The sequence below is a fragment of the Rheinheimera sediminis genome, from assembly GCF_004005375.1.
GTDB lineage: Bacteria > Pseudomonadota > Gammaproteobacteria > Enterobacterales > Alteromonadaceae > Pararheinheimera.
This window is the reverse complement of record NZ_RZUF01000018.1, coordinates 57,672-115,342: the sequence shown is the minus strand read 5'-3', so window position 1 is coordinate 115,342 and position 57,671 is coordinate 57,672. Positions and strand designations below refer to the sequence as shown.

49 protein-coding genes (1 of these 49 only partly in view) are annotated in these 57,671 nt (G+C 45.8%); 36 read left to right on the top strand and 13 right to left on the bottom strand.

Annotated features, from left to right (window positions below):
• The first annotated feature begins 24 nt into the window (after positions 1-24).
• The 7 genes from EMM73_RS13660 to EMM73_RS13620 all read left to right on the top strand — a co-directional run bounded on the left by EMM73_RS13660 (position 25) and on the right by EMM73_RS13620 (position 6,268).
• Complete coding sequence (locus tag EMM73_RS13660) at positions 25-1,086, top strand: ImmA/IrrE family metallo-endopeptidase (RefSeq protein WP_127687181.1); 1,062 nt, start codon at positions 25-27, stop codon at positions 1,084-1,086.
• A gap of 195 nt (positions 1,087-1,281) precedes the next feature.
• On the top strand, positions 1,282-1,704 hold the full coding sequence (locus tag EMM73_RS13655) for a hypothetical protein (protein WP_127687179.1): 423 nt from the start codon (positions 1,282-1,284) through the stop codon (positions 1,702-1,704).
• Between the two features lie 14 nt (positions 1,705-1,718).
• Positions 1,719-2,264, top strand: a complete 546-nt coding sequence (locus EMM73_RS13650) for a type II toxin-antitoxin system MqsA family antitoxin (protein WP_127687177.1) — start codon at positions 1,719-1,721, stop codon at positions 2,262-2,264.
• A complete protein-coding gene (locus EMM73_RS13645) occupies positions 2,248-2,745 on the top strand; it encodes a preprotein translocase subunit SecB (RefSeq protein WP_127687175.1) in 498 nt (165 codons plus the stop codon). The genes EMM73_RS13650 and EMM73_RS13645 overlap by 17 nt, the downstream gene beginning before the upstream one ends.
• 965 nt (positions 2,746-3,710) lie before the next feature.
• On the top strand, positions 3,711-5,234 hold the full coding sequence (locus tag EMM73_RS13630) for a Fic family protein (protein WP_127687173.1): 1,524 nt from the start codon (positions 3,711-3,713) through the stop codon (positions 5,232-5,234).
• A 289-nt stretch (positions 5,235-5,523) separates the two neighbouring features.
• The gene (locus tag EMM73_RS13625; RefSeq protein WP_127687171.1) at positions 5,524-5,952 is read left to right on the top strand and encodes an HI0074 family nucleotidyltransferase substrate-binding subunit; all 429 of its coding nucleotides are present in this window, start codon (positions 5,524-5,526) and stop codon (positions 5,950-5,952) included.
• The gene (locus tag EMM73_RS13620) at positions 5,939-6,268 is read left to right on the top strand and encodes a nucleotidyltransferase family protein (RefSeq protein ID WP_127687169.1); all 330 of its coding nucleotides are present in this window, start codon (positions 5,939-5,941) and stop codon (positions 6,266-6,268) included. Before EMM73_RS13625 ends, EMM73_RS13620 begins: the two co-directional genes overlap by 14 nt.
• A 36-nt stretch (positions 6,269-6,304) precedes the next feature.
• Here EMM73_RS13620 and EMM73_RS13615 read toward each other — a convergent pair whose 3' ends face one another.
• The 4 genes from EMM73_RS13615 to EMM73_RS13600 form a co-directional block, all read right to left on the bottom strand.
• Positions 6,305-7,513: a type II toxin-antitoxin system HipA family toxin gene (locus EMM73_RS13615; protein ID WP_127687167.1), complete on the bottom strand. Its 1,209-nt coding sequence runs from the start codon at positions 7,511-7,513 to the stop codon at positions 6,305-6,307.
• Positions 7,503-7,805 (bottom strand): helix-turn-helix domain-containing protein, encoded by a 303-nt coding sequence (locus EMM73_RS13610; protein ID WP_127687164.1) that lies wholly within the window; start codon positions 7,803-7,805, stop codon positions 7,503-7,505. Before EMM73_RS13610 ends, EMM73_RS13615 begins: the two co-directional genes overlap by 11 nt.
• Before the next feature lie 112 nt (positions 7,806-7,917).
• Complete coding sequence (locus EMM73_RS13605; protein WP_127687162.1) at positions 7,918-8,958, bottom strand: methionine synthase; 1,041 nt, start codon at positions 8,956-8,958, stop codon at positions 7,918-7,920.
• Between the two features lie 44 nt (positions 8,959-9,002).
• A complete protein-coding gene (locus EMM73_RS13600) occupies positions 9,003-10,043 on the bottom strand; it encodes a DUF1852 domain-containing protein (protein ID WP_261373410.1) in 1,041 nt (346 codons plus the stop codon).
• A 272-nt stretch (positions 10,044-10,315) separates the two neighbouring features.
• Between EMM73_RS13600 and EMM73_RS13595 the strand changes: the two genes are divergently transcribed.
• From EMM73_RS13595 to EMM73_RS13570, 7 genes are all read left to right on the top strand, one after another.
• Positions 10,316-11,002, top strand: coding sequence for an HAD family hydrolase (locus EMM73_RS13595; protein WP_222422666.1), 687 nt, complete (start codon positions 10,316-10,318; stop codon positions 11,000-11,002).
• On the top strand, positions 10,971-11,129 hold the full coding sequence (locus EMM73_RS20075) for a hypothetical protein (RefSeq protein ID WP_186435225.1): 159 nt from the start codon (positions 10,971-10,973) through the stop codon (positions 11,127-11,129). Before EMM73_RS13595 ends, EMM73_RS20075 begins: the two co-directional genes overlap by 32 nt.
• 138 nt (positions 11,130-11,267) lie before the next feature.
• Positions 11,268-12,212, top strand: coding sequence for a capsular polysaccharide export protein, LipB/KpsS family (locus EMM73_RS13590; protein WP_186435224.1), 945 nt, complete (start codon positions 11,268-11,270; stop codon positions 12,210-12,212).
• Positions 12,213-12,509: 297 nt separating this feature from the next.
• Positions 12,510-15,497: an ExeM/NucH family extracellular endonuclease gene (locus EMM73_RS13585; protein ID WP_127687158.1), complete on the top strand. Its 2,988-nt coding sequence runs from the start codon at positions 12,510-12,512 to the stop codon at positions 15,495-15,497.
• Between the two features lie 750 nt (positions 15,498-16,247).
• Complete coding sequence (locus EMM73_RS13580; protein WP_127687156.1) at positions 16,248-16,778, top strand: helix-turn-helix domain-containing protein; 531 nt, start codon at positions 16,248-16,250, stop codon at positions 16,776-16,778.
• Positions 16,775-17,503: an AzlC family ABC transporter permease gene (locus EMM73_RS13575; RefSeq protein ID WP_127687154.1), complete on the top strand. Its 729-nt coding sequence runs from the start codon at positions 16,775-16,777 to the stop codon at positions 17,501-17,503. Before EMM73_RS13580 ends, EMM73_RS13575 begins: the two co-directional genes overlap by 4 nt.
• A complete protein-coding gene (locus tag EMM73_RS13570) occupies positions 17,496-17,843 on the top strand; it encodes an AzlD domain-containing protein (RefSeq protein ID WP_127687152.1) in 348 nt (115 codons plus the stop codon). The genes EMM73_RS13575 and EMM73_RS13570 overlap by 8 nt, the downstream gene beginning before the upstream one ends.
• A gap of 62 nt (positions 17,844-17,905) precedes the next feature.
• Here the strand turns inward: EMM73_RS13570 and ggt are convergent, their stop codons facing one another.
• Positions 17,906-19,585: a gamma-glutamyltransferase gene (gene ggt, locus EMM73_RS13565; protein ID WP_127687150.1), complete on the bottom strand. Its 1,680-nt coding sequence runs from the start codon at positions 19,583-19,585 to the stop codon at positions 17,906-17,908.
• A gap of 198 nt (positions 19,586-19,783) precedes the next feature.
• Here ggt and EMM73_RS13560 point away from each other — a divergent pair, with 198 nt between their 5' ends.
• Complete coding sequence (locus EMM73_RS13560; protein WP_261373408.1) at positions 19,784-20,746, top strand: sensor domain-containing diguanylate cyclase; 963 nt, start codon at positions 19,784-19,786, stop codon at positions 20,744-20,746.
• 447 nt (positions 20,747-21,193) lie between these two features.
• Here the strand turns inward: EMM73_RS13560 and EMM73_RS13555 are convergent, their stop codons facing one another.
• Positions 21,194-21,751 carry a peptidylprolyl isomerase gene (locus EMM73_RS13555; protein WP_127687147.1) on the bottom strand — a complete coding sequence of 186 codons (558 nt, stop codon included), beginning with the start codon at positions 21,749-21,751 and terminating at the stop codon, positions 21,194-21,196.
• Between the two features lie 412 nt (positions 21,752-22,163).
• Here EMM73_RS13555 and EMM73_RS13550 point away from each other — a divergent pair, with 412 nt between their 5' ends.
• The 4 genes from EMM73_RS13550 to EMM73_RS13535 all read left to right on the top strand — a co-directional run bounded on the left by EMM73_RS13550 (position 22,164) and on the right by EMM73_RS13535 (position 24,945).
• Complete coding sequence (locus EMM73_RS13550) at positions 22,164-23,654, top strand: mannan-binding protein (protein WP_127687145.1); 1,491 nt, start codon at positions 22,164-22,166, stop codon at positions 23,652-23,654.
• 214 nt (positions 23,655-23,868) lie between these two features.
• Positions 23,869-24,174: a putative signal transducing protein gene (locus EMM73_RS13545; protein WP_261373407.1), complete on the top strand. Its 306-nt coding sequence runs from the start codon at positions 23,869-23,871 to the stop codon at positions 24,172-24,174.
• Positions 24,175-24,249: 75 nt separating this feature from the next.
• Entirely contained in the window at positions 24,250-24,540 is a 291-nt protein-coding gene (locus EMM73_RS13540; RefSeq protein WP_127687144.1) for a hypothetical protein, read from the top strand.
• 162 nt (positions 24,541-24,702) lie between these two features.
• The gene (locus EMM73_RS13535) at positions 24,703-24,945 is read left to right on the top strand and encodes a hypothetical protein (RefSeq protein ID WP_127687142.1); all 243 of its coding nucleotides are present in this window, start codon (positions 24,703-24,705) and stop codon (positions 24,943-24,945) included.
• Positions 24,946-25,042: 97 nt separating this feature from the next.
• Here EMM73_RS13535 and EMM73_RS13530 read toward each other — a convergent pair whose 3' ends face one another.
• Entirely contained in the window at positions 25,043-26,647 is a 1,605-nt protein-coding gene (locus tag EMM73_RS13530) for an amidohydrolase family protein (RefSeq protein ID WP_127687140.1), read from the bottom strand.
• 272 nt (positions 26,648-26,919) lie between these two features.
• On the opposite strand from EMM73_RS13530, the gene EMM73_RS13525 reads away from it, so the two are divergent.
• Positions 26,920-27,759 carry an AraC family transcriptional regulator gene (locus tag EMM73_RS13525; RefSeq protein ID WP_127687139.1) on the top strand — a complete coding sequence of 280 codons (840 nt, stop codon included), beginning with the start codon at positions 26,920-26,922 and terminating at the stop codon, positions 27,757-27,759.
• On the opposite strand, the gene EMM73_RS13520 is transcribed toward EMM73_RS13525, so the two are convergent.
• Positions 27,756-28,349, bottom strand: a complete 594-nt coding sequence (locus tag EMM73_RS13520; RefSeq protein ID WP_127687137.1) for a LysE family translocator — start codon at positions 28,347-28,349, stop codon at positions 27,756-27,758. The genes EMM73_RS13525 and EMM73_RS13520 overlap by 4 nt on opposite strands.
• Before the next feature lie 232 nt (positions 28,350-28,581).
• Here EMM73_RS13520 and EMM73_RS13515 point away from each other — a divergent pair, with 232 nt between their 5' ends.
• Positions 28,582-30,906 carry a putative bifunctional diguanylate cyclase/phosphodiesterase gene (locus EMM73_RS13515; protein ID WP_127687135.1) on the top strand — a complete coding sequence of 775 codons (2,325 nt, stop codon included), beginning with the start codon at positions 28,582-28,584 and terminating at the stop codon, positions 30,904-30,906.
• A 188-nt stretch (positions 30,907-31,094) separates the two neighbouring features.
• On the opposite strand, the gene EMM73_RS13510 is transcribed toward EMM73_RS13515, so the two are convergent.
• Positions 31,095-31,847, bottom strand: a complete 753-nt coding sequence (locus tag EMM73_RS13510) for a class I SAM-dependent DNA methyltransferase (protein WP_127687133.1) — start codon at positions 31,845-31,847, stop codon at positions 31,095-31,097.
• A 366-nt stretch (positions 31,848-32,213) separates the two neighbouring features.
• On the opposite strand from EMM73_RS13510, the gene EMM73_RS13505 reads away from it, so the two are divergent.
• From EMM73_RS13505 to EMM73_RS13495, 3 genes are all read left to right on the top strand, one after another.
• Positions 32,214-32,552 carry a YggL 50S ribosome-binding family protein gene (locus EMM73_RS13505; protein WP_186435223.1) on the top strand — a complete coding sequence of 113 codons (339 nt, stop codon included), beginning with the start codon at positions 32,214-32,216 and terminating at the stop codon, positions 32,550-32,552.
• 130 nt (positions 32,553-32,682) lie between these two features.
• Positions 32,683-33,417 carry an MBL fold metallo-hydrolase gene (locus EMM73_RS13500; protein ID WP_127687129.1) on the top strand — a complete coding sequence of 245 codons (735 nt, stop codon included), beginning with the start codon at positions 32,683-32,685 and terminating at the stop codon, positions 33,415-33,417.
• A 150-nt stretch (positions 33,418-33,567) separates the two neighbouring features.
• On the top strand, positions 33,568-35,058 hold the full coding sequence (locus EMM73_RS13495) for a hypothetical protein (RefSeq protein ID WP_127687127.1): 1,491 nt from the start codon (positions 33,568-33,570) through the stop codon (positions 35,056-35,058).
• 136 nt (positions 35,059-35,194) lie between these two features.
• On the opposite strand, the gene EMM73_RS13490 is transcribed toward EMM73_RS13495, so the two are convergent.
• Both EMM73_RS13490 and EMM73_RS13485 read right to left on the bottom strand, forming a co-directional pair.
• Complete coding sequence (locus EMM73_RS13490) at positions 35,195-37,210, bottom strand: metallophosphoesterase family protein (RefSeq protein ID WP_127687125.1); 2,016 nt, start codon at positions 37,208-37,210, stop codon at positions 35,195-35,197.
• Positions 37,211-37,300: 90 nt separating this feature from the next.
• Positions 37,301-40,081, bottom strand: coding sequence for a TonB-dependent receptor (locus EMM73_RS13485; RefSeq protein WP_127687123.1), 2,781 nt, complete (start codon positions 40,079-40,081; stop codon positions 37,301-37,303).
• Positions 40,082-40,636: 555 nt separating this feature from the next.
• Here EMM73_RS13485 and EMM73_RS13480 point away from each other — a divergent pair.
• Positions 40,637-41,527: a dienelactone hydrolase family protein gene (locus EMM73_RS13480; protein WP_127687121.1), complete on the top strand. Its 891-nt coding sequence runs from the start codon at positions 40,637-40,639 to the stop codon at positions 41,525-41,527.
• 27 nt (positions 41,528-41,554) lie between these two features.
• Positions 41,555-42,409 (top strand): alpha/beta hydrolase, encoded by an 855-nt coding sequence (locus tag EMM73_RS13475; RefSeq protein ID WP_127687119.1) that lies wholly within the window; start codon positions 41,555-41,557, stop codon positions 42,407-42,409.
• A gap of 75 nt (positions 42,410-42,484) precedes the next feature.
• On the opposite strand, the gene EMM73_RS13470 is transcribed toward EMM73_RS13475, so the two are convergent.
• Positions 42,485-44,479 carry an alpha-amylase gene (locus tag EMM73_RS13470; RefSeq protein ID WP_127687117.1) on the bottom strand — a complete coding sequence of 665 codons (1,995 nt, stop codon included), beginning with the start codon at positions 44,477-44,479 and terminating at the stop codon, positions 42,485-42,487.
• A gap of 430 nt (positions 44,480-44,909) precedes the next feature.
• Between EMM73_RS13470 and EMM73_RS13465 the strand changes: the two genes are divergently transcribed.
• From EMM73_RS13465 to EMM73_RS13435, 7 genes are all read left to right on the top strand, one after another.
• Positions 44,910-45,275, top strand: coding sequence for a cupin domain-containing protein (locus EMM73_RS13465; RefSeq protein ID WP_127687115.1), 366 nt, complete (start codon positions 44,910-44,912; stop codon positions 45,273-45,275).
• Positions 45,276-45,305: 30 nt separating this feature from the next.
• Positions 45,306-45,908 carry a GDP-mannose pyrophosphatase NudK gene (nudK, locus tag EMM73_RS13460; protein WP_127687113.1) on the top strand — a complete coding sequence of 201 codons (603 nt, stop codon included), beginning with the start codon at positions 45,306-45,308 and terminating at the stop codon, positions 45,906-45,908.
• Between the two features lie 238 nt (positions 45,909-46,146).
• Positions 46,147-46,542, top strand: a complete 396-nt coding sequence (locus EMM73_RS13455; RefSeq protein ID WP_127687111.1) for a cupin domain-containing protein — start codon at positions 46,147-46,149, stop codon at positions 46,540-46,542.
• Between the two features lie 188 nt (positions 46,543-46,730).
• Entirely contained in the window at positions 46,731-47,276 is a 546-nt protein-coding gene (locus EMM73_RS13450) for a hypothetical protein (protein WP_127687110.1), read from the top strand.
• A 135-nt stretch (positions 47,277-47,411) separates the two neighbouring features.
• Positions 47,412-48,770 (top strand): M24 family metallopeptidase, encoded by a 1,359-nt coding sequence (locus EMM73_RS13445; RefSeq protein WP_127687108.1) that lies wholly within the window; start codon positions 47,412-47,414, stop codon positions 48,768-48,770.
• 129 nt (positions 48,771-48,899) lie between these two features.
• Positions 48,900-50,363: a carbon starvation CstA family protein gene (locus tag EMM73_RS13440; protein WP_127687106.1), complete on the top strand. Its 1,464-nt coding sequence runs from the start codon at positions 48,900-48,902 to the stop codon at positions 50,361-50,363.
• 295 nt (positions 50,364-50,658) lie between these two features.
• Positions 50,659-50,874, top strand: a complete 216-nt coding sequence (locus tag EMM73_RS13435) for a DUF3185 family protein (protein WP_127687104.1) — start codon at positions 50,659-50,661, stop codon at positions 50,872-50,874.
• A gap of 91 nt (positions 50,875-50,965) precedes the next feature.
• Here the strand turns inward: EMM73_RS13435 and EMM73_RS13430 are convergent, their stop codons facing one another.
• Positions 50,966-53,047, bottom strand: a complete 2,082-nt coding sequence (locus EMM73_RS13430) for a TonB-dependent receptor family protein (RefSeq protein ID WP_127687102.1) — start codon at positions 53,045-53,047, stop codon at positions 50,966-50,968.
• 857 nt (positions 53,048-53,904) lie between these two features.
• Here EMM73_RS13430 and EMM73_RS13425 point away from each other — a divergent pair.
• The 3 genes in view from EMM73_RS13425 to EMM73_RS13415 are tightly spaced (each overlapping or abutting the next) and all read left to right on the top strand, a layout consistent with a single transcriptional unit that may run on beyond the window.
• Positions 53,905-54,318, top strand: coding sequence for a substrate-binding domain-containing protein (locus EMM73_RS13425; protein ID WP_127687100.1), 414 nt, complete (start codon positions 53,905-53,907; stop codon positions 54,316-54,318).
• Positions 54,278-55,477, top strand: a complete 1,200-nt coding sequence (locus EMM73_RS13420; protein WP_127687098.1) for a hypothetical protein — start codon at positions 54,278-54,280, stop codon at positions 55,475-55,477. The genes EMM73_RS13425 and EMM73_RS13420 overlap by 41 nt, the downstream gene beginning before the upstream one ends.
• Positions 55,447-57,671: the 5' portion of a putative bifunctional diguanylate cyclase/phosphodiesterase gene (locus tag EMM73_RS13415; protein WP_186435222.1), read on the top strand. It continues 229 nt past the right edge of the window; the window shows 2,225 of its 2,454 coding nt (coding positions 1-2,225); the start codon lies at positions 55,447-55,449; its stop codon lies off the right edge, out of view. The genes EMM73_RS13420 and EMM73_RS13415 overlap by 31 nt, the downstream gene beginning before the upstream one ends.

The following is a 57,671-nucleotide window of genomic DNA, read 5'->3' as shown; positions in this document are numbered from 1 at the left end:
TTTTTTGTACCAAAGGTAACAGTTATGCTTGCATCAAAAGATCAGATCAAAGCCGACAGGCTGCGAATGAATAACCCTTATGCTCATATGGACGAGGACGGTGGCTTTAGTGCTTTGCTGCCTGTTTATGTGGATAACGGGCATCAGGACCCTTATGTATCGCTCAACAACGGCGATAACTCTGACGAAATCTGGCCACAACTTCCACTCGCTAAAGGCATTTCAAGTGCGCTGGCACAAGTTTCAGCAGCGCAAACCCCTGACTTGGCCGCTTCAAACTTCTACCAGCAGGGCAGTCAGAACCCTTATGCCGCCTACCATAATTTGGATGACGACAACGGCCCTGTTGCCTTACCTTTACCGCCTATTTTGACCTTTAGCCAGCTCACCAAAGCGGGCAATGGTGCTATTAAAGTGGCCGAAATTGAGGCTTTAGTGGAACAGCTTAAGCAGGCTATTTGGCAACAAAAGCATTTGTTATGGCCACAGGGTATTCCGTCGGACCCTATAGAAATGCTCGATCCTAAATTAGCTTTGTATTTACTGGGTTATCAGGTGTATGAACGTCACACCCTCGGCGAGATTGAGCCTGGTATAGATGTGGCTGGCAGCATAGATAAAACCTCCAAACGAGTGGAGTTATCCAGAACCATGCGGCCCGAGGTGATGAACTTTACCGCTGCACATGAAATGGGCCACGCTGTGATGCATCAGCAAAGCGGACTGCATCGCGATAAACCTTTGGATGGCAGTAATGCAGGCCAACGTGATCAGATAGAAAAAGAAGCCGATAAGTTTGCGGTACTGTTTTTAATGCCGGAAAAGCTGATTCGAAGCCGTTTTGCTGAACGTTTCCCGCAAGAGGTAATGCAAGCCGAAGCTTTGGCGTATCTGCTGAACCGTTCAGGTGATCGCAAACTAGCGAAAACCTTGTCGAGCCAAAGAGGTTTGTCGCGCGCTTTGGCTGAACTGAGCAGTATTTCAGGCCAGCATGTGCTGTCGCTGGCAGAGATGTTTAAAGTGTCCAGAGAAGCTATGGCGATACGGCTTGAAGAACTTGAGCTGGTGCCGGAGATTAAGTTTTAGAGCAGGCGGGTAAGGAGAATATTCTGGGTTGTGCTGTGGCAGCAGTCGGGGTTGATGCTGATAACGGGAACATCAGCTATAACTTAGTTTCTGCAGTAATAACCCTCAACCTGAGCGGCGAAAGGAAAGAGCAAGCAGGGAGCAAGGCATGAACTTTTTTGTAGTGAAGTTGACTAAATGCTTGGACTTACCATAATGGTAAGTTGTATTATTCTCAGCCGCTATCAGCAAGGCTTAAACCCAACAGCGCAAGGCAGGCAGAAAATTGCTGGCGGACCTTTGTATCCGGCATGTGATGTGATGCCACTGTTAACGCCGGAGCGGATAACGGCCTGGACCAGGGGTTGTATTCAGGATTTACAAAAATGGTCGATGGATATGGAAGACGTTGCTGCATTACTGAAGTTAGCGTTACTCGAAGGCCGATATCAGGACTCTGAGTGGTGCAGGCAAAAACCAGATGGAGCTTGGGCTGCCTGTGATGCGTACGTTGTGGTTGAAAGAAGACTGAACGAAGCCGTTGGTCAGTACCTCAACACTGAGTTCTATCTAAAATTTGCGATCAATAAAACAGGGCAGGTGATTTTAGTGGTATCCAGTCACCCATCTGGTAGCTAATAAAGGAGAGTTGTATGCAAGGTAAAGATCTTTGCCCTTTGTGTGGCGAAGGACATTTAGCACATCAGCTTGGCTCTTTGCTTGTTGACTATAAAGGTAAAACTGCAGCTATCGATAGTCATTTCTCTGTGTGTGATCACTGTGGTTCAGAGCAGGCCGATGCTGCCCAGTTGCGTGACAATAAGCGCGCTATGGTTGCTTTTAAAAAGCAAGTAGACGGTTTTTTAACTGGCGCTGAGGTAAAAGCAATTCGCGAGCAACTTGGTATTACTCAGGCGCAGGCCGCCAGAGTATTTGGTGGTGGCCCTGTCGCTTTTGCGAAGTATGAAGCCGATGATGTAACCCAATCTGAGGCCATGGATAAATTGATACGGCTTTCAGCCAGCTCAGAGGATGCGTTTCATATTCTGGCTGAACAGGTTGGGTTGATCCCAAAATCAGACGCTACCGCATGGCATTCAAACAAAGTGGAACAGCATAAAGTTAAAGCTTCTGTTGGTGCACAAGTGAAGCCTCTGGAGCCTAAGCTTGCTTTAGTTGCTAATGAAAGTTGGCGGTGAAGCTATGAACCTCTTGCTGCAAGAAGCTATTGATAACTTAAGTATCAACGATGTTTACCTTACACATGTACAAAGCAGCATTGCGGCGGATTCTCCTGCTAAGTACGAAAACTTTGAGCAGTTTCTTACTCAAACACGCTCTGCTTTGCCTGTGGTGTCTGAGATTGAATTGCAAAATGGCGAGCATTTGGTGCGGGTTGAGTGTGGTTATGGTTTTAGATGGGTTGAGGAAGCAGAAGGGCAAGAACCAGTGCAAAAAGCTTGTATAGAAGCCACTTTTGCTGCTGAGTATTCCATGAAAAAATTGATTTCTAACGAGGCTATTGCTGAGTTTGCCAAGAAGAATGTACATCATCATGTCTGGCCTTTCTGGCGTGAGTTTTTAATGTCTCAGACAGAACGTATGAGGTTGCCAAGAGTAACGGTGCATATGTGGCAGTTTGGATTTGAAAACTTAGAAAAGAAGGCTGAACCAACTTAGGATCAGCCTTGAGATGAGCTAGCTTAGATGATTAATCTACATATTTTACGCAATTCAACTCGTCGACCACTATAGGTTTGCCTTGTTTTATGAAGAAGCCTCCGTAACAAGGTTTACCTTCTTCAGCGAAATCATCAGCAATACCCCGATAAACCAGAATGGCAGGGTGTCTTTTTGATACTGACTTTTCCCCCGCAAAAACACAAGTGTATTATCGCCACAAATAAAAACCCGCCCCGGTTTGCCAGCGCGGGTTTTTGGTCGTCACCAGGTTGGCTATCAGGGTGTTGGTGTCTGGAGGCCACGCTCAGCGCGCACTTTGGCGACCAGGAAGTCCACTACTTTCAACATTTCTGCATGGCCACCCACCAAACGGGAACTAACGCGGTATTTCCCATTAACCACTAATTCGGGAGTCAGCGCGCTACCGGATCTGTAAAGCAAAGAAATGAAAAAGGCGACCGAAGTTTAGCTCAACCGCCAGCCAGGAAATCTATTGAACAGCAATAACGATGAAAAACCAAGCGTTACAAAATCAAGTTACAGAGCGCAGGTTTCCGCCTTGTGTATCAGGTGCAGGATCTGGAGATTGTGGTCTCTGTTATGGCCGTAGGGAAAAGAGATCGCAATCAGGTATACAAGGCGGCGGTATCTAGATTGTGAAGTGGTAGCGTCTTTTGGTTTGGAGGTCGTGTTGGAAATGCTTTTTATATTCTGGCGGAGCAGGTTGGGTTAGTTCAAACCTCTGAAATTTAACTTTGTTTTGTTGATGTATCACAATGAAGGCCAGTTATTTAGTCTTCAAATCTGCCAACACCCTTCTTCATAACTCATCATCAGATCAAAATGCGTCAAAACCTATAGATTGAAATACATCAAAACCTACAAATTAAATGACACTAAAACCTACAAATAGTATTACACTAAAACCTGTAGATTAATTCTTAGAACTGTCGGGAGCTGGCATGAGCGATGTTTCGCAAAAATTAGCTGATTCGCTTGAACAGCTACAACAGCTGCAAGGATCGGGAGTTGTTGCCATAAAGTCTGAGCAACTGAGTCGGGTGCATCGTGAGCGGTTACTGAAGCATGGCTTTATTCGGGAAGTGATCCGAGGCTGGTACATAGCGGCAATGCCAGATGAAAAGCCCGGCGACAGCACATCTTGGTATAGCTCTTTTTGGGATTTCTGTGCTGCCTATTTATCAGAGCGGTTCGATAGCTGCTGGTGTCTGTCGCCGGAGCAGTCGATTAGCCTGCATATAGGGGATAAAACTGTTCCTCAACAGCTGCTTGTCCGCACTCCCAATGGCAATAATAAGCCCACAGCATTTTTGCATAACACCTCGATTTTTGATGTCAGACTGAGCATGCCTGAGCTGAAACAGATTAAAAATGTAGAAGGGCTCAATGTATACAGTTTGGCGGCAGCTCTGGTCTATTGCTCACCAAACCAGTTTCAAAAAGCGCCCATTCAACTGCGAACTGCTTTATCTATGGTGGCAGATGCTTCGGATCTGTTGTCTGTATTACTTGCAGGCAATCATAGTGTAATCGCAGGTCGCTTAGCTGGAGCTTTTAGAAATATCGGCAGGGACTTGATCGCAGATAACATTCTAAAGGGCATGCAGGCGGCCGATTTTAAAGTGCAGGAACAAGACCCTTTCGCTGATAAATTGCAGCTAAGCTTTGGCCGTCGTGAAGTGTCACCCTACGTCAATCGCATTCGCCTGATGTGGGCCCAGATGCGGCAAGCTGTGATTGCGCATTTTCCTGACAACCTGAACCCAGTAATCAACATCGAAACTTATATGGCTGAAGTGGAAGATAAATATGTCACTGATGCATACCACTCACTGTCTATTGAAGGTTACCGGGTTAGCCGTGAATTCATTGAGCTGGTACGGTCAGGTCAATGGCAAGCCGATGGCTCAGATGAACACAAAAAACATCTGGATGCTATGGCCGCGAAAGGGTACTGGGATGCGTTTTTGCAAGTTAAAAAAGCCGTTCGGGCTGTGCTGGAAGGTAAAAACCCGGGCGAAGTATTGGAACTAACTCATAGTGATTGGTACCTGGCTTTGTTTGGTCCAAGCGTTGCGGCCGGTATTATCAAGCCATCTGACTTAGCCGGTTATCGGACTGGGCCAGTTTATATTCGCCAGTCGATGCATACACCGCCCAATCGGGAAGCTGTCAGGGATATGATGCCAACCTTATTCGATTTACTTGCTGAAGAACAAAATGCGGCTGTCAGGGTGGTGTTAGGGCATTTTGTTTTTGTGTATATCCATCCGTACTTCGATGGGAACGGCAGAATGGCGAGGTTCATCATGAATTTAATGATGGCCTCAGGCGGTTATCCCTGGACAGTGGTGCCTGTTGAGCGGCGAAATGAATATATGCAGGCATTGGAAGCTGCCAGCGTCCAACAGGATATTGTGCCTTTTACGCAGTTTCTGGTATCGCTGCTTAAAGCCACAGACTGAGCTACAGCAAAAAAGTTATCGCCGTCAGCAGCTTATTCTCACAGGAAAAAATCCCAAAGCTTAAGAGCACTGACTAATCCTAGTGAGGCAAATAACTGGTTTATTCGCCTCATTTCATCTAATCAAACTAATTGGATGTCTGGCGTGGAGATCGCAAAGAGATTGTCGCTGTGGCAGCGTTTTGTCTTCAAGCCCTTCGCTTTGAATTAGCCTGCTGTGCTTTTCATCTGTTAACATTACCTCAGCGAACAGACATTGTGATCTGTAACACTTTTAAGGAGCCAGGTTCATGTTTTTGACTGCTGAGTATTTGCAGCGTCATGCCGACACTCTGGAACAAGCTATCCTTCGGTTAGCTGAAATAGATTCAACTGACGTGCTGTACGATTTGTATCGTAATGCAGCCATCAAAAGCTTTGAATTGTCGCTGGAAACTACCGGCAAACTGCTACGTAAAGCCTTGAAGTTATATGGTGGAAGTCCGCGTGAAGTGGATAAGCTGGTGTTTAATGATGTGTTACGGCACGCAGGAAAACATGGCCTGCTGGATATCACAGGTGTTGAACGCTGGATTCATTACAGGGCAAACCGCAACACTACTGCACACGACTATGGCGAAGGTTTTGCTAACGAAACGCTGAAAATTTTGCCTGATTTTTTAAAGGATGTACGTGAGTTAGCTCAGGCCATTCAGGAATTGTTTGATGCCCAGCACTGATTTTTCCAAACTGCAGCTTGATCCCCGGCATTTGAAGTTGTTGCAGCAATTATTAGCGCTGCATGTGCCAAAAGCTGAAGTCTGGGCTTACGGCAGCAGGGTTACAGGCAATGCACATCAAGGTAGCGATTTGGATATTGTTTTGCGTAACACTGCAGATCTGGAGTTGGCTCAAAGCGATTGGTGTGAATTAAAAGAAGCACTGCAACAAAGCAATTTGCCAATACTGGTGGATGTGCACGACTGGGCTTTGTTACCGACAAGCTTTCATTCCAATATTGAAGATGAATATGTGGTGTTGCAGACAGGGCAATAATCCAGAACGGCTTGCGACACCTCCCTGACATTGTCTTCAATCCAACTTAATTATCGGTATCACAGCTTTTAAACGTTCCAAATCGCCTTCGCCTACATCGTGTTGTTTAAAGTAAAAAGGCCATTCGCGGCTTAAGGCTGCTACCTGTTCGATGATTTTTTTGGCTTTAAACTGTTTTAAGCCAAAACGTAATGACTGCGACAACAGGTTTTCGATAGTGCCATCCCGGCCAAAATCGCCAATACCCATGCCATGCTGGCGGCTGTTATTGACAGGTAATACGTCATACGCGGGGGACAAACGCCAGTTTTTATCGGTGAAGGAATACAGCAAGGCGTGATTGCGGCTGTGATCGTCTGTGTTACCGATAAACACATTAAACACCATACGGTGGTAGAGCTCGTGTGCGTCTTCGGGTTCTACGCCTTGGGTGCGCAAAAATTCGGCAAGAAAACCATAGCTGTAGTTGCTACTCAAAGCGGCGTTATTGACTGTGACTGCGTTGATCAGCGAGTTTGCGCTGATAAAGTGGTGAGTAGGGCGCTGCTGATGGCAGTCAAAACGTTCCACCAGCAATACATCATCGGTAGCCGTTGTGACGACGTTGGTTGTAGCAACCCGCACTGGTAATTCTGCCAGCATACGCATACAGGCGTGCTCTGTTTTTACCTGATTAAACAAATCATCTGGCCTGTTAAATTTGGCCAAAAAGGTTGTGTCACCTGTTGTGATTAAGGTTTTGGGTCTGGCACCACCCATGCTGGAACCATGCTCAAAAGCTTTTTTTGCTTCCTCTGGTATGGCTTCGTCTTTCAATATGGCGTCTTTGCCTTTGAGCAGCAAAGGTAAATCGCCCAGCGTATTTTTGTTGAGTTTAGGTTTTGACGAGCTGCGGGATAAACTAAAAACTAAAGCGCCCACTCCCATGCCGGAGCCTGCCAATAAAAACTGCAGTGCATTTTGTGGCTTGGTTTTATGCAAGGACAAAATTACTTTCTGGCCCCATGCGTCTGCACCTGCATCCAACAACACACCAAATACTGCTTTGCCAGTGCTGGTGCTGTAAAGCTGTTCTGACAGAGGTAAGTTCAGCGGGTCCAGAGGAAAGGCGTCAGGGCGGGCTAAATAGCTTTTACCATATCGAAACTCACCATAGCGCCGCGTTGGATCTAACGTGACCACACCACAAATCACCGGCTGTTGCTCAAGGCCATCAATAAATACATAAGCCTGCTCAGAAGTCATTCGATAGCTCCGGATTGGCTTTGCGTTGTTTGCGCTGCTTTTTCTGCGGTTGGTTATTGAATTGGGCCAGTTGCTGTTCTACTACAGCCGTGATCGGCTGCAATAAATTAAGCTGAGCCAGCACTGCAAACAGGGCTTCAGAGTTTACTGCTTTGCCATTTTCAATAGCGGAGATGGTGTTACGGCTTAGTCCAACCCGCACAGCAAGCTCGGATTGATCCATAGATTCAGCCCTGATTTGTTTCACCAGTTGCCCTAGAGATTGGTTGAGTGAGCTTGCTTCTTTTTGCATTATAATTTGTGCATTAATATATTAATGCACAAATTATGGCTCATTAACTTTGGTTGTCAACTGCCGTCTGTTGTGTTGTAGCCGATGCTACACAGCAGTCTTTGATCGCTGACTACCTCGCCGCCAGCTCCCGGCGCACTATCTCTGCCCCTGCTGCTAAGGCATTGAGTTTGCCCCGTGCTATATGACGCGGTAGCGGCGCCATGCCGCAGTTGGTGCATGGGTAGAGGTGGTGGGCGTCGACAAACTTTAGCGCCTGACGCAGCGTGGCTGCTACTTGTTCTGGCGTTTCAATGTTGTGGTTAGCGACATCTATAGCGCCGACCATTACTTTTTTGCCGCGAATCAGTTCCAGCAACTCCATAGGAACACGCGAGTTGTGGCATTCCAGCGAGATAATATCGATGCTGGATTGTTGCAGTTTAGGAAATACTGCTTCGTATTGACGCCACTCAGAGCCTAGCGTTTGTTTCCAGTCGGTATTGGCTTTAATGCCATAGCCATAGCAAATATGCACTGCGGTTTCGCATTGCAGTTGCTTCAGGCCGTCGGCGGCTTGCTCTAAAGCGGCAATACCCCAGTCGTTGACTTCGTCAAAAAACACATTAAAAGCCGGCTCATCAAACTGAATAATATCGACACCGGCTTCAACCAGTTCCTTGGCTTCCTGATTCAGAATTTTGGCAAACTCAAAGGCTAGTTTTTCACGGCTTTTGTAATGCGCGTCGTACAGCGTATCAATCATGGTCATAGGGCCAGGTAGTGCCCATTTGATAGGCTGCTTGGTTTGCTGGCGTAAAAACTTCGCATCTTCAACAAAAACTGGTTTTTGCCTGCTTACGGCGCCAACTACTGTAGGCACGCTGGCATCGTAGCGGTTACGAATACGCACTGTTTCGCGTTTTTGAAAATCTACGCCGTCCAGATGTTCGATAAAGGTGGTGACAAAGTGTTGGCGTGATTGTTCGCCGTCACTGACGATATCAATGCCAGCCAGCTCTTGTTCATGCAGCGACAAACGCAAAGCGTCCTGTTTGCCGTCTGTTAATTCCTCGCCCTGCAATTTCCACGGCGACCATAAAGTTTCAGGTTGGGCCAGCCATGAAGGTTTAGGTAAGCTGCCAGCTGTGGACGTAGGGAGTAATTTTTTCATCAATAGGTCGCTCTTTGGTTTAATTGAATTCATTGCTGGGTTTACTATTGCTGTGCTGGTTTGCCAGCAGAGCTTTGTGCCAGCACACGGCTTAACAGCGCCTGGTGCGGCTTTATAAAATGCTCCTGTGCGAATTTGCCTTGTTCTACCGCCAAGCGGCTGCGCTCTTCTCTGTCATAGACAATGTCGGTCAGGGCGTGATCAGGGTTTTTTAAGTTCGGCTGATAACGCTCTCCTGCCGCGGTATGGGCGTTGTAAATTTCAGGCCGGTAAATGCGCTGAAAGGTTTCCATGGTGCTGATGGTGCTCGCCAGCTCCAGGTTGCTGTAGTCGTTCAGCAGGTCGCCAAAGAAGTAAAACGCCAAAGGTGCGGTGCTGCCAGCAGGCATAAAGTAGCGCACCTCTAAACCCATTTTTTTGAAGTATTGCTCGGTTAATGACGTTTCATTTGGCTGGTATTCCACCCCTAACACCGGGTGCTGGTTGCTGCTGCGCTGATAAGTTTTGTTGTCGGACACACTCAGGCAGATCACAGGTTTTTTGTGAAAGTGTTGCTGATAAGCTTCTGAATTAACAAAGTATTGGAACAAAGTGCCGTGCAAATCACCAAACTGATCCGGAATACTGAAACCCGTCTGGTTTTTGTTATGTTCCAGCAGTACCACGCTAAAATCATAATCCCGCACGTAAGAGGAGAAGTTATTGCCAACAATACCTTCAATGCGTTGCTTGGTTTTGTGGTCGACAATGGTAGTTTTTAGTACTTCAATGGCCGGGAACTGCTGATCATGGTTTGCACTGGCGCCCTCTATCTGGATAGCCACAGAAATAATATCCAGCTGCAGCGAATAACGATCTGAGTTTGGGTTGTCCCAACCTACCAGGCTATTAAAACGCTGGTTGATCATGGCCAGAGTGTTGCGCAAATTCTGCTGACGGCGCTCACCGCGGGCCAAATTGGCAAAGTTAGTGGTAATACGGGTGTTGTTGGCTGGCTGATAGTTTTCATCAAAACCAATGCTGTGAATGCTGAATTTGAAGTTGTTCATCGTATCTGTGTCCCATTGTGTGGCTTGGATATCCATTAAGAAGTCTGGATGTCTAAAGTTGATGGGTGTGTTATACGCGGATGGCTGGATGAAGAACAATGGTTTTATTTCATCTGCACTATGAGGGATCTTCATGTTGGGGTTCAGAGTCTGTCTGTCGTGATACTTGAGGCAATTCGACACTCATTATCCCGAGCTCAGGTTAAATAGATTTTTGGCCGTCATTTTTTTCGATGTTTTAGCTAAAAAAGTTACAATCCAGCTTTAATCTGTCGCTGCATTTAGTTTTCAGAAAAAGGAATTTGTTGATGTCAGACCAAAGCGCAGTTGCACCAAAGGCCGATAAATTAACAGAATATAAGCCTATGGCGTTAGCCGATGTTCCTCTGGGTCTGAATAACTCTAACGACCTGGCGTTATTCGACTTCGATGGCACCTTAACCCGCTGCGACACTTTTACGCCCTTTATCAAACAGGTGATATCGCCAGCCAGGCTGTTTTGGGGTCGATTGGTACTGCTCCCTGTTATAGCTGCTTATCGGATTGGCCTGGTGTCTTCTTCCCAAATGCGCCGCTTACTGATCAAACTGGCCTTGACCGGACGCTCAAAAATGGAACTGGAACAGCTGGGGCTAAAGCATGCAATTGAGTTCTTGCCTACTGTGATCAGGCCTTTGGCGATGGAAAAGTTGCAATGGCACTTAGCCGCCGGCGACAGAGTAGTGCTGGTGTCAGCATCTTTGGATCTTTACCTTAAACCCTGGTGCGACCAAGTGGGCATTGAGTTGTTATCCTCCAGCCTTGAAGCTGAAGGAGACAGGCTAACAGGCTATCACCAAGGGGCTGATTGCTGTGGTGCAGAAAAAGCCAATAGGGTGAGGGCTTTGCTGAATCTAAGCCACTATGACCGAATTTATGCTTATGGCGACACCAAAGAAGACCGCGAATTACTGGCGTTAGCTGATGAAAAATACTATCAGTGGAACAGAATTTAACCCAAGCGATGAACAGCTCGCCTCTGCTGCTATTCAGTTTTTTTCCGGCGAAATTGACTCATTGTCACAGAAACAGCGTAAACAACAGCTTATTGGTTTACGCTTTAGTTTTTTGTTCTACTCTTAGGGATATCCGGGCTGATCAAGGCACTGTTATCCTTGGCTGTTTTATTGGTGATTTTTAATTAAATTATTGATTGAAATTGAAACAAAAGCCATGGTGTGCACTTTTTGAATACATAGAAACAAAGGTATGTCGGGCAAGATGGGTCAATCAAACGCAATTTCTATCAGCGCAACTGAGGTTGTGCATATATCAGCATGCAATAGTGCTTTTTACCAGGCTCAGCCTGCCTCATCTTATGTGATTATTTTTACGCTGAATCCTGTAGAACAAGTGCCTATTTGGCTAGCTGCTCTTGCCGACTGGTTTCAAAGATTAGGCATTAGTCTGGTCTATCGCCACCCACTGCAGTCATTGCCTGTGGAGTTTTTTCAGCGGAGTTTAGGCACTTTGTTGTGGAGTGGTTCAGTGCCACAATTTGAGCCGTTAAAGCAATTTATGCGCGCCAATGGCTTGCAATATAGCTTTATTGAATGTGGCTTTTTCCCTCAAACTCAGTATATCTACTTTGACCGACAGGGCATTAATGTTGATTCCAGCCTTGCGGCCAATGATCTGAACTGGTTGCCTGAAGATGTTACGCCGATTTTGCAGCAAAAACGCGAGTTGTTTTTTCAGGGGGTACCCACTTATGCTGGCCAGCAGGACTATGTTTTTGTGCCATTACAACTGGCTCAGGATTCAAATGTTCAATTAAATTCGCGATTTGTAAACGGCATGCAAGAGTTTATCGATTATATCGAAGCGCTTTATCCGAACCAGACCTTAGTCTTTAAACGGCATCCACGTGATAACACCAACTATCAGTTGAGATCTGCCCGTAGCTATTGGTCTGCAGACTGTTCCCGTGCTCTGATCAAAGGGGCGACTAAGGTGCATGGCATCAATTCCACCGTATTGTTTGAAGCCGAGTTGTATGGCGCAGAAACGATCATCGAAGGGGATTGTTTATTAACCCGGCATGCCGATAGAAAAACCGAATTACTTAGTGCGCTGATGTTATGGCAATTCGATGTACAGCAGCAGAATTTTTGTGTGGAGAAAATTGCGCAGCGCAGTTTTCTGGCGTTGGACGCTTACCTTTGATAACTGCTGGATGCTAAATATAGCTTAAGACAAAAGACCGCTTAAATAGGGCTCTAGCAGAGACACGAATGGCGCTGTGACGCCATTGGATCTAAGGCAACAGACAACACTAGACAGGCTGATTTCGTTCAATCATTCCTCAGGCAGTAAGTGGGAACTTTAAAAAACCTTCGCTATCTCGCTTTGTTCAGCGTCTCACTTTCACAAAAAGTTCATATAGTTCAATTGCATTCATTGTTGGGCATTGTATGCTACCGACCCACTTTTTTAAAAGCATACACAACAACAGGAACATTAATGACCATTCGTCTTTCCCTTGCTGCCCTGGCAGTTGCTCAGGCGTTGAGTTTTTCAGCTCAAGCCAATGTAATTATTTCTGAATACGTAGAAGGATCCAGCAATAACAAAGCTATTGAACTGGTGAATCTGGGTACCGAAGCAGTAGATTTATCGCAATACAAGCTGGAAATTTATGCCAATGGCAACACCACTGCATCAAGCCCAGCCATAAGTTTGAGCGGTCAGTTAGCAGCTAACGCTGTGTATGTCATTGGTCATACATCTGGCAATGATGCGTTAAAAGCGAAATCAAACAGCCTGGCAGGCCTGAATTACAATGGCGATGACGCTATAGTTCTCAAAGCCAATTCGGTGATCGTAGATAGTTTAGGCCGGGTAGGTGAAAGACCGAATCAGGCTTGGAGCGCTAATGGCGTTTCTACTGTAAATATGACATTAAGGCGTAAATCTGGTGTGACCTCAGGTGATGTGATCACAACAGATGCTTTTGATCCTTCAGTGCAATATGACGCTTTTGCTATTGATGATTTCTCCGATCTGGGTTTGTACAACGGTACAGGAGCTGGTAGTGAGCCTGAACCCTATCCACACGGTGTTTGCGGTGATGCGGTAACTCTTATTTCAGCTGTGCAAGGCGACGGAGCCAGTACTCCTCTGGCCGGACAAACTGTGACAGTAGAGGGCGTAGTTACAGCTAATTTTGCTGGCACTAGAGGCTTAGGTGGTTTCTATATACAGCAAGACGCGGCACGTGATGATCAGAATTCAGCCACCTCTGAAGCTGTGTTTGTCAGTAACAGTCTTAATGCTGACGTTAGCCAAGGCCAGTTAGTTCGCGTCAGTGGCGTAGCGGAAGAAAGTTTTGGTCAAACTCAATTAGCCAAACTGGAAGCTGTGTCTCTGTGTGGAGACGGCGTTTTACCTAATGCGGTGACTGTGCAGTTGCCTATGGCTGCCGCTGACAGTTTTGAAGCTCTGGAAGGCATGTTGGTGAGAACCACTCAGTCGCTGGTAGTGACTGAAACTTTTGGTCTTGGACGCTACAACGAGCTGACACTGTCCAGCAAGCGTCTGATGACTCCGACTCAAGTCGCAGAGCCGGGTGATGCTGCCAAAGCTGTAGCCGCAGCTAATGCATTGGACAAGCTGACTCTGGATGACGGTTCTAACCTGCAAAATATTGATACGCCTTATCCGGCGCCTGGTTTAACCGCCGACAATACTCTGCGTTCAGGTGACGAAGTATCTCCGGTCGTTGCCATTATGGGCTATGGTTTTAGCAAATATCGGTTACATCCAGTTAGCCCTGTTACCGTTGTGGCGAAAAATCTACGTACCGAGGCTCCGGTGTTCACTAACCCTGGTGATTTCCAGGTCGCCAGTTTCAACGTCTTGAACTATTTCAACGGCGATGGTCAGGGTGGTGGTTATCCGACATCCCGTGGTGCCTCCAGCTCAGTTGAATTTGATAAGCAGCGCAGCAAAACCATTTCGGCAATTAGTGCATTAAATGCAGATATTGTTGGCTTAGTTGAAATCGAGAACGATGGTTTCAGCGACACCAGCGCTTTGGCTGATCTAGTCCGTGGTTTAAATGAAACAGCTGGCGCTGACCTATGGGCTTTTGTGAACTTTGGAGTGGAAAAAATTGGTTCTGATGCCATTACATCTGCCATTATTTACCGCAAAGACAGAGTAGAAGAAGCGGCTACAGCGGCCTATACCACTGAGACCCCTTTTGATTTTGGCAGCAGACCTCCTGTAGCTCAAACCTTCCGTCATAAAGTGTCGGCAGAAAGCATTCAGATGGTCGTGACTCACTTAAAATCTAAAGGCAGTTGTCCCAGGGACAAAACTGACGTTGCCAACCTTGATTCTGGCGATGGCCAGAGTTGCTGGAATGCAGCCCGAGTTGCTGCTGCTGAAAAGATGAGCAGTTGGTTGGCTACTAATCCAACCAAAGCGACTTTGGCAACGGGGCAAACTGTCAGTGATTTACGGACTTTGATTTTAGGTGACATTAACGCATACCTAAAAGAAGACCCAATCAAAGCCTTTGAAAATGCAGGCTATATTGAACTGAGCAATGCTTTACATGGCCCAGAGCAGTACTCGTACGTATTCAGCGCAGAAGCGGGTAGTTTGGATCATGCGTTGGCTAACTCAGCTTTACGTGCTGTAGTAGCTGATGTGACTGAATGGCATATCAACGCTGACGAGCCAACAGTGTTGGATTACAACGAGGAATTTAAATCAAGCGTTGCGAGAGCAAACTACTACGCGTCAACGCCTTATCGCTCTTCTGACCACGATCCAGTGCTGATTTCTATACGTCACACCTTACCTGTTGTCACAGCACAAAGCTTTAGCTTGTCAGAAAATGCAGTGGCAGGTGCTTTAGTTGGGCGACTGACAACCTCATCTTTGCGTCCTGTGGTGGCTTATACGCTTTCTGGTGAGTTGGCCAACTGGTTTACGCTAAGCTCTGATGGAGAACTTAGACTGTCGGAAGTAGCTAATCCAGACTTTGAATCGGCCAGTCAGCTCAGTGTTCAGGTTGTGGCAGAGCAGCAGGGAGGGCTGAAGTCTGAGCCTGTTGAGGTGAAGGTTCAATTGAGCAACGAAGCCGAATTACCAGAAGTGGCTTTGACTAGCATTTTGAATACAGTGCAGGATGATGCCGCGACTGGCACTTTAGTTGCGAGTTTTGCAACGACAATGGTCGGTGAAGGGGCGACATTCAAATCTGCTACTTTGGTAGGTGCGCCTGGGTTTGTGATTGATGGCGACAAGATCCGGATCGGCGGCCGCCTGATTGCTGGAAAGTATAAGTTGACATTAACAGTCACTGACAGTTTGAATGTCAGTAACACTGCAACTCTTGATATTGAAGTGACGCGGAAGAAAGATTCAGGTTCAATGCCATGGGGTTGGACTCTGATGCTGGCGCTGGTTGCTTTAGGTCGCCGTATGAAAACGAAGTAATTTGGTCGAAGTTGAAAGTGTTGGGTGAGGGGCCAAAACAGGCGCACTAGGCTATTGCCGACCGGTTAAGTGTTCTCACCTCTGCTTAAACTCATCAACAATAGGGCTCAACCAAGCAGTTGAGCCCTTTTTTTATCACCTTATTTTCGCAAGAGTGAATAATTGCATTGAATTGACCAGCTCATTGCAACCTGTCCTTACCAAGTGTTGCAGATTAATCGTCTGGCGAAACCATGGTACTGGTATGAACCTAATGCACTACCCGTTATTACAATACTGATGTGTGCTTGCTGAAGCCATTCCATCCGCAACAAAGCTTGCTGTTTTGCCACTTTTTTGCTTAATAACGGCACTGATTGCAGGCTTCTTTGTTAACTAACCTGAGCTCGGGATAAGCGGTGCCACTGAATAGACATCTTTTCGCGCCTCTCTGCGTTGCTCCGTCTAGCCATAGCTTGCTATGGCGTACGACAAAGCGCCTTGAGATCCACAAAAATCTGTGCATTCAGTCAGCAAAGACTTTGGTTGCTTAACGTAACAATGTTATTTCGTTGATTTAATTCATTAAATCAAAAAAGTCGACACTCATTATCCCGAGTTCAGGTTAACTAAAAATTTGCTTCAGGCTCTGTGTTTGACTTCAAGTGATAACCGGCACCAACCTACTTATCGGCAATCCATTGACAAGGCATTGACAAGAGCTTGTTCATTATATAGAACGTTCTATATAAAGAACGATTTGGAGCTATGATGGATAAAGCGACTCTTGATACGCTGGGGCGACATATTCAAAGTTTGCGGCTTGCCCGTGGTTTGTCGTTGTCGCAGCTGGCGGTTGATGCTGGTATTGCGAAGTCCAATCTATCGAGACTAGAGCAGGGTAATGGTAATCCAACGCTGGACACCATCTGGCGTTTGTCTTTGCAACTGCAAGTCCCTTTTGGCAATTTGATTGCGCCAGTCAGCGATTTGGTCGGTGACTGTGGTGTACAGGTGCGACTGATTGATCAAGGCAAAGATAAACCACCAGTCGATGCCTATTGGATGTCTTGTGCGCCTTTTACAGAGCGCAAGGCGGAGGCTCATGCCGCTGGCACTGTGGAATCTATTACTTTGATCAGTGGCCAGCTTGAAGTGGGTATTGAAGGTAATTGTAAAACCTTAACAGCAGGGCAAAGCCATAGCTTCTCTGCTGACGAGCCGCATTTGTATCGCACTGGCGAAAGTTGGGCGACTGCGCTTTTGACCATTGTGTACCGGCAAAGCGGTGAGGCCCTATGAGTTCAATTGAAGCTGTAAAAAACTCAGCCTGGCAACAAGGCGCCCGTGATGCGTTGCCGCTCTTGGGCGGTTATATTCCGGTGGCTATTTCTTTTGGTTTGATTGCAGTGCAATCGGGTTTTAGTGCGCTGGAAACTGTGCTTATTTCAGCCCTTATCTATGCGGGCGCCTCGCAGTTTTTGTTTATTGCTATGGTCGCTTCTGGCGCGCCACTTTGGTTGGTGCTGGTGATGACCTTGCTGATCAATGCCCGGCATTTGGTGTACGGGCCTAATATTGCGCCTTATTTATCAAACAGCCGCTGGTGGCCAGTACTGATGCATGGTTTAACCGATCAGATTTTTGCTTTGGCTCATACAAGACTGCCACAGTTGCAGCAAAAAGATCGAATGGGTTGGTACATTAGTGCTGCTTTAATTGCCTGGGGAAGCTGGATTGTTGGCACTGCTGTAGGTGCGGTCGCCGGAGCTGAAATTACCAGTCGTTGGCCTTTATTGGGTGAAGTCATGCCCTTTGCTTTGCCAGCACTGTTTTTGGTGTTGATAGCACCACGTTTCACCTCTTTGCAGTGGAGCCTGACCATGCTTGTTACCATAGTGGTAGCTTTGCTGCTCAAGCTGATAGGTATGACCAATTCAGCCATTCCGCTGGCGGCATTATGTGGTGTGTCGCTGTTTTATCTGGTGCAGGCCAAACTAAAGGCGGAGGGAAAAATTCATGGATAAATCGCTTTGGTTGTTAATGTTAGCCTGCGCTTTGGGTACCTTTTTACTGAGGGCTTTACCTTTGATTTGGATGCGACGGCATTTACTGCACCGCAGTATCAGCAATGGCACTGAAGCTATGCCTGTCTGGCTGACAGTATTGGCTCCCACCATGATTGCCGCTATGTTTGGTGTGTCACTGGTACCTGCCAATCCTGGTATTAGTTCCTGGTTCGCAACTATGCTGGGTGGGCTTTGCACTATTCTGGTTTGGCAGCGCACCCGCTCTTTAGGTTGGCCTGTTTGCACTGGAGTGGCTGTGTATGGCGGTGTAGTTGTTTTGTTAAAGATGATTGGTTGAGTCAAAAGATAGGGGCGGCTTCATACCGCCCCGTGAATGACAAACTGAATCTAATACTGAACTTAATACTGAATGACCTTCGCCACACCTCGCGAGCGTGGATCTGCTGCTGCTTTTACCTCTTTCGATGTCACTTGTATTGCTTGCACATCGCCTAAATCCCAGCCTTGGGTATGGAGTTTGTAGCCTTTTTTCACCAGCTGTTGTTGTACTTCTGCTGGGAGTGGGGCGTAAGGTTCCATAGTGATCTGATCTTTAGGCAATAACTGATGGTGAAAACGGGGCGCAGCGACGGCCTTTTGCAGTGGCATGTCAAAGTCGAACAGGTTAATAATCACCTGAAAGATAGAGGTGATGATAGTAGATCCACCCGGAGTGCCTACCACTAACTCAACTTTGTTATCCTGCACTAAAATGCTGGGTGTCATAGATGACAACATACGCTTGCCAGGCGCTATGGCATTGGCATCGTTACCCACTACACCAAAAACATTGGGCACACCGGGTTTGGAAGAGAAGTCGTCCATTTCGTTATTCAATAAAAAGCCTGCGCCTTGCACCACTACGCCGCTGCCAAAATCCAGATTCAGCGTATAGGTGTTTGAGACTGCATTGCCATTTTTGTCCAAAATAGAGAAGTGAGTGGTGTGATAGCCCTCAAGGCCTGGCTGTACTGCTTTGGTTTCTGAGATAGCGAGTGGGTTGATTTCTTTAGCACGTTGGTCCAGATAACTGCTATCGAGTAATTGTTGCTGTGGCACAGTAACAAAAGCCGGATCGCCCAAATACTCCGCTCTGTCAGCATAAACCCGTTTTTCCAGCTCGGCGATTAAGTGCACGTACTGACTGCTATTGTGTTGTGCGTCGGTAAAATCGCTGCTGCGACGTTGTTTTAAACCTAACAACTGAGCTAGTGCTATACCGCCTGAACTTGGTGGTGGTGCACTAATCAATTGCTTATCACGCCATGAGGTGACTAAAGCCTCGCGCCAACCCGCGCGATAAGCGGCTAAATCGGCCATAGTGATTAAACCTTTACCACGCTGCATTTCTGCGACTAGCAGCTCTGCGGTTTTCCCTAGGTAAAAATCGTCCGGGCCTTGGGCTGCGATGCGTTTTAAGGTTTCTGCCAGTTCTGGTTGTTTAAAGTTCTCACCAGCTTTCATCGCACCGAAGTACTGAGCGAAGTTGGTTTTTCCGTCCAGTTGCTGTAGTAAATCGGCGCGGTACTGATACTGGTTTTCAGCCACTATAAAACCCGTGCTTGCGTAATGAATGGCCGGTGCTACTAGGTCCTGCCATGGCAGTGAGCCAAACTTCTTGTGCGCCAGCCACAAGCCCATCACAGTACCTGGCACCCCGCTGGCTTGATGGCCAACTAAACTTAAATTCTCAATGACCTGCTTGTCTGCATCCAGAAACATATCTCTGTGTGCTGCAGCTGGTGCTGTTTCGCGGTAATCCAGAAAGTAAGGTTTACCATCAAACCATACCAGCATAAAACCGCCGCCACCTATATTGCCGGCTTCAGGGTAAGTCACGGCTAGCGTAAAAGCTATGGCTATGGCCGCATCCACCGCATTACCGCCTTTTCGCAGTATTTGTTCAGCCACCAAAGCACCATATTGATCGGGGGAGGCGACGGCGCCCTGACCCAGGGCTCTGGCTTCAGCCCCTTGTAAAGGTACAATGACCAGTGAAAAAACCAGTATGCAAGTGGATAAAAAAAAGCGGTAACTCATGAGGCACTCCCTGTTCTGTTTAGCCAGTTCTAACCTGTTATTTCTTTGATAACAAGAGTTTTTTTAAACTGGATTGATTGAAAACAAGATTGTTATATTCACTTATGTTAATGTTTAATTTTAATGTTTTTTTTCAATTTTACAGTTAATGGGTGTTTTATGAGTTCAGCTTGTAGCGCTGATAAGGGGGCAAGCTCTGTGCAGTCTGCGCAAGGCAAGCAAAGTTATCAGGCGATAGAAACCATTCTTAACAGCTTGGATGCACTGGTGTATGTGTCGGATCTGCATACTTATGAGCTGTTGTATATTAACGATTATGGTAGTGCTCAATGGGGGCCTATTGCAGGCAGAAAATGTTATCAGGTACTCCAGGTTGGTCAGAATTCTGCCTGCCAGTTTTGTACCAACCACAGGTTGCTGAACGCGAATGGAGAACCAAATGGCGTTTATGTCTGGGAGTTTCAAAATACCCAAAATGGTCGTTGGTATCAGTGTCGCGATCAGGCGATCCGCTGGGTGGATGGTCGGCTGGTTCGTATTGAAATAGCCACTGATATTACCGAGCGCAAAGAGATGGAGCAGCAACTGGCCGAGGCTAAGGCTTTGGCGGAAAGGCAAGCGAATACGGATGAATTGACGCAGCTGTATAACAGAAGAGCCTTTTTTAATCTGAGCCGGCAAGTGGTGCATCAAGTGCATCGTGCCGGGAACATGCTGGCAGTGGTGATGTTTGATTTAGACCATTTTAAACAGGTGAACGATCAGTGGAACCATGCCGCAGGTGATGCAGTGCTGGTGAACATTGCTGCTATGGCACAAAGCATAGTGCGAGGCTCCGACGTGCTGGCTCGCGTGGGCGGAGAAGAATTTGCGGTAGTACTGCCAGATACCAATGAAGAACAGGCCAGACAGCTGGCTGAGCGCATGCGTACTGGTTTTGAGCAACATAAAATAGCTATTAAGCAAGGTCAGATCGGCTGTACTGCCAGTTTTGGTATTGCCTGTGCTAATTTAGCTGAGATTGCTGGCGGTGTAGAACCACAAGCTATGCTGGAAGACTTACTGCATAAAGCAGATCAAGCCATGCTAAAAGCCAAGAATTCAGGCCGCAACAGAGTGTGTTTATATAACGACGCAGCAGATAGAGGCACGGCGCCTTAAAGCACTCTCTTTATGAGAGCTTGCCGATAAGAGAAAAGCTGAACTCATTTATTGTCTGAATCAAATAAGCCCATGACACCCTGAGTCAGCTGCTAATCAGAGTACGAAACCATCACACTGATAGAGTAGTTTTTTGGTTCAGGGTAAAAATTGAAGCCAACAGACTTTTTAACATCAGTGCAGTGATCAGTTGATGTGAAAGTTTTTTGCGTTTTCGCGCTGTTCGGATTTGTTGTTGCAGTGATACTGCTCACGCAAAGTATACTGGCATCAGGCCTTTGGCCAGAACGAATACAGTATGCGCTGACTGCACTGGCGTTTTTGTTTATTGCCAGTTACCTGGCTCTGTATCTGTTGTGGTCAGTGCAGCTTTACTACTAGTCGTTATCTTGGCCAGGTAATAAAAGTGATTAAGTACACAAAGAGTTGCCTGACCACAGATTGCAGTTAAGGCAGGATTTTAATCGACTGGATCACAACAGGTGTCTCGGGCTGATGGAAGGCGATAGGTTGACCGCCCGGGTTATCCAGCCATAGTTCAGTTACTTTCACCGCAGCTATTTTGTCTAGCACAGCATCACCCGCTGTTAATTGGCCAAAGTTAGTGTACAGGCCGTCTAAATGCGCGCGTCGTTCCAGGCAAATGTAAAACTCTGTACTACCGCTATTGGGATCCTCGTCTCGCGCTAAACCCAGGCTACCTCTGATTTGCGGTTTGTTTTGGGAGAATTCGGCATCCACCTGATAGGTTTTATGATCGGGATGGTTGTCATCATTGATACCTGCTTGCGCTACATGGCCCCGGACGACCCGATAAAAGCTTTTGCCTTCATACCAGCCATTCTTCGCCAGACGGATAAACTGCGCCGTCGTTTTAGGCGCGGTTTTGTCGTCCAGTTCAAAAGTCATTTCCCCCAGATTTGTTGTGATCACAGCTTTTGGAGCCGCTACAACCAAGGTGCTTGAACAACACAAAGTGAAAAGCCAAACCAATTTCATTTTCATAAAGCGACATCCTTGTTTTTAGCTTGCCCGGAGAAAGCACCAGCCTAACAGTACTGTACCAGGTAATCTTAACTGGTAATAAGCCGTGCCGCTGAATAGACATCTTTTCGCGCCTCGAGATCCACAAAAATCTGTGCATTCAGTCAGCAAAGACTTTGTTTGCTTGACGTAATTATTTCACTTCGTTGATTTAATTGATTAAATCGAAAAAAGTCGACACTCATTATCCCGAGTTCATATCAGGTTAGGTAGCAAAGTTCTAAGTGCATGGATGAGATTGCCACAGTTGACCGAGGCGAGCTCACATTTTCTTTCAATACTCTTTCTTTTTCTGATTTAGCAACTAAAGTTTTCAAAACAGGTAAAACCTGTTTTATACAATGAACACTAAGCAAAGGAAGGAATACTGCAGATGAATACCTTACAAAAACTACTGGTGAGCAGTTTAGTTTTGGGCTACTGCTGGCCACAGCCGGTATCGGCAAATCAAGCTTATGCCAGCTCTGGTTCTGACGCTTCGGCTTGCCCTGTTGATCCAAGCTGGTTGAAAAGTCCTAGTTTACCTACTGAAGTAAAAAAAAGTGGTGCTGATGGCAGTTCAAATTTTTGTGATTTTTACCAGTTTTCTACTCAAACTTTTTTATATCTGATGTCGCAGGACTCGAACGGGCAACGTAATTTTATGAACCAGCTCAATTATCCTGTGCTGGAGTATCAGGCTGATGGCGTTACTCCAGCTAACTCTTGTGACGCTAGCATTAAGGGGCCGACCTTAAGAACAGCTTTAAGTAAAGCAGGTACAGGAACTTCGGTGACTACAGGGCAGGCAGGAGGCGGCGCCACTATTTATGCACAAGATGGCAATGTGGTGTATTACGACGTGCGCTTTAGCAAGTCGTTGTGTGCTTTAACGGGTAGTGCTGTAGAATTGCAAAAACAAAATATCGTTAACTTCCCCGCCGGCACTATGGAGCTGAAATTCGGCTGGAAAGTATTGTCAGAGGCTGAAATAAATTCGAATCGCTTTGTGACACAAAAGCAAAGCATTGCCGGAACAGACGTCACTTTAGGTCTGGCTGGTATGCATATGGTGGCTGCGACTAAAGATCATCCTGAGTTTATTTGGACCACTTATGAGCATTTGAACAATACCCCGGATTGTACGCCGCCTGATGCTCAAAATGACACTGCATGGACTTTTGCCAGTGCCAGTTGCACTGCCGCTTTGCCTGACAGCGCAGATCCCAGCAAGGGAAAAGTAGCCGCTGAGTGTGATTTTAATAACCCGTTGAAAAAACAAACATCCTCGACAGGCAAGCCGACTAATATTTGCCGGGTCCATCCCTACGGCACTGCATCTGGTGACCCCCAAGCGGCACAAAATCTGACGGATGTTACAACCCAAAACAGTGAATTACTGGCTTTATTAACCCAAGCTGACACTCCTGCGGCTATGAAAGTATTGGCAAACTATTTTACCGTTGGCGCACTCTGGGTTAGTGATATCAGCCAAAGCTCAGGTGGAATTGGAGTGCCGAATGAACGTGGTTCCTTACGTTTAGCCAACTCAGTTGCTGAAACCGATTATCAGCACGTCAATCTGAACAATACCTTTGCCAGTAATTGCTTTGGCTGCCATAACTACGCAGGTACAGCCCAGCAAGTGAGCAATAACATCACCACTCAGGCACTGAGTCATATTTTTAAAGACATCAAAATAGGTCAGGGCGAGAATATTGATATTACTTCTCCTACCCAAATTGTTAGCAATAGCGCCGCAGCTGGTATTTGTGGCGGTGAAAAAGGTATATGTCAAAGCACAGCAAAATACCTGAAGTGGAATGGCAACTGGACGAACGCCAATTCCAGCGCAGGTTCAGTTTGTGGTTGTACTGGCTTGTAAAACGAGCTGATTTGATCAGCCTGGATTTTAATTTTTGCATAAAGCCACAGTGTGCTTGTTCAGACTGTGGCTTTTTCATGGAGAGTAATGTCTTTTCAATAGCACTCTTTATGCCTGAATCGGCTGAAAAACCTTGCAGAAGCTTGATACTTCGTCTTGTCAGGTCCAGAGTTTATGGAGTTGCGTCTGGTGTGATTTCAGGAGTTAAACCAGCATGAAAATGATCTACACCCATGAAAACCGGCTTATCGTTAGTAATATCAAAAATATTCTGCAACGTCGTGGTTTTGAAGTTTTTGTTAAAAATGAACATGCGGTCAGCCTGATAGGAGAAGCCTCGGCTTTTGATAGCTGGCTGGAGTTGTGGCTGCTTGACGAAAGTGATTTTGCTTTAGCTGTGATGATTTTAAACAATCTGAAACTCGATAGTGAGGCTGCAGACTGGCACTGCAGCAGATGCGCTGAAGACAATGCAGCCTCTTTTGAGTTGTGCTGGAATTGCGGCACTGAGGCTGGTTGACCTGACCGAAAAAGCTGCGCATTGTACAGTGCAGCCTGTATAGTCAGGTTAGTCTTACTTTTTACATTTAAAACCATGAACTTAGATAAAGCTAAAAAACGCCTCGCTAAACAGCTGACGAAAGGCTTCGCCGGTTATCCTACTTTATCCCTGACATATTCTGGCAGGAGCGCGGATAAGGCCACTGAAGTACTACTTACTTTTGTTCTGGAACAGGGTGCTGTTGCTATGGAACAACGATTCTCCAGCACAGAAGATGTGCGACATGATGCAACTATTCAATCTGTATTAGTAAAAATTATTGAACGTTCAGGTGCTAAAACAGTGACTGAAGTGGCGACAGTCGCGATTCAAGCAACAGATTGACAGATGCCTCAAGACAGCGCTGGTGCCTGCCTGCAGCTCTATAGCTGTACTGTGCAATACCTATAGTGAGGTGGTGCTGTTCTTGCGTTCGGCACAAGCTGTGTTAAGTTTAAATTGCACCTATGACGACTCATTTACTCAGACACTGAAAAAGGATTTTTTATGTCTTCTCACAACGAAAAGCTGCATGCGATGCGTGATTTGTCCCTTTTAGTTGAACGATATCCTAATGCGTTTTGCTCGGACCACAGGCTTGGTTTGATCAAAAAAATTGCACTAAGCTGGGCGGATGAGCTGTTAACACTAAATGAGAAGCACAAGGACTGCCTGATTCTGGAGCAATTGAAAGCATTGCCAGCAAGCGACACTGATGATTCTGTTGCAGAAAAGGGCAGCAAAATCTGATACTGCCACCTGAGGTTCTGCTTTAAATGCAGTGCTTTCAGTTCACTGCATTCAGCTCTTTCAATCCTGTGGCTAAACTTACCACAGCAGTATGGAGCTATTCTACAGCAGCACTTCTACCCAACTCTGCTTGGTGAGCTTTGGCCTTTTGCACCAGAGCACGTACGTCTTTCAGTAATAGTTGCGCATCGTACACTACACCGTCTTTGATGGTATAACGCACACCTTTACTGCGCTCCGGTTGGTTTTTGTCATCTAAGCGGTAGTGGCCGGTACCATAAAGCACCTTAAAATTCGCCAGTGGGTTTTCTGCAACGATCAGCATATCGGCTTTTTTGCCCGGGACTAAGCTGCCGATATCTTGCTCCATACCCAAAGCCTGAGCGCCATTTAAGCTGGCAACTTGTATCACTTCCAGCGGATTAAAGCCTGCTTCGCGCAGCAGTTCCAGCTCTTGAATATAGGCAAAACCATAAATTTTGTAGATATAGCCAGCGTCCGAACCTGCTGTCACGCGGCCACCATGGTTTTTGTAGTCGTTTAAAAACTGGAACCAGATACGGTAGTTTTCGCGCCAGGCAATTTCCTGATCGGTGGTCCAGTCAAACCAGAACGAGCCATGAGCATAACGGTTAGGTTGAAAGAACCTGGTTAACGTTGGCAAAGTGTAATCCTGATGCCATTCAGCATTACGCTGAGCACTGGCATCCCGTGTCGCCTCATAAATGGTCAGGGTAGGGTTGATGGTAAAGTTTAGTTTGATCAGTTCATCCCGCACCTTGTTCCATTTGTCTGAACCTGGTTCTGCCGCCTGTTTCCATAACAAGCCAGCGTTGGCGAATCTATCCTGCTCATTCTGATAGTTGTAATTGGCTGGGTAATTCTGGATCACCTGACTGGTAAACAACGCTTCTGGTAAACCATACCAGTGTTCCATCGAAGTTAAGCCCATACGGGCGCTATCCAAAGCATTAGTTCCCATCACATTTAATTGCGCATGGTGCATCATAGTGCCGAGTTTTTGTTTGTTGGCTTCATCTAAAGCTGCTGAAATAATGGCAGGGGTAGCGCCAAAAAACTTAATGCCAGCGGCGCCGGATTTTTTGACAGTCTGCACCCAATCCCGCGCTTGTTCAGGACTAAAGACAGGCTTGCTCAGGCCTTGACCAAAGCCGATATAAGGCACAATGCGGGGTGCTACTATGCTATTTTTCTCTGAAGCTTTGACATGGCGCATAGTCCAGTCGATGCCATTAAAACTGCCAGGTTCCCGCACTGTGGTAATGCCATGCGCCAGCCAGAGTTTAAAAACGTATTCGGCTGGTATGCCGCTGGCGGAACCACCAATATGGCCATGCATATCAATAAAGCCTGGCAGTATATACATACCGCTTACATCCATTTCCTGATCGCCAGACTGGGCTTTCGGCCGGCCTTCAGGCAAAATGGGCACACTCGGATTGCCGACAGCAGTAATTTCTGTGATACGGTCTTGCTCTATCACTATATCTACAGGCCCCACAGGTGGAGCACCTTCACCACTAATATAAGTGCCGCCGCGTAAAATCAGTCGCTTGTAGGGGCCTTCACCTCTGTCTCTTTCTGGCGCTGATGGAGTTCGTTCTGTAGCAGCTGCTTCAGCCACTGGCTGACCACAGAGTGTCAGCAATAAAGCTGCACCGATAAAACACAGAATACGCATAATATTTCCTTGTTTTTTGTTGTTTTGATAAGGCTGCGGTTCACTATGGCAACTGGTGGCTGTTGCTGCAACTCAATAGGTTTAACGGACTTTTATTAGCGATAATAGGTTGCTGGTAAATCAATCCAGGATTTAAAAGCAAAACAGCAGCATGAAGCGCAGATAAAAGGTACTTGTCTTTAGACTTGATCCAGGATTTGATAGTTGGCAATGCTCTACAGGCACTTAGTTAGATAAGGTGCCAATCAGTTAAAGGACTGTGAAACACTGTTATGATTCATGCAACTCAGCCACTATTCTGGCGCGATCAGAGCCTGCCTTCTGTTGAATTAAGATGGGTTCAGGATGGGCGCAAAGTCAGTTACGCTTTGCATTCACACAAAGAATGGTCTGTTGGCGCTATTCTGGCAGGACAAAGTGAGTTTCTCTGCGCAGATCGACTGTATTATGTGGAGCAAGGCGCTTTGGTGATGATGAATCCGGACCAGGTGCATGCCTGTAATCCGCGCCAAGGTTCAGCCTGGTCCTACTATATGCTGCATTTGGATACAAACTGGTTGGCTGATTTTTTAGCCCAGTCTGGGGTTCGTACTGTAACAGAATGGCGCAATACCAGCCTTGATACCTGGTCTGAACCTGAATTCTTTGGCGATTTTGTGGTGATGGCTCAATACCTGATGTCGTCACAGCATAGTCCGGGAGACAAAGAGCAGCAGCTGAAGGCTTATCTGGCCAAACTATTTTTACAGCTGGATCAGAGGCCGCAGAACACCTCGACTTTATTAGCTCCCAATCCTTTGTATCAGGTAGCTCATTATCTGAGCGAGCATTGTGAAGAGGATAGGGCGATAGAAAGCATTAGCGCCGACTTTGGTTTCAGCGCAGGTTATTTAGTGCGGGCCTTTAAACGACATTTTCATCTGACTCCTCACGCTTATAGGTTAAACCGCAGAGTGCAGCTGGGGCAGCAGGCGTTAAAGCAAGGTGAAGCCATAGCTGAAGTTGCTCAAAACACAGGCTTTAGTGATCAGGCGCATTTCCAGCGCGCTTTTAAACAAAGAGTTGCGGCGACACCGGATCAGTATCGCCGCTCAGTGTCAAAGCAGTGTTAAGGTACAAGCAGAAAAATGCAGCTAGCCGCAAGCAGCAGAGCCAGACTTTTATTCAGCAGCCGCATTCTGGCAGGCTTTTGCAGATAATGACCCAAGGCAATTCCAGCCCACAGCCAGGCTGACAAAGACAACCAACAAATGGGCAGGTAAATACCAGCAAAAATCAGTAATTGGCTGATTGTAGCTTCGGGAATATAGGCGGCTATGCCAGATAAAGACGCCAGCCAGGCTTTGGGGTTGAGCCACTGCATGACAACTCCGGTGCTAAAATCCGGAGCTTTGCTGCTGGCCTGTTCAGACAGCTCGCCGTTGTCATGGAATAGTTGGTAGCTCAGGTAGAGTAAAAAGGCGACGCCGAGCCATTGCAGAACCTGAGTGAGCAGAGGCAAGACAGATAGCACATGGTGCAGACTCAAACCTATCAGTACAAACAGCAGAACAAATCCACATGTTGCGCCTGTTACAAAGCTTAGTCCTGAACTGAGACCATATCTGGCCCCGGAGCTTACCGATACCAGATTGACAGGGCCAGGTGAAAATGAGGCGGCAAAGGCAAATAAAGCCATAGACAGGAGAAGGGATAAGGTCATAAGTACTCCAAAGCTGATGTTTGAAGTGGGCGACTATGAACTGCCTGCTGATGGCTGTATTGAACAAAACTGACCTTTTTGCGTTTTCCTTTGGCCTTTTTAGTCACAACTAAAAAGTAATGATGGCAAACAACCTTATAAATTCTTCAACTGACCCATTTTTTCAAATTAGCTCATCCCCCTTTTTACAGATAAACTAAAGTCAGTATTAGTTTTTTTGCAGAGAGCATATATGAATTCGCTATTTTTGTTGGCTGTGGCTATCCAAACAGTAGTAGGGATTAGCTTGCTTTTTGCTTGGCAGCGCAATAAAAACCAAGGATTTGTTATCAAGTTAGGTTTGTCTTTTATTTGTGTTGCGGCCTTAGTGTTCATTTACACGCTTTTTTCTGATGTACCCGCCACTAGCCCTGTTAATCTGTACTTTATTCCGTTCGTCGCTTGCATCAGTATTTATTTGCTTGTTGCAGGCGTGACTGAATTGAGTGGGTACAGAATGAGCAAGGTTAGGGCTCTACTGTTTTTTGCCATTTTGTTACTAATCATGGTGACGGTTTCTGCTAGAACCGAATCAATAAGTTCTCAAGTTATTGTTTCTCTTATTTATTTTTATGTAGGTGTACTGGCGTTTAATTCGTTGAAGCACAGCTCCAGATCACATCAACTGATAGGCCCTTTACTTATACTTTTAGCCTTACATCCTTTGATTTCAATCAGCGGTTCACCGGCCTCTATTGAACTGCAATTTGCCGCAGGCACTGTTATTCGGACTGCGATAGGTTTTGCAGCCTTGTATGTCTCGGTTGATTTAGCTGCTAAAGAGACCCGCGCTTTAAATGAACGCTTTACACGCTTAACTGACTATTCAGTGCAAGGTGTGGCTGTGGTTAGCGAGCGAGAATTGATTTACAGCAACAGTGCAATACTAAGAATTTATGGCGCTCAAAATCAGCAAGAGTTAACGCAGCATTTTTTACTATCTATCGAACCGAACAATCAAAATCAGATTTTTTGGGAAAACTACAACAAGCTGATGTCAGAGCAAGTTGAGAGCCTTAGCTGGCAAGGTCCTCGGGTACGTGTGGATGGACTAGTACGAGATCTGCTATTTTTTGCATACAAGGTTAGATGGGACCATAAGTATGCGATCTGCGTGTTAATTTCTGATGAAACAGAGCGTATGGAAACAACGCGACAAATATTGTATCGGGCGACTCATGATAATTTAACAGGCTTACCGAATCGTAACTTGTTACTAGAGCAGTTTGGGAGATTGATTACAGAGTCAGATCAGCAAAGCCGTGTCGGTATTTTTATATTGAATATTGATCGTTTTAGATTATTTAACTCTGCTCATGGCTTTGGTTTGGGGGACGAAATTCTTCAATCTTTAGCAGCAGTTTTGCAAGCGGCTCTGGCAAGCAGAGGTACGATATTTCACATTGGCATTGATGAGTTTGCAGTGTTGATTCACTCTCAGGTTAACCAGAATAACAGAGATGTAGAAGACTTGATTATTGCTGCTATTTCTAAACCTTTGAAAGTTTCTATTGGTGAGTTTTACATCGATGTGTCAATTGGTTGTGCCTTGTATCCTGAACATGGGAGCCATGTCGAACAATTGATTAGAGCCTCGAATTCAGCAATGCATTTGGCTAAAACCAAGCCTGGCACTCAATTAGTCTATGCTGATTCAGACGATGCAGATGTTGCCTGCGATTTACTTGCATTAGAACAGGCTTTGAGAATTGGGATAAAGCAGCAAGAAATTTTTTTGTGTTATCAACCTAAAGTTGATGCTGTCACGCATCGACTTTTAGGTTTTGAAGCTCTGGCTCGATGGAATCGCAAAGGCTATGGCTTGGTTAGCCCGCAAAAGTTTATTCAGGCCGCAGAAAACACTGGGTTGATCGTTGAACTTGGTACTTTGATTATCAGAATTGTTTGCCGACAATTAGCACAATGGCGCGCTGCGGCCATTGATTGTCTTCCTGTTGCGGTCAACGTATCTGCTTTACAATTGCTAAATTCTCAGTTTCCCGACATTGTGATGGATATACTGACCGAGTTTAAGGTCCCTGTTCATTTGCTGACGTTAGAAATTACCGAAAGTGCGGCAATAGAAAATCTTGAACAAACACAAAATCAGTTAAAAAAACTGAGGGAACTTGGTATCTCTATTGCTATGGATGATTTTGGTACAGGTTTCTCTTCACTGAGTATGTTAAGGACATTACCACTTAGCTCATTAAAAATTGATAAAGCGCTGATTGATCCGCTACCAGAGCAGGAAAGCACAGCTGTAGTGCATGCTATTTGTCAACTTGCGGCTGCTTTAGGGTTACGAGTTGTTGCTGAAGGGCTGGAAACATTGCAACAAGCAGAGGCAGCCAGGCTGGCCGGCTGTCATGAATTTCAAGGCTACTTCTTTGGTAAACCGCTGAATATTGAAGATGCTTTAGCTCTCCTGTCACTGGCGCAAAAAGAGAGTGAAAAAGCCGATGAGGAGTCTGAAACAATCCTTGCGCACACTGTTGTTCCATCTGGGTTCCTGTAACCAGTGATGCCCGGCCCATACTTTCAATGCTTCAATTCACGCAGCGCCGCCTTATTTGCAGTTCCAGTCATTTTTTGTAGCTGGTAAACCTAATACCGATTGGACTAAATCCAGATGGGTTTTCATATCAGTTTACGTTGAGTTAGGATAAAAACTATTCCACTTTTGCAGGACAATTTTACGATGGGCTAAACGGGCCGTTTTACACACAAAAAAAGTGCATTGCCTGCTTCTTTATCCCAGCTGGCTATCTTCTCGTAGTTATGTTCAAGAATATGTACTTCAAAGTTTGGACTTAACAAGAGCTCCAGTTGTGGAAAGCTGACGGCAACCATAGGGTGTTGATCTTGCCAGACCTGTGTTTGACCTGCTGTGGTTTTTTCTATGCTTAGATTCAGCGTTTGTTTCTCACCCTGACCGCTATAGTTCCAGCCCGATTCGAATACAAAATGACTTTGATCAAAAACAGCTTTATGCCGGACATAAGAGTTATTGTCGATTTTATCTTTATCCACTGCATTAAAACAAAAAACGCCGCCTGGCTTTAGCGCTTTAACTACGCTGTTAATACAAGCTTTGAGGTTATCAATACTGGCGCTGTAGTGAATGGAGTATAAAAAGCAGGTGATTAAATCGACTGGCTCGGCCAGCTCAAAATCACACATATTTTGTTGCATAAAGCTGACTTCAGGGCAACGTAACTGAGCTTTATCTAACATTGGCTGGTTAAGATCCAGGCCGGAGCTTTGATAGCCTGCGTCCAGAAAATGTCGGATGTGGGGGCCTGTGCCACAGGCTAAATCCAGATGAGTTCGGCCATCCCCGCCAAAAAACTGATGTAACCGACCTGCGCTTTGACTTTGCGTTTGGTAGTCGATATCAGCACACATCAGGTCATAATAACCTGACAGGTCGGTGTAAAGTGCGTTGGATGAGTGCATATATTTTTCTTAGTTGAACCTGAAGCTGTGTTGATTATCTGATTTCGTCGAAAAGAGCCTCAACCCAATCACATAGGACAACTCTGTTTATGGCTACTCGCTCTTTGGTCGCTTTGCAGCGACTCCAATTCATTTGGCTGGAAAGTGAGCTTTTTTGGTCGATTTTTCGGCCGCGCATCATATATCAGTTCAATGCCTTTGCGAAGCTTGGCAACTAAGGAAAAGCCAGAATTCCGCAGTCTAATTAACTACTTTGCTAAAAAAAGCTTGCTTAACAGGGCCGGATAACGAGATCCTATAGCTATACAGTTCTGTATTAACAACTGCATCGGGCCTATTTTGTGGCAGATGCGCCAAGGAGATCTCATGTCTAAACCTAAAAGCCGTCGTTTGCAGAAAAAGCTTTATCTGGGTGAATTTACCGAATACGGTTTTATGTTGTCCTGCGAATTAGGCCTGGAATCTGACCAGGATTTCAGCAAACTGCTGGACCAATTTATTGCTCTGATTGAAAGTCGTGATCTGGTCATGGCCGGTGGTGGCGACAAAACTCAATTTGAGGCTTTTATCTGGTCTGCACACCGCTATGGCTCTGCAACAGCAGAGGACATCCAGGTGATCTCTGAGTGGTTTAAAGTCTTGCCTTCGGTGGCTCAATTGCAGGTTAGTGAGTTAGTAGACGCGAACTACGGTGTTAGTTTCTGAGGCCATATCAGATTTTTGGTTGAGTGAATGAACAACTGAGCTCAAGTTTAACCTGAGCTCAGCGATTGGTATGGGCTAGCACTGCATCATTGCCGATCTCTTAAACCTGAGCCTTTCGGAGAGCGGCATCATGGATAAAAACAACAGATTCACTATATTAGGTTGCGGTCATTCAGAGTCCTTGTTGCATTATAACAACAATGCGTTGGTGTCTAATTCAGATGGCACTTTGCTGATTGATTGTGGACACACTGCAAAACATGCATTGCATGATCTGGCTTTGACTATAGGTGATATCGACGAAATTTTTATCACTCATGTCCATGGTGATCATGTCTTCGGACTTGAGCGTTTCGCTTATGAAACTCGTTTTAAATATCAAAAAAGAATTAAACTGCATTATCACCCCGACATTTATCATGAGTTGTGGGAGCAAACTCTAAAAGGCTCTTTGTCCAAAATTGGAGAGGGCAGTTTAGCTTTTGATGATTATTTTGAATTATGCCCACTTACAGGTCCAAGCTTCGTGAGTTGCGGCAATCACTATGATGTGTTTGAGGTCGCTCATACGCCGGGCAAAAAGACGCTGGGTTTGTGCGTTAATGACAAGATATTTTACTCGTCTGACACTATTGCAATACCAGAGATCCTGTCAGAACTTAGTTTTGAAGTTGGATTTCATGATGTGACGCTCTCAGACTGGAATCCTGTGCATGCTACTTTAGCCAGTCTGATCGATTACCCCGAAGCGATAAGAAAGAAACTGTATCTGATGAGTTATGAAGACAGTTGGCCGATGTTTGAACAGCAAGTGAACGCATATTTTTCAGGTTTTGCCAAACAAGGCATGAGTGTGGAGTTTTAAGCATTGGACGCATTGAAGTGTATATATCAAGATAAAGTCAACCACCGTTTTTCTTTATTGATGGACTCTGCCGGTGATATACGTTTTTGTTACTGGACTGAATTAAAAAAATTCAGTGTTACCCAGTTGGTACAAAACCAGAGCTATCTGATGCAGTATCAGGACATCATAAATCCTGAGCATTGTTTTCGCGGGATCCTATTGTCCGCTCTACAGTTTGATGGGGCCGAAGTGACTGCTGATACTGTTGAATTTACCGGCATAACATTCACATCACAAACTCTGGCTGCTGCGTTTGCCAGCTCAGCTAATAAAACCTTGATTTTTTACCAGTGTGAATTTGAGGAAATTTATTTAACCGATTTAAAATTTGAACAGGACCTGCTGTTTTGTCAATGCACTTTTCTGGATAATTTCAGATTGATGAGCTCAGTTTTCAGTAAATCGATTTGGTTTCCTCATTGCACCTTTTATAAACATTTTAGCCTGAAGGCCAGTCAGTTCACTGGTTCAGTGCACCTTGAATCTGTTAGTTTTTATGGTGAAGGTGGTTTGTCCCTACGCGGAGTCAGTTGCCAAAACATCTATCTTGACTTAGGAGTCAAAGGCCCTGCAGATATGATTTGGCTAAATGAGGTCTCTGTTGCCGGTGTGCTTAGCATAGGTGGAGATTTTCGTTCGGAGATCCAAATATTTAATCGTCAGGATGAGGTGTCCGGCATAAAAATGCCAATAGGCCATCTTTGTATTGGTTCAGAATGTTATCAAAATGAAAAGGCGAATTTGACCAGAAGTTCTGCAGATATAAGAGTTTTTGGCTATGAATTTGATACAGTCACTTTACGAAATGTCGAAATGAATTCTTTGTATTTATCTGAATTAATCGCAAAAAATGTGACTGTGTTCTCGAGCCATGTGCAAAAAGATATTGAACTGAAGAATCTGAAGGTGATGCAGAGTGTCAGCTTGTCTGAGGTGATGGTCGGCAGAAACCTAAAGTTAGAAAACTGCGATATCCAGAGTAGGATTTCGTTAGCGAACAGTTCAGTGTCTCAATGTACTTACCTGGAAGACGTTCAAACAGCCAAGGCTGAGGCTGTTGATCTCTACAGATTTATATCAACTCGATTTTACACCAACGTGCCTGATATTTTTGTTGGTAAAGCTAAATTCAACCTTTTTTCTCCCCGTAAATTCGCTGGATTAGTCCAATGCAGTTCGAACAAAAGTATGGAGGAACAGTATTCAAACTTAAAGCACTGGTTTCACGATACAGGCAAGTTGGCCTATGAGGATATGGCTTTTTTTCACATGCGTGATATGTCTGCTGCCGGAATACTGACAAAGTTTGTGCTAGGGCGAGTGTTTGGTTGGGGGGTACGCATCTCTAACATAGCTTTATCATCTGTTATGGTGATTCTTCTTTTCGCTGCGTTGTACTTTTTAAGTCCGAACGCACTTTCAGTGAAAGAAAGCTGTCTGTTGAGTATTCAGAGTTTTAGCGGTGCCTTTTTCGGCTCCTGGGCTACTACCCTGGATTCAAAAAATGACCTTCTTTTTCTGGTGGCATTGCAAAGTTATGTCGGCGTGTTTTTTATCACAACTTTTGTCGGAGCTTACATTAGAAAGTTGCTCAGATAACACTGGTGCAACTTATTTTTGATTGCGAGAGCCTGATTCGGTGGCCTGTTTTTAAATTGTTAAGAAGGACTCAAAGTTGTTATTTCCCGAACCTCAGGCTATAGCTCTGAGTTAGCTCTCTACTTAGAGTCAGGCGCTAATGCGCCTGACTCTCGTTGAAAGCAGTGATGTCGCCTGTTTGCATATTCAAGATAAAATCAGCATTTGGCTGGCCTGTTAAAAAGCCATTTATGATCTGAAATAAAGCACCGAATTGGTGCTGGCAATAATAAGGCAAAGTCCATTGTGTCCATGGAAGACTTTTTTGAGCAGGTTTTTCAACTGGCTGCAGCGTCGCGGTAAAAAAGCTGTACTCCTTTAGTCGCTGTGCCGGTATATCAGGCAAAGCCAACTGGCCCGCATTTTGTAACCTGTAGAAATCCAGCACTAAATCAAAGCCCGTCCATTGGGCTAAGTTTTCGAGCTTTAGTCCTGCTGCCAGCGCCAGATTCTGTGCTTTTTGTCTGGCCAGTTGCCATTCAGCACTTTGACTTAGTTGTTGCAACAGAGCAGGCGAAAACTGACTCAGGGTAGCTGTGCTATCGAGCAGAGACAAGATCAGCATTTGTTCAGCATTTAACGCCAACAGCATTTCGCGCAGTTCGTCAGGCCAGTCTTTGGGTAAAAAGCGTAGCCTGGTCAGTTCACGTAAATGACCGTTAGCATATTCGCGGTATGTTTTCGCTTGCAAAATATTCAGATCCCACAACGCTTTGTTATCTTGCTTTAGCTGCTGCCATTCTTTTTTGTAATGGCCAAATAATTGCTGAAAGCCTGGCACATCATCCAGCACTATAGTTTGAACCTTGACTTGTGTCGGGCTTGTCAGTGTCAGCAGTTTATAGGCGGGTACATAAGCGGCCAAAGAAGGGGCCTGAATATTTACCAGACTATTGCCTGAATCAGACCTCACTACAGCTGTGTTATTTAAATGCATATGGCCGCCTATATGCAACTGTATGCCAAGGTCTGCTAATTGATGACTGATCTGCTGCCGGGGGCTACGCGAGAGTTGGCCGTGTTTCTCTCCCAATAAAGAGGCAATAGGCTGAGCTTGGCCCTGATAAAACTCAATCATTGGGTAATGACTAAAGCTAATCAGGGTTTTACCCTGAGCTTTAGCGCGTGCCGCCACTTGTTTTGCCCAGGCTAACACCGCAGGTTTATAGTCAAACATAGCGTTGTAGCCAGCATTGCCACTCGCTTCAAAAGTTGCAGCTGTCGCAGGGCCTTTCGAACCAGCTTTAGGTTTGTAAACATTGGCATCTATGGCTAACAACCACAGATCCTTGACGGGTTCCACCAGATAGCTGGCGTCCGGAATAGGATAGCAATGGCTATCCCCTGGTTTTTTATAAGCACCGCCGGCACCTTGCTGGCAGATCTCAAACTGGCGCCTGCTTAAATCGGCCTGTGCCATAGCCTGGTGATAACTGTAATTGTTAGTGGAGTAGTCGCTGTAAGGCGTCTCCCAGTACAGATAGTGGGGTTGAGGGAAAAAACCAAAATCGGCCAGCTCTGTCATTAATTCAGAGTAACCCAGCTCTTTCACTTCTTCAGTGCAAATGACAGTTTTATCTTTATTTTCGCAGGGCTCAGAACCTGGGCTGAAAATCGCCAGAGGTCTTGCATCCGCCCCCAAAAAGTCGGCTTTACCAGCAGGTTGGGCATAGGGTTTCACAGGGTCATGATTGCCCAAGGTCAGTAAAAAACGCAGGCCATAGTGCTGGCTATAATGCTGCAATATACGCTTTAATCCACGTGTATGTACGCTCTGACCGTCGTCGCTGAAATCACCAGGTAATACCACTAATTTCACGTTACGACGCACCAGATCATCCAAAGCAGCATGCAGTGCAAAGTAGTTCTCATTAAAAAGGCGGGTGGATTGCAGTTGAGCACCCATAGTGCGGATGGTAGCTGCTTTGCCTGGATGATAGTTGTTATCCGTTAAACCTTTATAGCTGCCATCGTTAAATTCTGCATAGACATCATGAAAATGCACATCTGGTAAGAAGGCAATTTGTACCTGAGCCTCTGTTTGCGCTTTTTGCATAGCTTGTGCCGGTAAAGCAAGCAGAGCCAATACAGAGCAAAAAAACACTGTTTTCATCAGCTTTTCCTTATCAATGGAATAGAAAAGGCCACAGAGAGTGCTGTGGCCTTGATGGATCTTATCAGCTAAATACGCTTTAGAGCTGTGTTAGAAATCAGCGCGGATCCCTAAGCTGACACGTCGGCCCGAAAATTCACTCATGACAGGGAAAGCAGGGTTCATGGTGTAACCGCTGGTTTCTTCGTCTGTGATATTGATGCCTTTCAAGCTCATTTTCACGTTATCGGTCAGTTGGTAACCTAAAGCTATATCCGTCTGACCATAAGCGTCGCGGTACACAGGGTACATATTCAGGTGAATGTACTCTACGTACTTGTCTTTGTAGTTGTAAGACAGGCGGGCATCAAAAGTATCGTTTTCATAGTACAAGGTAAAGTTGTAAGTTGAGTCTGCCAAACCTTCTGGCGGTGTCGGTATATCTAAGTCAGAAGCTCCGGTTAAGCTGTTATCCAGCATAGTGTAGTTGGCATTGATGCCAAAACCTTCCAGCGATTCACTCAGCATAGTCAGAGGCAACTGGGCTATCAGTTCCAGGCCTGTCACTTTGTAAGAACCTTCTGCATTGACCGGCTGGTAGACTTCAAAATCGTAATAGCCATCCAGTGAGCCGTCGGCATTACGTTTTTCTACATCTGCCACTACTCCGGTCAGCGCTTCCCGAACTACACCTTCAATATCTTTCCAGAAGTATGACGCTGCTAAAATACCGCCGTTTTCCATGTACCATTCAACACCGGTTTCCCACTGTTTTGCTTTGGTTGGCTTCAGGCCCGGGTTGCCGTCTTTAAAGCGGAATTGGTTCCAACTGACGGTACGTTTGTAAGCAATATCGCCCAGCGCAGGACGCATCAAGGTTTCGGACGCCGCTGTGCGCCAAATCACATCTTCTGCCACTTCCACTGTCAGGTTAAAACTAGGTAACAAGTCGTTGTAGCTGCCGTCTGCAGACACTGGATCTTCAGTGTAACCTGTAGTGCCATCTGCGTTTTGAATCGGGTGGTAACCAAAAGATGTCACTTTAGTATCCACAGCTCGTGCACCAGCGTTCAACTTGCTTGCCAGACCAGCAATTTCAAAATCGAAATTGCTCATGGCGTACAAAGCTGTTACTTCTTCGTCAACACGGTAGTACTGGTTAACCTGGAATGGCGTAAAGAAACCTTCGTATCTGAAGGTGCTGCGGGCATAGTCATTTGATACTTGCATCCAGTTCAGGTCTTTTGCCTTATAAGCTCCACCAGAGGCGATATCGGTGACATAGCCCAATTCACTGTCTTTCAGTGTACGTTTATTTACGTAAGAGCTGTCGCCAGCTTTTGGCCCCTGAATTTTTATCTCGCCAAAGTTACGTTCTTTTGATTTGTCTGTATAACGAACGCCAAACTGGACGCTGCTCAGTGCTGGCAACACGGACAATTCCAGCTCTTTTTTGAAGTCTAGCTGAGCGGCATATTTGTCATCCTGCACAGCTTCCAGTTGAGTTTCATAGGCTTCAAACAAGTATTTGTCGGCTGCATTGTACATATCTATGCTGGCCGGATTGTCGCTCTTCAGGGTTTCACCACCTTTGGCTGTCCAGCGACTGCGTGATGGTGCATAAGCCACATGTTTCAGGTTGGCGTAGTCGGCGGTTTTTTCTGCACCTGAGTAGCCTACTAAAGCATTGATATCCCAACCATTGACTAACCAATCCAGAGTGGCACTGTACTGGGTGAAGTCGGTTTCGTTGACCCTTTCTTTGCTGAGGAATTCGTGCTGAGTGGCGGTGTAAGATACGTCGGTTAGCACGACCATGTTGTATTCAGCTAAAGTGCTGTCATCATACTCATGAATAGTTTCCAGAGTACTGCGACTTGATGCGGTATAAGCTGCTGCGTCGTACTCATCTTCCGTGTTGTCGAATCCCCCTAACATGGCGTCAAAAGCCAGGCTGAAGCTTGAGCTCGGTTTGTACTGGATGGAGGCAGTGCTGCCCCATTTGTCCTGTTCGCTTTGGAATAAACGGTCGCCCACTTTATCCTGAAAAATGATCCGGCTGGTTTCATTTTTGTCTTTAAAATTACTGACTACAACACCGGCGTCCCGCTGCAATACAGCGGCAGCCTGAGTGGAACGAGGCGCTGAAGCCTCGAGAAAGCGGCTCATAGGACGGAAGTTGATGCCAGAGTTTGAATCTGTTCTATTACTGCGCTCAGCTTTTGAGAAAGACACTAAAGCGCCCCAGTCACCCCAGGTATCGCTGGCAAGGAAAGAAAACTTAGGATCAGTTTTTTCTGAAATAGAATTATGAGCACCTTCAGCGGACACCACAAATTGGGCGTTGCTGTAATCAAAAGGTTTTGCTGTACCAATTTGTACTGAACCTGCGATCCCACCTTCTTCATCTGCTGCGGTCGGTGACTTTTGTACTGTCACGCTCTGGATGATTTCAGAGGCAAAAATATCAAATTCCACATCTCGGCCACCACTGCCTGAGGCTGTGGCCAGATTATTGATAGACACGTGAGTAAATTCTGAGGGCAGGCTACGTACGTTTACTTTGCTACCTAAGCCTTTGTTGCGTTCAATGGTAACACCAGGCATACGCTGCAGGGCTTCGGCAAGGTTTTGCTCAGGGAAGTCGGCAATATCTGTTGCTACCATGGAATCAGAGAAACCAATATTCTCTTTTTTCATATCAACAGCTTGTTCCAAGCTTTTGCTGTAAGTGCCTTTGACTGCGATAACTTCAACTTTCTGCTCTGTCTGCTTGTCTTGCGCACAAACTGGCAAGCTGATAGCAGAGCCCAGTAGTAACTGACCTACAGCCAGACTTAAGGCTGTGCGTTTTGACATAAATTGATGACGGTATTGATTCTGATGTTTCATTCCCAAATCCATAGCTGATGTTTTTTGTTTTTTCTACACCACACTGGATCTGAAGAACTACAGCTGTGGTGCTCAACGCCGGGCGAGATTACAGATCAACTGTGATGTTTTTATTTCAGTTAAATCAAACAGCTAAGGCTAAAGTTGTAAATAAATTGACCTAAAGGCGTTATATCTTATCCACATAGTCGAAGAGGGGATGTAACCGATTTCATTTGGTTCTTTGTTTCTGTTTTTAATAAGTTGTTTTAAATCAATGTTTTGCGTCTTTATTTTATATTTTTTCCGCTAAGCCTTATTCTTGCTTTACGTGCACTAGGTGGCAAGTACGACTCAGACTAGCTACTGGCTACTGTGTTAAAAAGATAGCGATAAAACGCCATTTTTTTGCGATAAATGTTTAAGCTTTAAGGCTTTACCTTGATTTTTTGTCAAATAAGCTTTGATAGAAAATTAAATATTGGATCTGGCGCTTTATCAGGTGCAGTATGAAACCCTATACAAAAGGTGCTGGCTAACAGCACCTTGCCAAAATTGTTATGACCGGGAGTACTTATGTCTGATCGTAAAACAGCAAAAGATTTTCATCCTGAAGCCTTGAGGTTGTTTGACCGTTATGTTCACGGTGATATCAGCCGGCGAGAATTTTTAACTGGTGCGGCAAAGTTTACTGTAGCCGGTATGACAGCTCTGACTCTGTTGCAGGCCTTAGCGCCTGATTATGCGATGGGCCAGCAAATTCAAGCTGATGATCCGGCACTTGAGGTTGAGTATATCAAGTACCCGAGCCCAAAAGGTTACGGTGAATTGCGGGGCTACCTTGCAAAGCCGAATAAGCTCAGGACCAAGCTACCTCTGGTCTTAGTGGTGCACGAAAACCGCGGCTTAAACCCGCATATTGAAGATGTCACACGCCGTCTGGCGTTGGCTGGTTTTATCGCCTTTGCACCAGATGCTTTGTTTCCGCTTGGCGGCTATCCTGGAGATGAAGACAAAGCCCGCGAATTGTTTGCCACTTTGGATCAGGACAAAACCCGGCAGGACTTTATTGAAAGTGTACGCATTTTACAAAAGCTGCCTCAGGGCAATGGCAAAGTAGGGGTAGTTGGTTTTTGTTATGGCGGTGGCATGTCTAACTTCCTTGCAACAGAGTTACCGGATTTAGCTGCTGCTGTACCTTTTTATGGCCGTCAGGGAGATTTAGACAAAGTTGCAGCAATCAAGGCGCCTTTGCTGATTCATTATGCCAGTGACGATGAGCGGATAAATGCAGGCGCACAGGCTTACGACGAGGCACTGAAAGCTGCTGGAAAAGACGCTCAGAGTTTTGTCTACCCTGATACTCAACACGGTTTTCATAACGACACCACACCACGCTACGATAAAGCCGCAGCAGAACTGGCCTGGCAGCGCACGCTGGCATTTTTTAAACAACATTTGAGTTAAAACCATTCATATGAACGGAGTAATTTTATGCGTCAGCTCCTCTGTAAACTAGTGTTTGTCTGCGTGCTTGCCAGTGCGCCAGCTGTGCTCCAGGCTGCAGATTCGCTTGGAGAATGGCAGAGTTTTGACTCTAAAGTGATGCAGGAAAAACGTGATTTTGCAGTGCACCTGCCACCTTCTTATGGTAAGTCGAATAAAAAATATCCTGTTATTTATTTGTTGGATGGTGATCAACGCAGACTGAATGTAGTGGCAGGTATCCAGGACGCTTTAAGTACAGAAATTCTGGAGCAGCAGGTCAATGAAGCAATTATTGTCGCTGTACCCAACAGCGAGCTCGCTATTCGGGAGCGAGATCTGACACCAACAAATGTTGACTGGATGTTTAAAGGAAAACTACTTGAGGAGTTTGATAACATTGGTCAAGCCGACCGTTTCATCGAGTTCTTCCAGCAAGAGCTGATCCCAAAGATTAACTCAAACTATCAAACGTCTGAGAAAAGGATTCTGGTTGGAGAGTCTTTTGGCGGTTTGTTTGCAGCTCATACATTGCTGACTCAACCAGATGTTTTTACGGACTATCTAATTATCGATCCGACATCTTTATGGGATAACAATTACCTGAATCGAAAGTATAGTGAGCTTGACTACGATAAAAGTCGGGCTAAAGCGAATGTGTGGTTCTCTTTTGCTAATAATGAAGCTTTCGGTGATATAGGCGAGACCAATTACAAATGGGGGATGGAACTGGTGACTCGCCTGAAAACACACCCAACAGTGCAGGTGGCAGAACAATTTTTCCCAAATGAGAGTCATGGCACTGTCGCATTACAAAGCTGGTACTTTGGTTTGCGTCATCTTAATAAGAATACTGCACCCTAACTGGATTCTGCAGTTGATTCTGTGAGGATAATAACAAGGCGGCATCAGCCGCCTTGTTGCTGTCTATGATCTTACTTAGGGCAAGGCACTGATTTGCGCGCTGTTTTGACCGAAGCTAAACAGATTCATCTGACCGCATTGCGCCATATGGTTCTGACTGGCGTAAGGCGTGCCGCTCTGACTGATATTGCCTTCCCAGCCCTGTCCGTTTTTGACATAAGCTTTGAGTTCAAACCAGCCATTGATAGTTTTGCTGCAATCCATATCGACATCCAGCATCCAGTAATGTTGGCCAAAACTGTTCAGCACTTCAACGCCATAACCATCAGTGGCCACAGTACGCACAGTACCCCAGCCGGATGGCCAGCTGTTGGTGGTCCAATCCAGTGCTGTGCCTTCAGCTGCGCTGCTTTGGCTGGCTTCGCGGCCATACCAGTCTAGCAGACTGTCATTGGCTTTCCATGGTGCCGTAGTGGCGTTGTTCAGATTACGATGCCGTATTGGAATGGCGCATAAATAATTGCTACTGCTGCAGTTCAAGCCCAGCTGAGTTTGCGCAACAGCGTGATCCAGACCACCACGGACAAACATATCCTGGCCACTTTGGGTTTGGGCCTGAATAAACACCACTGTGCGTTGCCAGTTGCCTGTAGGGGGTTGCACTGTACCGCCAATTTTCGCCTGATGATGAATGGCAAAAGCATCATAGGACGCCAGATTCGCCTGAATACGGCCATCGCTGCCAACCTGAATCACTTGACCTGAACAGCTGGTTTTGTCGGCGCTGATGCTGCCTTTGAGCACATTACAGTAATTGCCTGCGGCCATACCGGTTTGTAATGATGTGGTCAGGTTGTAACTTTCTTTATTAATAGCGACAAAACCTAAAGCGGCCCGGCCAAAGGCGATCTGGTTATTGCCATTATCCCACCAGTGAGTCACCCGCCATTCCCCGGCCGTATTGTTACGGAACTGCACAGCGCCTGCTATAGTGCTCCAACGGTGTTCGCACTTCCACTGGTTACCAAAGCAGTTCAGATTGCCATTATTATGCACTGCCGCTGATGGCGGGCCAGCATCTCCATTATTGAAGTCGTAGCTGGACATTACCTGAGTGTAACCGTAGGGGTAGGCCAGCATAAACACATTGGCCAAGTCATAGAGTGTGCCATCTTTATAGGTGACGACATTACCTGCACCGCCATGGCCGCGCTGATTGTCGTGGTTATCGACAAAAACTACCGCCTTATTGCTCGGTAAAAAGCCCCAGGCTTCGCCAAAATTGGACAAGCTGGCCAGCCGACCTGTTTTAAATACGTTTCCCAACTGCACCGAATACTTAAATTCGGTCACCATGCCATTACCTGTATACTCGCTTGCAGTGATCACCTCGCCGCCCTGATCGATCACTTCCTGATAGATCAGAGCTGGGCTGCTGAGTTTGGCTTTGATAGCTGCTATATCTGAGCTGGTCATATGCTTAGCTGCGTCAATACGAAAGCCTGTTACCCCTATGGCCAGCATATCGTTCAGGTAAGAGGCCAGAGTATTCTGCACATAGCTGGCGCTGGTATTTAAATCGGGTAAGCCGACCAGTTCACAGTTTTGCACCCGCCAGCGGTCGGTGCCATAGTCACTGCCGTTAATGGTGCAGGAGTTGTGAAAATCAGCGCTGCTGTAGATGGGGAACTGTCTGTTGCCATAACTGCTGCCAGCGACGCCTGTGCCATTGCCGCTGGCCATATGGTTGATCACAGCGTCGACATAAATATCTACGCCAGCCGCCTTACAACGTTGTACCATGGAGATAAACTCTGCTCTGTTGCCACTGCGGCTTTGCACCACATAGCTGACAGGTTGATAGCGGGTCCACCAGGCCGAGCCCTGAATATGCTCTGTTGGCGGCGATACCTGAATAGCAGCAAAGCCCTGCGGGCCTAAAAAAGTTTCACATTCGGTAGCGATATCAGACCAGCGCCACTCGAACAAATGGACAAAAGTAGTTTTTTGCGCGGCCAAAGCCGGGCAGGCAGTCAGCAGTAGGCTGGCCGCAAGTGCGGTGTAGTTCATGTTGTCCTCGTCTATTGGATGTTGTCGTTGTTTCCGGTTCTTGTTGACCGGTGGATACAAGATAGACGGTTAAAAATTAAGCAGAGGCTGAATACGAATGCACTCACTTACGTGCTATTTTAATTTTGTTTACATTTGTAGGCTGGGCGTTGTTTTTTTTTACGTCTGGAGTGGATTTAGGGCGGTTTTTATTCTGAGCTGTAGGCTTTTGGCTACCGCTGTTTCTACGCACTAACTGCAATGCATGACAATTCAGCGCAGATTCTGCAGTATATAGCCGTCGTACTTGAAGCTGCAGCTTTAAAGACGACGGCGAGATACCTAAGGTATGGTTTTACCGCTCTGCAGCAGACTGGATCTTATGGCATAAAAGTGCTGATCATGCTGGCAGATTTATCCTTGGCAAAGAAGACGGCTGAAGGAGAGGGCAATGATGTATCAAGTCATTAATTTTAAACAAAAATTTGCTAAGTTCGATAATCACTGGTCGCCCCGGGTTATTGCGCAAATGAATGACTACCAGTTTAAATTAGTCAAAGTACAGGGTGAATTTGTCTGGCATGACCATCCGGATACGGATGAAGTGTTTATCGTGATGGAGGGCGTGCTGGATATCGAGTTTGAGGATGGCAAAGTCACGTTGCAGGCTGGTGAAATGTATGTGGTGCCCAAAGGCGTGAGGCATAAACCTATGGCAGCCCAGGAGTGTAAACTACTGCTGGTAGAACCTAAAGGTGTGGTCAATACGGGCGATGCAGACAGCGAGCTCAGAGCTGATAACGATGTCTGGATATGACAGGCGAACCCAAAGGAGCGGGATTTTTCAATGAGTAATAAAATCAGAAATCTTCAGAAAACTCTGTTATCGGACAACTGGTATACTCTGAATAAGTTTTCTTTTGAATATCAGAATCATAACGGCGAATGGCAACAGCAGCACCGCGAAGCTTATGACAGAGGAAACGGCGCTACTATTTTATTGTACAACAAAGCCAAAGGCACAGTGATCCTGACCCGGCAGTTTCGTTTACCGACTTATATCAACGGCAACAGTGATGGCTTGCTGATTGAAACCTGTGCGGGATTATTGGAGCAGGACAATCCGGAAGATTGCATCAGGCGCGAAGCCGAAGAAGAAACTGGCTACAAAGTAGATACAGTGCAGAAGCTGTTTGAGGCCTATATGTCGCCAGGGTCGGTTACTGAAATTATCCATTTTTTTGCCGCTGAATACGCAGAGCATATGCAGGTATCAGCAGGCGGTGGCCTGGCGCATGAACAAGAAAATATAGAAGTGCTGGAACTGGATTTCGCCCAGGCCTATTCGATGATTGGCACTGGTGAAATTAAAGATGGCAAAACTATTATGTTGCTGCAGTACGCTAAAATTAATAGCCTGATAAGCAGCGAAAAACCTGATCAGGGCTAAGCGGGAAAGTCATTTTCAGTTGTAGGCTTGGACCTTAGCAACTGGTCTTCTCCCTGTCGCATCGGACGCTGGAGCTGTGTTGACTGCACCATCTCGTCTTAGCCAGACAGGGTGACTATGCTGTTGTGCTCACAGCCTTATCGCCGCGGCGCAACCTCAAGTTGCATAGACCAGACATTATTTTTGAGTCATTCACGGCTGTTCAGCCGCACTACTAAAATGATCAAGGTGAGATGGAATGCCAAACAGAACAACACTGAATATTGCTGAGGCCTTTGTTGTTTTGAACCAGCAGAAACAAGCCAGTATTGAACAGCTGGATGCTGAACTGTATCAGCGTCTGAATACCAATTATGCAGGTTTTCAGGGCTGTGAACTGATTTCCTGTGTTGAATTTGAGCAAGATTGGTTGTCATGGGAGATTCACCCACAGGGAGACGAAACAGTAATTCTGTTGTCTGGTCAGGTGACTTTAGTTGTGCAGCAAGCGAGTGGTGAACAAGAGCTGCTATTAGCTGAAGCAGGGGATTTTGTCGTGATCCCCAGTAACACCTGGCATTGCGCCAGAACTAAGGTTAAAACCAAGTTGCTCTTTATCACTCCTGGTGAGGGGACTCAACACAAGCCGCTTTGACGCTTGTTTTTGCTGGCGAGCATTGAGCTGCGCTGAGATGAGGTTGAATCGTCGGTGCCAAAGTATTGGTGCGCCACATAGATTCAGCATCTGCCTGCGCTAACAATGTTTCCTTACACTTTGTTATGCTTTGTCATCTTTTAATCTGTCAGACTGAATTTTGTAGGCTCAAACTCTGGAGGATAAAGATGAACGATCAACCATTTAAACGTCATCGCTTGCTACTGGTCGCTGTTGCCAGTTTGTATATTTGGGCTTTGTTAATGTTTGAACATATCAATGGCGGCGTTGTTAGCCATCACTTGCTGCAACGCGGCGATTTGCCGGCAATCTCGAACTGGTGGGGAGCTCTGCTGGTTCCGCTGCTGAGCTGGGTTTTAACCGGTTTTATCTATAAAAGAGTCGGCAGTTTTTATCCTGTAGGTATAGTGGCTGGATTTGGTGCTTCAGTGGTGTTTGGCATAGTACTTTCAATCTTGTTTCAACAGCAACAGCATCAGTTACTATCCTCTATGATGATGTGTTTGCCTGTGCTTGGATTGCTCTTTGCCTTGTATCGTGCTGAATATCTTTTAGGTTTTGTTTTGGCGATGAGCTACTGCTTTGGCGCTGTCTTACCAACTATTATTGGTCTGTTGATTGTCCTCATGTCGTTTGTATTGCATAAAAGCTTGCGGCCTTTATTGTGGTACCTGTGGTGCTGGTTATCAAAGCGCAGCGGTACTTTGCAGTAAGGCCTATGGCTTGTTTCTTTAAATATCGCGGTTTGTCTCATGATCGCTGTGTTCCACTGCATTTTTTGCCTGTTAGCTTAGCGATGCATTATAAATTCTTCTTATCTAAAGATTTTATTTCACAAGGTATTGAGCATGAAAAACACAGCTACAGCTCTGCTGTTCGCTACTTTGGCGAGTATTCAGGCCGCGGGTGCGGCTGAATTTAGTCAAGGCAGGCAGTTGCAATCGGCAGACGACTTCTCCGTTTTGCCATCACGAGAGCGGGTGGGCGTTGAAAATCGCATCCTTACCGAACGTTTGGAACTTTTACTGCCACAACTAATGGCGGAAACTAAACTGGATATGTGGCTGGTGATTAACAGGGAGTATAGCGAAGATCCTGTGTATTTTACTTTAGTGCCGCAGCCCACTTTTGCCGCCCGCCGCACTACGATGCTGGTGTTTTATCGTAAAGCAGATGGCTCTGTTGAACGCCTGTCGGTGAACAGGTATCCTTTCGGCGCGCCTTATACGTCGGCTTGGTCTGGTGGCGACTTAACAGAGCAGTGGCAGGCGCTGGCAGATGTGATTAAGCAACGCAATCCACAACGTATTGGCATTAATGTTTCAACAGACTGGGCTGTGGCTGACGGTTTAACCAAGGCCATGCATCAGTTGCTGCTCGATGCCTTACCAAAGGACTATGCCAGCCGTTTAGTCAGTGCAGAGTCCTTGGTGGTGCGCTGGATGGAGCAGCGCACAGCCTCTGAATTAGAGCTTTACCCTCATATTGTCAGTCTGGCTCGAGCTGTTATAGCTGAAGCCTTCAGTGCTAGAGTGATCACCCCCGGTGTTACGACCACAGAAGATGTGGCCTGGTATATTCGTCAGCGCTTTGAGACTTTGGGTTTACCCATCTGGTTTATGCCTGATGTAAACAACCAGCGTGCCGGAGATGACTGTAAAGCTGACTCTCCGTTTTGTGGCAAAAGCAGAGTGATCCACAGAGGAGATGTGCTGCACACTGATGTCGGCATTTGTTACCTGAAACTTTGTACTGATACCCAAGAAATGGCTTATGTACTGAAAGCGGATGAGCAGGAAGTGCCAGCAGGTCTTATCAATGCGCTGGCAACAGGCAATCAATGGCAGGATAACTTAACCCGTCAGTTTAAAACGGGCCGCACTGGCAATGAGATTCTGACTGCTACCCGCAAAGCGAGTGAAAAGCAGGGCATCATCAGTAGCACTTATACCCATCCTTTAGGATTTGTTGGCCACGCCCCTGGTCCCACTATTGGCATGTGGGATAATCAAGGCCCTAACCCGGTCGATGGCGACTGGCCTTTGTACGCTAATACAGCTTACGCCATTGAAGGGAATATCAAACAGCAAGTGCCTGAGTGGAATGGGCAGTATGTGCAAATCAAACTGGAGCAAAGTGCATACTTTGATGGCAAAAAGGTGCTTTATCTGGCGGGGCGTCAGACTAGTTGGCATCTGGTGCGCTAGTCAGGTGACTTTCTCGACTATTGGCTAATGTCAGATACTGGGCGCTCATGTTAGGCTAAGCATTGTCCATAAAAGAGCGCCGCACTGACGGCTGCCAATTCGCCCCTAAGATTAAAAGGAACTTCCCTCATGCTCATCTTTTTTGTCAGTATTGCCATACTTATTCTGGGCTATAAATTTTATAGCCCTTTTGTTGAAAAACAGGCGGGTATTGATACCGCAGCTGTTACGCCACAAGAGCGTTTTAGCGAAGGGGTAGATTATGTTGCGATCAGCCCTGTAAAAGCTTTTTTAATTCAGTTTCTAAATGTGGCTGGGGTAGGACCTATCTTTGGACCTATCTTGGGTGCTGTTTATGGTCCTGTGGCTCTGGTCTGGATTGTGATTGGTAATATTATTGGTGGTGCAGTTCACGACTATTTTTCCGGTGTGATGAGTATCAAAGAAGATGGCAAAAGCTTGCCTGAAATAGCCGGACATTATTACAACGTGGTTTTCAAAGGCGTGATGTTGGTTTTTACCGCCATGCTGCTGTTTTTTGTTGGCGTGGTATTTATTATGAGCCCGGCCGGGCTTTTGAGTAATTTGTCGTATTTTGAAGGCACATTCCTGGCGGGCAATACCTTTTGGGTCCTGGTGATTTTAGCTTATTACTTTTTAGCGACTTTGCTGCCCATCGACAAAATTATTACTAAACTCTATCCGGCTTTTGGTGTGCTGATGATAGTCATGACGACTCTGATCGCTGTTGCTTTACTGATGGAAGCACCTCATTTACCGCAGGTTGCCGATATTTTTGCCTATTTTGACGGCCACCATGAACATGACTTTTTAACACCCAACCCTGATGGCGCTCCGATCTGGCCTCTACTGTTTTTAACTATCACCTGTGGTGCTATCAGTGGTTTTCACTCGACTCAGGCTCCTATTATTGCCCGCTGTTTAACCAATGAGAAATATGTTCGCCCTGTGTACTATGGGGCTATGATGTGTGAAGGTATAGTGGCTTGTGTGTGGGCTTTAGCTGGTATTGCCGCCTTTCCTGGGGGCTATGTCGAGCTAAAAGCTATGCTGGCTCAGGGTGGACCTGGCTTAGTGGTGAATCATATAGCCACAGGCTATTTGGGTGTTTTTGGTGGTGTGATGGCTATCCTGGCTGTGGCTGTATTTCCAATCACCTCAGGCGATACCGCTTTCCGTTCATTACGTTTAACCATAGTGGATGCCTTTAATGTTCCACAAAGCTTACGTAACAGACTGTTGTTGTCTGTGCCTATTCTGACCATAGCTTACTTTATGACTTTATTAGATTTTTCTCTGATTTGGCGTTATTTTGCTTTCTCCAATATGCTGTTATCGACCAGTGTGTTATGGCTGGCTACCAAGTATCTGTTCGATCGTGGGACTTTTCATTGGATCGCCAGTGTTCCGGCAGTTATCGGTACCAGCATGACAGTAGCTTATATAGCGACAGCTGGTATTGGTTTGAACTTACCCGCGGACTACAGCAAACCTATAGGTGTGGTAGTGGCAGTGATAGGCTTGGTCGGACTGGTCATGGCGCATAATAAGCGCACTGTACCTGCGGTCTGAGCGGCTTGTAGCTCTTTGTGAGCGACTAAAAATGCGGACTCTGATGTCCGCATTTTTTATCTGTGCTGCTCGTTTATTGATTATCCATCGGAAGTCTGGTGTATTCCGTTGGCTGATAAAGGCGATAGTCATGGCTCATCTCTTGTTTATCAAGCAAATCCGCTAGCGTTGTTTTATTTTCCTTGTAATGACTTCAGGTAAGGTTCAGGCTGGCACAGCTAATACTGTTGTAATGCCGGGCTTTGCTACAGAGTAGCTAGCCCATTGATTGTTATTAAATACAGAGGGACTAGGTATGGCTAATGGTACAAATACATTATTAAAAATGGTTGGTTTAGCTTTGTTGGTACTGGGTGCAGGCTTAGTCTACTGGGGTTTTCAATTGTCGGACTCTGTGCAGTCACAACTGACTGAAGTAGTGACTGGCGCTGAAACAGACAAAGTGATGCAGTTTTACATAGGTGGCGCCATCAGTTTTGTGGCGGGTCTTTTTCTTACGCTAAAAGGTTAAACTAAATAACCTGAACTCAGGCCGCCTTAGACAGAAAAGGCTGCAGCATCATGCTACAGCCTCATCGTTTTCAGTGCCAGATGTGAGGTGATCAGAAACGGTAACGGGCACCAATTTCAAAAGAACGCTCTGGTCCAACATAAATACCCTGACGAAGACCGCTGATATAGCGTTTATCAGTCAGGTTTTTCACTGAACCAGATAAACTAAAGTGATCACTTACCTGATACTGACCGAGTAAATCAGCTACTGTATAAGAAGGTAATAACCCGCCCCAAATACTGTTAGGTGCTCCTGTTGGCAAATCCACTGTGTTGGCTTCATTACCAAATTGCTCGCCGCGGTGATGCAGATTCAGTGACAGATTTAGCTTTTCCAGCTCATAGCTCAGACCAAGGTTAGCCAGTATCTTTGCAGCATAAGGAATACGATTACCCTTAAACTCACCGGTTTCAAACTCGGATTCAGGTATCCAGGTGGCATTAGCGTCTAGGTTTAAACCGGCCATTAGCGGCTGTCTTACACTAAACTCCATTCCATAATGGCTGGTTTCGCCAGCATTTGCTGTCGCCAGACCCGCGTTACTGTTACCGCTGACAACCTGATTGCTAAAATCCATGACAAAAGCAGCGACTTCGTAGCTGGTATTGCCTGAAACGCCACGGATACCCGCTTCATAATTCACTGAGCGTTCGCCATCTAAAGGCTGATCCGACAGACCATCTAAAGCGACTGCATTAGATGCTGGCGAAAATGCACGGTAAACGCCAGCATAAAGTTGCGCAGCATCAGTTAATTCATAAGTTAAACCAACACCTGGTAAATATTCAGTGTTTGAGGTTTCAGTAAGGGCGTTGTTTCGCAGATTTAAGCGTTCTTGCTCATAAGATTCAATACGCAGGCCTGGTGTAAGTGCTAACTTGTCACTCAGTACAATACGACTTTGTACATAGCCAGCAAGGCTGTCGGCACTATCCTGTAAGTGGCCGGCTATAGTACCGGTGCGATCCGCTGCGCGGGTTGTTGTAATACGTAAGTCATTTGATTTTTCACGCATCAAGCGTAAACCAAATTCTGTACTGGCTTCGAGACCAAAGACAGGTTGGTCAAGCGTTAAACGGCTTTCAGCACCAGCACGTTCAAAGGATCTGTTATTGCCCGTAAGCGCATCGGTGTATACCCAGCGTCCTGCAGCTACAGATGCATTATTATCCACAGCATAACGCCAGTAATCACGAGTGACGTCACTCCAGTACACTAGTGTTTTTAAAGTGGCGCTATCATTGAGTTGCCATTCGTGGTTGACATCAAAGGCAACGCGATCGGCCAGGAAATCGTCGTCCGGGGCAGGGTTGTAATCAGCGCCGGCTTTGTAATCGTTTAACAATAAACCACGGTATGACATGTTGACGTCATTTTCGTACCAAGACAGTTTGACACCTAATTTCTGCTTGTTGGCAAACTCAACACCGGCTTTAGCCATTACATCATTCATGCTGTAATCTTTATCCATAAAACCATCGCTGGTTGCATGGGTTGCGACAATACCGGCAAAGGCGTCGCCAGCAGCATTTTTATTACCGGCTTCAATGCCTACTTCTTGCATATTAAAAGAACCGGCACGAGCCGATAGCTCAACGCCATCATCTGGTGTTTTGGTTTGATAGTTCACTACGCCGCCTATGGTAGAAGGGCCATAACGTAATGATGACGAACCTTTTAGTACTTCAACCCGCTCAACTCGCTGGATACGAGGGTTAAAGTAGCGTTCGTTACCTATAAATAACCCTGGCGCTACTGGCACACCGTCTTCGAGTAATAAAGATTTAGACTCACCGGCGGATAAACCACGGATGCCAAAGTTAGCAACTACTGAAGTTTCTTCTTCACTTTTGATGTTAATACCAGGGATACGGCGTAATACGTCTTCTGTCGACAAAGGTTGAACCCGCTGAATCTGTTCCAGTTCCACCAGATTGACTGAACCTGTTGCTTCAAAACGATGGTCTTGTTTCTGACCTACTACTTTCACTACTTCCATAGTTGGCATCACAGATTTTTTTTCGGTTGCTTCTTCAGCAACAGTAATGCTGGTAAAGCCTGTAGCAGCTACAGCAACAGCCAGGGCTAAGCGGGAAGGGCGAAAGCTGGGTGTAAAAAACATCGCAGACATCTTTGGTTCCTTGTAATAGGTTAAACCTTAAAAGTGTGTAATAAACTGAGTTTCTAACCAGTCCAGTGCAGTTCACTTTGCGGGCTACATCAGTGGGCGCTAATTTGACTATGAATGGTAATGGTTGTCAATTGTGTTCTGCATATGGAATCATTCTTATTTTTCTGGGTTCAGGCTACTTATGCTGCAACGAGGCGAAAATCTGGGTTTTTACATAAATATGGTTAAATTCAGTGGCTTCACATTATTTGACTGCCAGAGGCTTGAAAACTTATCTAAGCGCAAGCTTGAGATAATGATGAATTTTCGGATATTGATATTGTGTTTTGCTGCTCAGTTTAACAGCTCTATTCAGTAGCACGACTTATCCTGAGTTTCAGATGATGTATCAAATTCGGCATGCATTGGTAAGGCGCTGATTTATCTTCGATTTCATTAAATCTTCCTTAGGCTGTCATCTGGCTGTAAAGCGAAAAAAGCAAAATACAGACGGTTAAACTTGTTGCATGCATCACTGTTCCAGGTGATTTCAGGGTCCTGATAGAACCCTTTTTTATTGCGCCAATTGTCAGGGTCTGGAACCTTGTTGCGAGGATGTTGATGGATGGACGTGCTCAGATCACGAATTAGGAGTAAAGTCGCTGAGTTGTTGAAGTGTTCGGCATGCGCTCTGAGTCACTCCACTGAAAACACTACTTTTTTTCCTTTACGACAATACAATTTCAACTACTGCTACTATACTGAGCGCGGATGAATCCAGCTTCATGGCAGTGCTTTCACAAATTTCAATGCTGCCATTAAATGCGGGTACCCAAAGGTAAAGTTAATACCTTTGCACCCTGAGGAACCACAAAGACGTGAATATCAAGTTCGTTGTTGCTGGCTTCGTACTGTGGCTATGGTCTGCCTCAGCAACCGAAGTCGTAACTCACCCTGCCGTATCTATGGACCAGTTGACAGTGACTCAGCTGCGCGCCATTTATTCTATGCGGCAACAAAACTGGCCTGATGGCAAAGCGATCAGAGTCTTCGTTTTGTCAGCGAAAAATCCGGTGCATCAACGTTTTACTAAAGAAAAATTACAAATGTTCCCTTATCAGCTGGACAGGATCTGGCAAAAAATTACTTATTCAGGTTTAGGCTCAGCGCCTGTAGTGCTGACGTCTGAACAACAAATGCGTGAAATGGTAGCAAATACCGAAGGTGCTATTGGTTATATTGAGAATTCAGATGAACTATCCAAGCTCAAAGTCATTGAAGTTTCACAGTAAGTTGAGTGTTTTACTGTTGCTGGTCTGTTCATTGCAAATGCCAGCTCAAGAACTGCAATGGCATGGTTTTATTTCGCAGGGACTGATTCAGGCCCCCGAAACTAATTTTGTTAACCTGGATGATAGTATTTCAGCTGAGTTAACGGACATAGGCGTGAATATGTCCTGGGTGATGTCGGATAAGCTTAGACTGGCAAGTCAGGTAGTCTATTTAGATGGTGGCCGCCGTTATACCAAAGGGACCAGGCTGGATTATTTTTTCATAGATTGGACTTTATACAGTGACTTTGATTGGCGGCTTAATCTGTTTGTCGGGCGTTTTAAAAACCAGCATTGGCTTTACTCTGCAACCCGGGATGTGCCTTTTACCCGCAATGCCATCGTATTACCACAATCTGTATATTTTGATTCCTTCCGCGATATAGCTGTGGGCAGTGATGGTTTAGCATTAAAAAGCACTCACGATACAAGGTTTGGTGAAATTGAATTGAACTGGAGTTGGGGTTCTACCAACCTTAGTAAAGAGCAAAAGCAGATCCTGTTAAGTACCTTACCTCAGGGCGATGCCGAGCAGGATTACGTGCATCAGGCCAGTCTGTTTTGGCGGCCTGGGCAGCTAGATTGGCAATTGGGACTTTCTTTACTGGATTCAGATTTTAGCTACAAAAAAGCTGAGCTGGATTTCTACAGCGATGGTGGCATAACAGTACAGCGTGTTATGTTCAATGCTCGCTATGCTGCTGAATATTGGGAGCTGAGTAGTGAGTGGGTGCAGGAGAGACTGGACATTAAAGATTTTTATGCGCCCGGTTTTAAACGCAACAGTTTTAGCCAGGGCTGGTATATTCAGGGACGATACAACCTAATGCCTCGTACTTGGGCTTTGTTAAGCCTGGATATTTTTGATTTGGATAAAGATGATCGAAATGGGACTAAATTTTCACAAAGTACTGGCGGTATGGTTCCTGCTTACTTTGCCTACCAGGACGATCTAACTTTCGGCTTAACTTATGATTTTAGAGACAATCTACGTTTGACTATGGAGCACCATTGGGTGAAAGGTACAGCCAGATTAGCTTATCCTGTCTTGCCTGATGTACAGAATAATAAGTCTGAATACTGGCAAATGTGGGCGATGCAATTGATGTATTGGTTTTAACAACGATGCGGCCTTTTGTATTTAGCTTACCCTGGAAAATTCTGCTGGCGACTTTAAGTGCTTTGCTTTGTATGACGGTGCTGCAAACCAGCTTAGGTTTGATGCGGATGACTGAGGAGTTTGAGCGGCAGCAGCAGGTCAAACGCGAGTCAGCACAACAGCAGTACGTACAGCAAAATACCATAATAGAACAGCAGCTAAGGGTGTGGTTGGAGAGCTTTTCTGATTTAGTGCAATTAAGTCAGCAAGCTGATTTTTCATCTTTTATCCATCGGTTAGCTGAGCAAAGCGCCAATATGCAGCTGCATCTGAATATTGAGCAAATTTGGTTGCACAATAGTGAGATGGAACTGTTGTTTAGCAGCGGCCAAAAAACGCTGTATTTCTCGCCGGATTTAGTGCGACAGGTACTGAAACAGCAAAGCCCTTTCTCTGCTAATTTGTGTGTGCGTTATTGCGTCAAACAACTTAGTTTGCCTGTACTGAACAGTTCAGGTGAAGTGGCTGTAATGACGGTGACGACAACGCTGGTCGATATTTTATCGGCTTTGCATCAAAGCTTAAATTCTGATGTGGCGCTGATCAGGGCAGGTTTGTCTGGAAAAGGAGAAGCTCAGCGTGAGCTTATCTCCAGTTCTAATCCCCTGTTAGTCAATGCGCTGTTACAGCAAGTATCTGATCTTGAAGCTGATTTAGCTCTAAATTCTGGGCTTCAACTTTACTATAATGGTCAGCAGTACCTGATCTCGGCTTTTGAAATGCAAAGTAAAGGCGTGTATTTAGTTGTCGTGGACAATATCAGCGATTTTGTGGCCACCAACAATGGGTATCGCCGTCAGTTATTAATTACCTCGGTGTTGTTATTTAGTCTGATGGTACTGCTGGTTTATCTTATTATGCGCCGCATTAGTCTGAGATTAAAAAAGCTCAGTCAGGCGCTACCTTTGTTGTCGCAAAAAAAATACGCTGGTTTTCGCCAGCAAAGCCAGTTTGATGCTGGTATCTGGCCTGATGAAGTCGATTTTTTGCGTCAGGCTGCTGAGGAGTTGAGTGTTGAACTAGAGCAACTGAACCAAAAAGTTGAATTGCACACCAGCGAATTGGAAAAAGTAGCGATGTACGACTTACTGACTACTTTACCGAATCGGAATATGTTGCAGTATCAACTAGACAGAATGCTCAGTAGCCACAGCATGGATAAAAAATTTCTGGCAGTGCTCTTTGTTGATTTAGATGATTTCAAACGAATTAATGACAGCCTTGGCCATGCTCAAGGCGACAAGTTACTGAAACTGGTAGCTCTGCGTTTTAAAGATTGTTGTGGAACCAATGATTTGCTGTGTCGTTTTGGTGGCGACGAATTCGTTTTTGTGCTGCCGCAGTTAACTGATGTAGATGCGCCTTTTCGTTTAGCCAGTCAGATACTTCAGCGTATTCAGCAGCCGCTAACCATAGACCAACAAAACTTTGTAATGACGGTCAGTATAGGTTTGACTATTAGTCAGGGGACACCTATTGGACCTGATGATTTAATACGCCAGGCTGATTTGGCTATGCATGAAGTAAAGATGAATGGAGGCAATGGTGCTCAGGCCTACAATCTCGATATGTATCAGCGGGTGCAACAGCGCGTATTGTTGGAACAGGATTTAAAAGAAGCCTTGCGGCTCAATCAGTTCAGTATTAGTTTTCAGCCTCAGATGACCATCGCAACCGGAGCTTTATCTGGTTTTGAGGCGTTGATCCGTTGGCATCATCCGGTCCGGGGTATGGTTTCGCCCGATGAGTTTATTCCAGTGCTGGAGCAATCTAAGCAAATAGTGCCTTTGGGTTACTGGATCATTGAAGCTTGTATGCAACAATGCCTGAGCTTGTTACATAGTGGCTGGCATAATTTTCGTATAGCCATTAATTTGTCGGCAGAACAGTTTGTGGACCCAGAGTTGATCCCTACACTTAAAAGCTTGCTGGATAAGTACGAGCTGCAGGGATCTTATTTTGAACTCGAGTTGACTGAACGTACTTTAGTGCAGAGTATTGAGACCATGCTCACTATCATGTCGCAAATTAAAGAGATGGGTATCCACTTTGCGATTGACGATTTCGGTACTGGCTATTCCTCTCTGAGCTACCTGAAAAAGATGCCGATGGATTGCATCAAAATAGATAAGAGCTTTTTGTCTGGTATGCTGGA

Bases quoted from the DNA above. Each gene is read 5' to 3' on its own strand.
- EMM73_RS13660 (WP_127687181.1), top strand. From the start codon at position 25: ATGCTTGCATCAAAAGATCAGATCAAAGCCGACAGGCTGCGAATGAAT.
- EMM73_RS13655 (WP_127687179.1), top strand. From the start codon at position 1,282: ATGGTAAGTTGTATTATTCTCAGCCGCTATCAGCAAGGCTTAAACCCA.
- EMM73_RS13650 (WP_127687177.1), top strand. From the start codon at position 1,719: ATGCAAGGTAAAGATCTTTGCCCTTTGTGTGGCGAAGGACATTTAGCA.
- EMM73_RS13645 (WP_127687175.1), top strand. From the start codon at position 2,248: ATGAAAGTTGGCGGTGAAGCTATGAACCTCTTGCTGCAAGAAGCTATT.
- EMM73_RS13630 (WP_127687173.1), top strand. From the start codon at position 3,711: ATGAGCGATGTTTCGCAAAAATTAGCTGATTCGCTTGAACAGCTACAA.
- EMM73_RS13625 (WP_127687171.1), top strand. From the start codon at position 5,524: ATGTTTTTGACTGCTGAGTATTTGCAGCGTCATGCCGACACTCTGGAA.
- EMM73_RS13620 (WP_127687169.1), top strand. From the start codon at position 5,939: ATGCCCAGCACTGATTTTTCCAAACTGCAGCTTGATCCCCGGCATTTG.
- EMM73_RS13615 (WP_127687167.1), bottom strand. From the start codon at position 7,513: ATGACTTCTGAGCAGGCTTATGTATTTATTGATGGCCTTGAGCAACAG.
- EMM73_RS13610 (WP_127687164.1), bottom strand. From the start codon at position 7,805: ATGCAAAAAGAAGCAAGCTCACTCAACCAATCTCTAGGGCAACTGGTG.
- EMM73_RS13605 (WP_127687162.1), bottom strand. From the start codon at position 8,958: ATGAAAAAATTACTCCCTACGTCCACAGCTGGCAGCTTACCTAAACCT.
- EMM73_RS13600 (WP_261373410.1), bottom strand. From the start codon at position 10,043: ATGGATATCCAAGCCACACAATGGGACACAGATACGATGAACAACTTC.
- EMM73_RS13595 (WP_222422666.1), top strand. From the start codon at position 10,316: ATGTCAGACCAAAGCGCAGTTGCACCAAAGGCCGATAAATTAACAGAA.
- EMM73_RS20075 (WP_186435225.1), top strand. From the start codon at position 10,971: ATGAAAAATACTATCAGTGGAACAGAATTTAACCCAAGCGATGAACAG.
- EMM73_RS13590 (WP_186435224.1), top strand. From the start codon at position 11,268: ATGGGTCAATCAAACGCAATTTCTATCAGCGCAACTGAGGTTGTGCAT.
- EMM73_RS13585 (WP_127687158.1), top strand. From the start codon at position 12,510: ATGACCATTCGTCTTTCCCTTGCTGCCCTGGCAGTTGCTCAGGCGTTG.
- EMM73_RS13580 (WP_127687156.1), top strand. From the start codon at position 16,248: ATGGATAAAGCGACTCTTGATACGCTGGGGCGACATATTCAAAGTTTG.
- EMM73_RS13575 (WP_127687154.1), top strand. From the start codon at position 16,775: ATGAGTTCAATTGAAGCTGTAAAAAACTCAGCCTGGCAACAAGGCGCC.
- EMM73_RS13570 (WP_127687152.1), top strand. From the start codon at position 17,496: ATGGATAAATCGCTTTGGTTGTTAATGTTAGCCTGCGCTTTGGGTACC.
- ggt (WP_127687150.1), bottom strand. From the start codon at position 19,585: ATGAGTTACCGCTTTTTTTTATCCACTTGCATACTGGTTTTTTCACTG.
- EMM73_RS13555 (WP_127687147.1), bottom strand. From the start codon at position 21,751: ATGAAAATGAAATTGGTTTGGCTTTTCACTTTGTGTTGTTCAAGCACC.
- EMM73_RS13550 (WP_127687145.1), top strand. From the start codon at position 22,164: ATGAATACCTTACAAAAACTACTGGTGAGCAGTTTAGTTTTGGGCTAC.
- EMM73_RS13545 (WP_261373407.1), top strand. From the start codon at position 23,869: ATGAAAATGATCTACACCCATGAAAACCGGCTTATCGTTAGTAATATC.
- EMM73_RS13540 (WP_127687144.1), top strand. From the start codon at position 24,250: ATGAACTTAGATAAAGCTAAAAAACGCCTCGCTAAACAGCTGACGAAA.
- EMM73_RS13535 (WP_127687142.1), top strand. From the start codon at position 24,703: ATGTCTTCTCACAACGAAAAGCTGCATGCGATGCGTGATTTGTCCCTT.
- EMM73_RS13530 (WP_127687140.1), bottom strand. From the start codon at position 26,647: ATGCGTATTCTGTGTTTTATCGGTGCAGCTTTATTGCTGACACTCTGT.
- EMM73_RS13525 (WP_127687139.1), top strand. From the start codon at position 26,920: ATGATTCATGCAACTCAGCCACTATTCTGGCGCGATCAGAGCCTGCCT.
- EMM73_RS13520 (WP_127687137.1), bottom strand. From the start codon at position 28,349: ATGACCTTATCCCTTCTCCTGTCTATGGCTTTATTTGCCTTTGCCGCC.
- EMM73_RS13515 (WP_127687135.1), top strand. From the start codon at position 28,582: ATGAATTCGCTATTTTTGTTGGCTGTGGCTATCCAAACAGTAGTAGGG.
- EMM73_RS13510 (WP_127687133.1), bottom strand. From the start codon at position 31,847: ATGCACTCATCCAACGCACTTTACACCGACCTGTCAGGTTATTATGAC.
- EMM73_RS13505 (WP_186435223.1), top strand. From the start codon at position 32,214: ATGTCTAAACCTAAAAGCCGTCGTTTGCAGAAAAAGCTTTATCTGGGT.
- EMM73_RS13500 (WP_127687129.1), top strand. From the start codon at position 32,683: ATGGATAAAAACAACAGATTCACTATATTAGGTTGCGGTCATTCAGAG.
- EMM73_RS13495 (WP_127687127.1), top strand. From the start codon at position 33,568: ATGCAGTATCAGGACATCATAAATCCTGAGCATTGTTTTCGCGGGATC.
- EMM73_RS13490 (WP_127687125.1), bottom strand. From the start codon at position 37,210: ATGAAAACAGTGTTTTTTTGCTCTGTATTGGCTCTGCTTGCTTTACCG.
- EMM73_RS13485 (WP_127687123.1), bottom strand. From the start codon at position 40,081: ATGAAACATCAGAATCAATACCGTCATCAATTTATGTCAAAACGCACA.
- EMM73_RS13480 (WP_127687121.1), top strand. From the start codon at position 40,637: ATGTCTGATCGTAAAACAGCAAAAGATTTTCATCCTGAAGCCTTGAGG.
- EMM73_RS13475 (WP_127687119.1), top strand. From the start codon at position 41,555: ATGCGTCAGCTCCTCTGTAAACTAGTGTTTGTCTGCGTGCTTGCCAGT.
- EMM73_RS13470 (WP_127687117.1), bottom strand. From the start codon at position 44,479: ATGAACTACACCGCACTTGCGGCCAGCCTACTGCTGACTGCCTGCCCG.
- EMM73_RS13465 (WP_127687115.1), top strand. From the start codon at position 44,910: ATGATGTATCAAGTCATTAATTTTAAACAAAAATTTGCTAAGTTCGAT.
- nudK (WP_127687113.1), top strand. From the start codon at position 45,306: ATGAGTAATAAAATCAGAAATCTTCAGAAAACTCTGTTATCGGACAAC.
- EMM73_RS13455 (WP_127687111.1), top strand. From the start codon at position 46,147: ATGCCAAACAGAACAACACTGAATATTGCTGAGGCCTTTGTTGTTTTG.
- EMM73_RS13450 (WP_127687110.1), top strand. From the start codon at position 46,731: ATGAACGATCAACCATTTAAACGTCATCGCTTGCTACTGGTCGCTGTT.
- EMM73_RS13445 (WP_127687108.1), top strand. From the start codon at position 47,412: ATGAAAAACACAGCTACAGCTCTGCTGTTCGCTACTTTGGCGAGTATT.
- EMM73_RS13440 (WP_127687106.1), top strand. From the start codon at position 48,900: ATGCTCATCTTTTTTGTCAGTATTGCCATACTTATTCTGGGCTATAAA.
- EMM73_RS13435 (WP_127687104.1), top strand. From the start codon at position 50,659: ATGGCTAATGGTACAAATACATTATTAAAAATGGTTGGTTTAGCTTTG.
- EMM73_RS13430 (WP_127687102.1), bottom strand. From the start codon at position 53,047: ATGTCTGCGATGTTTTTTACACCCAGCTTTCGCCCTTCCCGCTTAGCC.
- EMM73_RS13420 (WP_127687098.1), top strand. From the start codon at position 54,278: ATGAACTATCCAAGCTCAAAGTCATTGAAGTTTCACAGTAAGTTGAGT.